Here is a 54,913-nt window from a genome sequence, read left to right as displayed (position 1 = left end):
GCAAGACCAATATCGTCGAGGCCATTGGCTATACCGCCCACCTATCTTCCCACCGCGTTTCACACGATGCACCGCTGGTGCGTCAGGGCGCGGACAGCGCGCGGGTATCCATTACCGCGGTGAACCAAGGTCGCGAGCTTACTACCCATTTGCTGGTTAAGCCCCACGCGGCCAACCAAGCACAGATTAATCGCACCCGCCTGCGCAGCCCTCGTGAGTTGCTGGGCGTGGTAAAAACTGTGCTCTTTTCCCCGGAGGACTTGGCCCTGGTGCGCGGGGAGCCGGCCGGGCGCCGCGCCTACCTCGATAGCATCATTGCTTCGCGGACTCCGCGCCTAGCGGGCGTGAAGGCCGACTACGACAAGGTGCTCAAGCAACGCAATGCCCTGCTGAAATCGGCCTCCGCCAGCCTGCGCCGCGGTTATTCCGATAGCGATGGCGCCGCCGCATTGGCCACCTTGGATACCTGGGATGCGCAGCTTGCCCGGCTCGGCGCCCAGGTGATCGCCGCACGCCTTGCGCTTGTCGACGCCCTGTTGGACCACATCCCCGCCGCCTATTCCGGCCTGGCACCAGAATCGCGGCCGGCGCACGTGGAGTATAAGTCCACGATCGATACCTCTGATCGCGACGTACTCGAAGCGGTTATGCTCACCGAGTTGGCCGCCGCCCGGCAGCGCGAGATCGAACGCGGCATTTCCCTGGTGGGCCCGCACCGCGATGATCTGGTGCTCAACCTGGGTGATCAGCCGGCCAAGGGCTTTGCCAGCCACGGCGAGACGTGGTCCTATGCCATCGCGCTGCGCCTGGCGGAATTCAACCTCCTGCGCCAGGAGGGAGGCTCGGATCCGGTGCTCATCTTGGACGATGTCTTTGCCGAGCTCGACGCCAAGCGCCGCAAGCAGCTGGTCCACTTGGCCGCCGAGGCCGAACAGGTGCTCATCACCGCGGCCGTAGATGAGGATTTGCCCGGAAATTTGGAACCCATCGTGCGCTACCGCGTGAGCGTAGAAGATACCGAGACCGGCCGCATTTCCAAGCTCAGCGCCGAGGAAGGTGAGGGGAATGAGTGAGGATCAAGGGGGCGTCGGCAAGCAGCGCATCGATCCCGTCACCCAGTACTTCAAGCTGGTTCGGTCCACCTCCAAGAACCCGCCGAAGCTGACCCGCCCGGTGCCGAAGATGCCGGTGCCTTCGCTGGAGAAGGCGCAAAAGCAAGGGTATATGGGTTATCAACGGGGCTTGCCCACTGGCCCGGATGGCAGGAAGAAGCGGCGCACCCTGGCCGTGCCGAGCTTGGGATCCCAAATTAACCGCGAGGTGGTCAACCGTGGGTGGGAGCATGACCTGGCCAATGGTTGGGTGATGGGCAATTGGGAGCATCTGGTGGGCGAGCGCATTGCCGCGCATACGCAGCCGCAGCGGATCAAGGACAAGATTGTCTATGTATCCTGTGATAACTCCACGTGGGCAACGGAGCTGCGCTACCTGCAGCGGCAAATCCTGCGGAAAATCTCTGACCGCCTGGGCCCGGATGTCATTGTGGAACTGCGGATTCACGGGCCGAAGCAAAGACGCAATTATGAGGGGCGGCAGTGGGTCAAACCGCAAGGATCACAAGATACCTACGGCTAATAGGCTGAGGTTTACTCAGACCTGCACAATGTAAATAACCTCAGAGAGCGCCAGATTCCTATCTCTCACGGGTGTGGGGTGTCTTTCAGTAGGGGGTATCCGTGTAGAATAGTCAAGGTCTTAGAATTAGCTATAGCCAAAAGGAGAGCACGAATCCGTGGCTGAAGAACACGCATATGATGCCGGGTCAATTACGATCCTGGAGGGCCTCGAGGCCGTCCGTAAGCGCCCCGGCATGTACATTGGTTCGACCGGTTCGCGCGGCCTGCACCACCTCATTTGGGAGATCGTTGATAACTCCGTCGATGAGGCCATGGCCGGTTACGCCGATAAGGTTACCGTCAAGCTGCTGGAAGATGGCGGCGTCGAGGTCATCGATAATGGCCGTGGCATTCCGGTAGAAATGCACGCCTCTGGTGCACCTACCGTCCAGGTGGTCATGACCCAGCTGCACGCCGGCGGTAAGTTCGACTCCGACTCCTACGCCGTTTCTGGCGGCCTGCACGGTGTCGGTATTTCCGTGGTGAACGCGCTTTCTACCCGCGTGGAGGCGGAGATCAAGCGCGACGGCAAGCACTGGTACCAAAACTTCCAGAACGCCATCCCGGATGATCTGGTTGAGGGCGGCAATGCCCGCGGCACGGGCACCAAGATCCGCTTCTGGGCGGACCCGGAAGTTTTTGAAACCACCGAGTACGATTACGACACCATTGCCCGCCGCCTGCAGGAAATGGCCTTCCTGAATAAGGGCCTGAGCATTGAGCTCATTGATGAGCGCGTCACCGAAGAACAGATCGAGCTGGAAGAAATCGCCGATGCAGAATCGGGCGAGACCAGCGCGGATGAGACGTCCTTCGATGACGCCCCGGACGCCGGCGATACCTTTAATGAAGAATCCGACGAGGCGAAGGACGCTGCGGCAGATAAGAAGCGCCGCAAGAAGGTCACCTTCCACTACCCGGATGGCTTGACCGACTACGTCAAGTACCTCAATAAGTCCAAGACCGCGATCCACCCGACCATCGTTTCCTTCGATGCGAAGGGCGAGGATCACGAGGTCGAGGTAGCGCTGCAGTGGAACCAGGGCTATAAGCAGTCCGTTCACACCTTTGCCAATACCATCAACACCCACGAGGGCGGCACGCACGAAGAGGGCTTCCGTGCGGCCCTGACCTCCCTGATGAACCGCTACGCCAAGGAGCATAAGCTCCTCAAGGAAAAGGACGGCAACCTCTCCGGCGATGACTGCCGCGAAGGCTTGGCGGCTGTTATTTCCGTCAAGGTGGGCGATCCGCAGTTCGAGGGCCAGACCAAGACCAAGCTGGGTAATTCCGAGATCAAGGGCTTTGTCCAGCGCGCGGTCAACGAGCACGTCAATGACTGGTTCGATGCCAACCCGGCAGAGGCCAAGGCCATCATCAATAAGGCTGTTTCCTCCGCGCATGCTCGCATGGCTGCCCGCAAGGCTCGTGAGATGGTGCGCCGCAAGTCCGCCACCGACCTCGGCGGCCTGCCAGGCAAGCTTGCAGATTGCCGCTCGAAGGACCCGAAGATTTCCGAGCTCTACATCGTGGAGGGCGACTCCGCAGGCGGCTCCGCTAAGGGCGGCCGCGATTCCATGTTCCAGGCCATCCTGCCGCTGCGCGGCAAGATCCTGAATGTGGAGAAGGCCCGCATGGATAAGGTGCTCAAGAATGCCGAGGTCCAGGCGATTATTACCGCGCTGGGTACCGGCATTCACGAGGAATTCGATATCAAGAAGCTGCGCTACGACAAGATCGTGCTTATGGCCGATGCCGACGTTGACGGTCAGCACATTGCCACGCTGCTTCTGACTTTGCTCTTCCGCTTTATGCCGCAGTTGGTTGAGGACGGCCACGTGTTCTTGGCTAACCCGCCGCTGTACAAGCTCAAGTGGTCTAAGGGTACTCCGGGCTATGCTTTTTCCGACGCCGAGCGCGATAAGCTGCTGGCCGAGGGCCTGGAGCAGAACCGCAAGATCAATAAGGATGACGGCATCCAGCGTTACAAGGGTCTGGGCGAGATGAACGCCGCAGAGCTGTGGGAGACCACGCTGGACCCGAGCACCCGCATCCTGCGCCGTGTGGATCTGGAAGACGCGCAGCGTGCCGATGAGCTCTTCTCCATCCTCATGGGTGATGACGTCTCGGCTCGCCGCTCCTTCATCACCCGCCGCGCGAAGGACGTTCGCTTCCTGGATATCTAAAGCGCAGCATGAAGCCCACCGTGGAACTACCGCGGTGGGCTTTAATTGTGGCGTCGGAAAGCGCTGGGCCTAGGTCTGGGAGCTGCGCTGATCCGCTATGGCGAATCCTAGGGAAGCGAGGCACATGGCGAGGATGACGCCGAAGCCGGCAATGATGGACAGCGGCCAGTCCGCGCTTGTGCTGTGCAAGGTGGCAAAAACGATGGCCGTAATAATGGCAAGCCCAATGGCCGTACCGATGCGCTGGCCGGTCTGAAGGACGGCGCCGGACGATCCGGCGTAGGCCTGTGGAACATGCGCCAAGGTGAGCGTTTGGTTGGGGGAGATGACCGAGCCTTGGCCGCCGCCAACAAGGGCCAGCGAAAGGACCATCCACCATTCGCTAGCGCCCCATTGCTCGGTGGCCCAGATAAGCGCGATGGTGGCAATGAGGCCGGAGATGGTCACGAGCATGCCCAGCACCACGACTTTGCGGCCGTGGACGGATACGGACCGGCCGGCCAGTGTGGCAGATATGGAGCTCAACAAGGCAGCCGGAATGCCTACGGAGCCGGCAGCCAGGGCGGAGTGTCCGAGCCCGCTTTGGAAGTAGAGCGCCACGAGCACCCAAATGCTGGTAATACCCATAAACCACAAGGTGGCGATGATGGTGCCATTGCGAAAACTCGGGGTGGCGAAGATAGTGAGATCCACCATCGGCGGATGGCCGGTGGCCTTGTGGCGGCGCTCCCACAGCACCCATCCCACAAGGAGGACGGCGCCGAGCAGCAGGAGCCACCACACGGCCGGGGAAGCGGACGATTCCATGAAGGGGAAGAGGATGGCCCACACTGCAGCGCCGAGAATCACCGCACCGATGGGATCTAGGGTGGCGAGGGCCTTGAAGATGCCCAGCTTATTGCCATTTTCATCGCGCACGCGGGAAAACAGCGGCCGTGGAAACCACAGCAATCCTAAGATGATGGCAATAAGGCCGATGGGGAAATTGACCAGCATGGTCAGCCGCCAGCCTAGGTCGGCGCCGCCGAGGCGAATGAGCAGGCCGCCCAGTACCGGTCCGATGGCCACGGCGATGCCCACCGTGGAACCGAAGTAGCCGAAGGCGCGGGCGCGCTCCGGAGCGCGGAAGTACTGCTGGATCATTCCTACGCCCTGCGGATTGAGCAGCCCAGCGCCTATGCCTTGGATAAAGCGGGCGGCGTTGAGTGCTTCCGCGTTGGGGGCAAAGCCGGCGACCGCAGCACTGATGGAATAAATAGCAATGCCCGCTAGAAAGATGCCGCCGCGGCCGAAGAGATCTCCGGCGCGGCCGGCCGCCACAAGGATGACACCAAAGGTGAGCGCATAGCCGGAGAGCACCCATTGCACATCGGATTCAGAGGCTCCCAGGCCCGATTGAATCGAGGGCAGGGCTACGTTCACGATCGACACGCTCAGCAGGGACATGAAGAGTGCCGTGAGCAAAACGATAAGTACCCGCCAGCGGGCGGGATCCTGGCCGGCGGGGTACTCGGTTTGGTTAGCTGCGGAAGTAGTCACTTCCACACTTATACTCTGCGGTTTGTTCTAGGTTCAACCGCGCGGAAATTACATGTGTTTTTGCAGCACGCGGCCGAAATCCGGCACCGCAGGGGTGAGGAATTTCGAGGCCTTACCGCGCAAGGAGTTATAGGGCTTAGACAGCGCGGGGGAGTTAATCTGCTCGGCGTGCTTATCGGCCACCGACATGATGGAATCGCTCACCTGGGTGCTGCGGGGCTCCAGGAAGGAACCGAAATCCTGCTCGGAGGTTTCCGAAAATTCCTGCCAGTGCGGATCCAGGGCATCGAGGATATCCGGCAGCACGCGGCCTAGGGCCTTGGTGATGATGGCGGAGTCGACCTTCTTCGCGGCGGCGACGGCGCCCTTGAGCGCCATGCCGGTAATGCCCGATTGCTTGGCGACGACCCCCTCAACCAGCTCGCCGCAATCGCTAATCACCGCAGTGCGCTGCGGACCTGACATAAGTTCAGAAAGATGTGCCATGCTGCACCACCTTACGCGAGTTAGGCGGGCTGGCCCGGCAGGCTAGGGAGGTTGGCCTGAATGGCAGCAATCTGATCGGCGATCTGGTACAAGCCAGCATCGCGCGCGGCCTTTTCCAGATCCACGTTAGGGGAGTACAGGGCAACGGCGCTGGCCAGCGCGGTGACACCGGCGGCCGCTGCGGCGATAATCAGGGTGAGGTCCAGCTGGGAAGAACCGGTAGAGGAACCACCGGCCTCGCCCGGCTGAAAGTCCGGATTTACCGTTTCTTCCCACGAAGCGGCATCGGCTGCGGTGGCGGTAGGAGCAGTGACGGCGGTGGCAGCTAGCGCCACGGCGGTCAGGCTCGAGGCGGCGATCTTTTTGAAGCGGGACATGGTGGTAGTTCCTTTCTTGGGTCACTATCCCCAGTAACTTAGGTAACTTCTTTAACACTAAGGTAGACGCGCGCGCTGAACTTTGCGAACTCTGCGTTATACCCGCTCAACGCCGGCACGCGGGCTAATACCTCGGTTATGGCGCGGGCGGCATCGCGGTGGTTGTCGTGAATGGCTATTCCCTCCACCTTGGCGGTGCTGGCCGCCGCCGCGGCCGCAAGAGCGGCGAAGTTGGTGATGCGGAGGTTAAAGCGAGCGCAAAACTCGCGGGCCAAGAGGTAGAGCTGTTCAGTAGTCATGCGTGCCTAAGACTGTGCGGGCCGGGCACGGCGGATTTCCGCCTCCAGCTCAGCGCGGCCGGGGAGGAGGGCGCGGGCGGTGGACTGCACGTGGGCGTCGGCAAGCGTGCGGGCTGCGGCCGCAACGATGGCGCGCACCACCGCCTCGTGCTTGGAGGTGCCCTGCGCGGAGGCCAGTAGCGTGAGCGCGTGATCCTGTTCGTCCGTAAGTCGCAATGTCATTGCCATGCCTTAAGTGATACCACGGTGATACCACCCGTGCGGCAATTCGAGTCCTGAAAGGCGCTAGAGGGTAGAATTTGGGGTTATGAGTGACAATAACGACGATCTTTTTGATCGCATATTTCCCATTGACATTAATGAGGAGATGGAGTCGAGCTACATCGACTACGCCATGTCCGTCATTGTCGGCCGCGCCCTGCCGGAGGTGCGCGATGGCCTGAAGCCGGTGCACCGCCGTATCCTCTACGCGATGTTCGATTCCGGTTACCGCCCGGAGCGCGGCTACGTGAAGTCCGCCCGTCCGGTCTCGGATACCATGGGTCAGTTCCACCCGCACGGTGACTCCGCTATTTATGACACCTTGGTGCGTCTGGCCCAGTCCTGGAACATGCGCTATCCGCTGGTGGATGGCCAGGGTAACTTCGGCTCCCGCGGTAACGATGGCCCGGCAGCAATGCGTTATACGGAGTGCAAGCTCACCCCGTTGGCCATGGAGATGGTGCGTGATATCCGCGAGAACACCGTGGACTTCTCGCCCAACTACGATGGCAAGACCAGCGAGCCAGACGTCCTGCCGTCCCGCGTTCCGAACCTGCTCATGAACGGTTCTGGCGGCATTGCCGTGGGTATGGCCACCAATATTCCGCCGCATAACCTCAACGAGCTGGCCGAGGCCATCTACTGGATGCTGGATAACCCAGACGCCGATGAAGAGGCTGCGCTGGAAGCCTGCATGGAACGCGTCAAGGGCCCGGATTTCCCCACCGCTGGCCTCATTGTGGGCGATCAGGGCATCAAGGATGCCTACACCACCGGCCGCGGCTCCATCCGCATGCGCGGTGTGACCTCCATCGAGGAGTCTGGATCCCGCCAAACTATCGTGATTACCGAGCTGCCGTTCCAGGTCAACCCGGATAACCTCATCTCCAATATCGCGGAGTCCGTGGCCAGCGGCAAGATTGCGGGCATTTCCAAGATTGAGGATGAGTCCTCCGACCGCGTGGGCATGCGCATCGTGGTCACCCTTAAGCGCGACGCTGTGGCGCGTGTGGTGCTCAATAACCTCTACAAGCACTCCCAGCTGCAGACCTCCTTCGGTGCCAACATGCTCTCCATTGTTGACGGCGTGCCGCGCACCCTCCGCCTGGATCAGATGCTGCGCTACTACGTGGAGCACCAGATCGAGGTCATCGTTCGCCGTACCCAGTACCGCTTGAACGAGGCCGAGAAGCGCGCCCACATCTTGCGCGGCTTGGTCAAGGCCCTGGACATGCTGGATGAGGTCATCGCCCTTATCCGCCGTTCTCCCACCGTGGACGAGGCGCGCGAAGGCTTGAAGGAGCTTCTCGACGTCGACGATATTCAGGCCGATGCCATCCTGGCTATGCAGCTGCGCAAGCTGGCTGCCTTGGAGCGCCAGAAGATCATCGACGAGTTGGCCGAGATCGAGCTCGAGATTGCTGACCTGAAGGATATCCTCGCCCGCGAGGAGCGCCAGCGCCAGATTGTCCACGATGAGCTGGCAGAGATCGTCGATAAGTATGGCGATGAACGCCGTACCGAAATTATTCCGGCGACCGGCGATGTCACCGATGAGGACCTCATCGCCCGCGAGAACGTCGTGGTCACCATTACCTCTACCGGCTACGCTAAGCGCACCAAGGTGGATTCCTATAAGGCGCAAAAGCGCGGCGGCAAGGGCGTGCGCGGCGCTGAGCTCAAGCAGGACGATATTGTGAAGAACTTCTTCGTCTGCTCCACGCACGACTGGATCTTGTTCTTTACCAACTTCGGCCGGGTTTACCGCCTCAAGGCCTATGAGCTGCCAGAGGGCGGTCGCGCCGCACGCGGCCAGCACGTGGCTAACCTGCTGGAATTCCAGCCGGAAGAAAAGATCGCGCAGGTCATCCAGATCCAGTCCTACGAGGACGCTCCTTACCTGGTCCTCGCCACCCAGCAGGGCCGCGTAAAGAAGTCCCGCCTGACCGATTATGAGTCCGCGCGTTCCGCTGGCCTTATTGCCATCAACCTCAACGAGGGCGATGCGCTCATCGGCGCACAGCTCGTCTCTGAGGGCGATGACATCCTGCTTACCTCCGAGCAGGGCCAGGCTATCCGCTTTACTGCCGACGACGACCAGTTGCGCCCCATGGGCCGCGCTACCGCCGGTGTGAAGGGCATGCGCTTCCGCGGCGATGACCAGCTGCTATCTATGTCCGTGGTCCACGATGGCGAGTTCCTTTTGGTAGCCACCTCTGGCGGCTACGGCAAGCGCACCGCCATTGAGGAATACACCCCGCAGGGCCGCGGTGGCTTGGGTGTTATGACCTTCAAGTACACCCCGAAGCGCGGCAAGCTCATCGGCGCCATCTCCGTCGATGAGGACGACGAGATCTTCGCCATCACCTCCGCCGGCGGCGTCATCCGCACCGAGGTGGACCAGATTCGTCCGTCCTCCCGTGCGACCATGGGTGTGCGCTTGGTGAACCTGGCCGACGACGTCGAACTGCTTGCCATCGACCGCAACGTCGAAGAAGATGGTGAGGAAGACGCTCAGGCTGTAGCCAAGGGCGAAAAGACCGTGGATGAGGTCCAGCAGGAGCACAAGGCTGGCGATGCTTCCAAGGATGAGGAGTAATTAATGGCACGACGAGACGTAACGATTACGCGAATCTCGCCCACCTCCGCGTTCCGCGTTGGTCTGGCTTTGTCACTCGTCGGACTCATCGCCTGGATGCTGGCCGTATGCCTGCTCTACATCGGCCTGAACCAGGTGGGCATCTGGGAATCGCTCAATAGCCTCGTCGGCGGCGTGGGCGGCGGATTCGAGGTCACCTTCGGTGTCATTATCTCCGCCTCCGCGCTCATCGGCGTTATTTTCGCCGTTCTCCTTACGTTGCTGGCACCACTGATGGCGGTTATTTACAACGCCATCGTGGACGTCTTTGGCGGCCTGCGGGTCGACCTAGACAACCGCTAGCGCCTCTCTTGCGTTTGAAGATGCCGGTACCTTCGGGTGCCGGCATTTTTCTTTCTTCCGTGCGAATCTTCCCCTTCTTGTCACCGGCTAGAAATATCTGTTGAGCAGGCGATTTGTGTAAATCCGGGGATAGTATGTAGAGTTAATTCTCGTTCCGCACAAGGGCCTATAGCTCAGTCGGTTAGAGCGCATCGCTGATAACGATGAGGTCGCTGGTTCGATTCCAGCTAGGCCCACCACGGAACAATGGGGCATTAGCTCAATTGGTAGAGCATCTGCTTTGCAAGCAGAAGGTCAGGAGTTCGATTCTCCTATGCTCCACAGCATGAAGTCCGGCTTCCTCTTTGGAGGGCCGGACTTTTTCATTTCCGCACTCGTGTCTAAACGTCCGGACAAGTGTCACAATGGTGGGGAATCGGCCGCGATCGCAACTTTCGTCCATACAAACCGCGGTTTTCGTCGACGGTTTTGCTGGTTTATATGGACGAAAATAGTGAAAGCAGCGCCAGCCTAGTCTCAGAGAAGGGAACCGATGATGGACGGCAGTGGTATCTACGCAGTTGCCCGACAACGCGCCGGAGAGATGCTCGGCTCGCAGGCGCAGCGTCCTTTCGGGCCCGACTGGGAAGTATTCAAGGTCTGCGGCAAGGTTTTCTTGTTGTTGACCGCGGTGACGGGCCAAGAGCAAATGATTGTTAAGGCCGACCCGGAAGACGGGCAGGCTCTACGGCAGCAATACCCATTCATTGTGCCGGGGTATCACATGAATAAGAAGCATTGGGTTTCTGTCTATCCACACGGAGAGCTGCAGCAACAGCTGATAGAGGAGTTGGTGACGGATTCCTACCGTTTGGTGGTAGAAAAGCTGCCGAGAGCGCAGCGGCCGATTTATCCGGAGGTTTTGCGTTAAGAGCAGTGGCGAGTCACTTTAGATTTAAAGCCTTGTTGTTAAGATAAATCTCATGACCGAGCGCGATGACTTCTGGCTAAATGATGAAGAACTGGCATCATTTATGTCGCTAATGAGCGTAAATATTCGCTTGACCAATATTTTGGATGCTCAGCTGCGTGATGACGCAGGTCTGAGCTTTTTTGAGTACACGGTGCTCTCGCGGCTATCTGAAGCGGAGAATCGCGAAATGCGCATGCGTGACCTTGCATTGACTGCGAACGGATCTCTGTCTCGTTTGAGCCAGGTCGTTACGCGCTTAGAAAAGCAGGGGTGGGTTGTGCGCCAGCCGTGCCCGACTGATGGACGCACCACCATGGCACAGCTGACGGATAGCGGCTGGGACAAGGTAGTTGAGACTGCGCCAGGGCACGCTAAGCAGGCGCGGAAGTCCGTCATGGATAACCTCACCCGTACGCAGATTCGCCAGATGCTGCAGATTAATCAGCGGATCATTAAGGCCATCGAGAATGATGAGCGCTACGGCGGGCGCTATTAAGTAGCGAAACGAGCAGGGCTATTTCTTGGGATAGCCGCGGCGGCCCGAGACGGTTTTATCGAAGGGGATCCAAAACCGTAGGGCCGCTTCCTTGTTTTTGGAGATACCGATACGCGGTCCGCGCACCCATTCTGGCTCGGTGGTTCGCTCGACAAGCTGTATTGGTTGGTGGTTGTCTTCGAGTGTGAAGCCGAGGGCTTTGCCGAGGTTTCCCGGTCCGCGGGCGAGGTTATGAAAATCAGAGGTGCCACGGCGGGCGAAGGCGATGACGGCGCCCTCGATGATTTCACCGCCGCGCAGCAGGCAGCCCTGGCCAGTGCCTTCAGGGGCACAGACGATATTGACGTTGCGGTGGATGCCGTAAGAAATATAGACGTAGAACCTGCCCGGCGGACCGAACATGGCCGCATTACGCGGGGTCTTGCCATTGAAAGTGTGTGCCGCGGAGTCCTCGGCGCCTAGGTAAGCCTCGACCTCAGTGAGGCGGATGCTCACCCCGGCATGGGTGAGGGTGCAGCCGAGGAGTTGGGGAGCGACGGCGTCGGCAGTCAGGGCAAAATCAATCATTAACCACGAGCGTAGTAGCGCTTACCTGCCACAGGGGTGCGCAGGAGGCGATCCAGGCTCACAGGTTCGAGGCCCTTGGCGCGTAGGCCATCGATGACGCAATCGGCAGCGTCCACGGTGGTGGGGTGGATATCATGCATCAAGACGATGGAGCCGGCGCGGGCACCCTGCACGGCCGAGGAACAGACGTGCTCAGAGTTGCGGTCCTTCCAATCCACGGTGTCGACGTCCCATAGCGCCTGGGAGACGCCCTTATCGCGGGTTACCTGATCCACGGTGGCGTTGGTAGCTCCGTAGGGCGGGCGTACCCAGCGCGTGCCCTGGCCGGTGGCCTTCTTAATAGCGGCGTTGCCGGCGTCGATTTCCTGGGATACCTGCTCAGGGGACAGCGTGTTGAGTTGGCGGTGGCTCTTGGTGTGGTTGCCGATGGTGTGGCCTTCGGCCTTCATGCGTTGGAGGAGCTCAGGGTGCTGCTCAGCACTGGGGGCGATCACCATGAAGCTTGCGTGCGCGTTCTTTGCTTTGAGCTTGTCCAGCAGGCGGTTGGTCTCGGCGCCGGGGCCGTCGTCGTAGGTGATAGCTACGCAGTTGGCACAGTCGACGCCACCACTATTGCGCGTCTCTGTTTTCTTCTCCTGGGCCGGGGTGGGCGCCTTCTGTTTAGGAGCCTTTGGGGAGAAGGCCTTGGAGGAGATGTCCTCGACCTGTGCGCGGGCGTCATCGATGCGGTGGTTGATTTCGTCTTGGATGTTTGAGCTGGAGGACGCAGGCAGTTGTGGAATCTGCGGCAACTGTGCGTTAGCGGCCGCCGGAACGGCAGCGGCGACGAGCACGGTGAGGGCGGAGGTGAGAATGCGGCGCATAGTCTTCCTAAGGATGAGGGAAAGTGGACACGATGTGCCCATGACCCTAGCGCCTGCCTGTAACTGAAGTGATAGGACATGCCTAAAGTGGCCAAGGTGGTTTGTGTGGTTCAGGTTTGGAGTTACTTCGGCTCCGGTAGTAAAGTATTCAGGCACTGGGGCATTAGCTCAATTGGTAGAGCATCTGCTTTGCAAGCAGAAGGTCAGGAGTTCGATTCTCCTATGCTCCACAGTATGAAGTCCGGTTTCCTCTTCGGAGGGGCCGGACTTTTTCTATGTGGAGGGGTTCAGGGGGTTGATTTAGCGATTTTCGTCCATACAAACCGTGGTTTTCGTCGACGGTTTTGCCGGTTTATATGGACGAAAATCGTGAACAGTGAAAGAAGAGGGCGGAAGTGTGCAAGGTCGCGGGGGAGAAACTTTCAGTACAGTGAACGGGGAATCATTACTGTCCCGCGATACCACTAGGAGACCAACCATGACCGCCAATGTTCGCTACAGTGATCCCTTTACCTCCGCAGACAAGGAAGTTGCGGCGCCGGAGGGCGCGGAATTCGTTGTAGTGCGCAAGCGCGGCGAAGCCGCGGTGGATGGTGAGGTTGTGAGCTTTCACAGCACCCGCGAAGAGGCGCGTGAGGCAGTTATGGCTGGCCTGACCGAAGAATTTAAGACGGCCGTGGATAACGAGCCGATCTACGTCACCCACGCCCGCCTGCGTTCGATTTAGAAGCGCTTGACCATCACAAAATGATCCTTGTGGCTGCCTACGTGCTCGAAGCCGAGGTGCTCGTAGAGGCCCTTGGCGCGGGGATTATCGGGGTGGACGGCTAGCGAGATGCCGGGGGCGCGCAGGGTCTGGGCGAGGGAGATGGCGGCGTCGATAAGCGCGGTGGCAATGCCCTGGCCCTTATAGCGGGCCTCGACCGCGATGGCGAGCTCCGGAATGGCGGGTTCGACAAAGCCAAAGCCGTGATTGTCCTCCGTCCCCCAGTTGAGCCACACGCCGCCAGCCGGGACGAGCTCCTGCCAGGCGATGAAACCGCCCTGGTTGGGATCCCAATTTTCCACGTAGAAGGCGAAATCATCGGCGAAGTCGGGGGAGAGCTCGCCGTGCTCGTCACCGAAAGTATCGGTAAGAAAGTTGAGGCGGGCGAGGTAGGTGCGGTCAGATTCCTGCGTTGCGCGAAGTTCCATAAGATCCACGATAGACGGCGAGGCAGCAGCGTGGGGGTGGGCATGCGAAAATCCCCTCCGCACAGGTTGGTGACCTGCGGGGAAGGGACTGTGCTAACGCTTAGGCTAGGTGGTAATTGCGGACGTCGTGACCGTTGAACTCGCGCTCGATGCCGGCTTCATCCACGGAGTGGAAGGTGGTTCCGTTGTCGATGGCGAAGCGCAGGTTATCCACGCGAGAGGAAGGGTCTTTGGACACCGCACCTGCCGGGAAGTAGTACGTTGAGCCGTCTTTGAGCTTGACGGTGAGGGACTCAAAGCTCATTGTTCATCTCCTTGTAGAAAGATCCCTAATGTGGGAATTCAATCAAGAGACTTTTGTTTAGGCAAAGCAATGAGATCTAGACAACGCTACGCATACCCCCACGGCGGGGTGGTAAGCGTATTTATTCCTCGGTTTACAAGCGGTGCTTGCCCTCGTTTTGGTGGTCATCGGTAACGCGGGTGGTATCGGCCGGCTGAGCTGCTTCTTCCTCGCGGTGCTTGGCCAGCTGCTCATCGATGGAACCGAGGAGCTCCTCATCGCGTACGGCACCTTCTTCAACGAGGTCAGACTGGGTGTCATTCTCGCTGGTGGAGGTGTAGACCAAGGTGGACTCCGGAGCGGTGTGGGAATCGGACTGGAAATCATCCACGCGCGGCGGGGTCTGGGACGGCTTGTCGTTGGAGCGCAGCCAGTAATAGGCGGCACCGGCCGCAGCAGACAGCAGGGCGATGATGCCGGCGAAGATCCAGCCCTTAGAGGACTTCTTATTCTTCTTCTGCTTCTTGGCTACCTTGGCGGACTTCTTCTTGAGGTTCTTCTGGGCCTTCTGAGAGTCCTTCTTGGCCTGCTTGCGGGCCTTCTTAGCCTTCTTGGTGGCCTCTTCCTTGGCGTCGTTCAGGCGCTCGGTGGCGTCTTCGCGGTAGTCGTTGAACTCCTCCAGGGCGCGCTCGAGGCGGGAGTGTGCGGCGCGGGTAACGGCGCCTGCTTGGCGGCGCGGCTCGGCGAAGGTGCCGTTATCGCGCTCGTCCATCTTCTGCGCGGCCTCTTCCAGGGCGGTGTAGGCCTCGCGGGACTTTTCCTCGCGGTAGTTATTGAACTGGCTCCACAGGTTCGATGCGGTCTTAAAGGCCACGTTCAGCGTGGTGGGGTTCATGGGGTGGAACACTCCTTAACTCAGATTTATCAATTCGCTTTCACCCAGCATAGTGACGTGGTGGGTGGTGTACCACCGTTGGCGTCGAGGCGTGCAGGGGGAACGCGCTAGAAATAGACCGCTTGGTTCAGAATTCACGATTATTATTCACCCGATTTTTCGCCAACCTCGCAGTTTGCGGGCTTGCAAAGGTATCACCATTGAAAAATCGCTACCGCGCAAACTGAACAGCTTGGTACGTTTTTCTCAACACACCAACGACGACCAGCAAAGGAGGTGACCATGAGCCCGCGACTTTCGGCTTCTGCGCCCTTGGACTATGAAAGTGAAGAGGAAGCACATGCGCCCGAGCGCCTTGCCCTTTCCTTTGAGGTGATCCCGCCGCGCCACGATGCCGATGCCGCCAAAATCGACCGCTTACTAGAAGTCCTGGAAAGCTATCACCCTGATTACATCGCGGTGACCAGTTCCCAGCGCTCCGGTTGGTTGGAGGGAACCGCGGCCTTCATTGAGAAGATTTCGCAGAACACCTCTATGCGTCCCCTGGCGCACCTGGCCTGCACGGCCGGGACGCGCGACGAGCTCATCGGGTGGATTAATCGCTTGGTGGATGCCGGCGTGCGCGGCCTGCTGGCCCTGCGCGGCGATCTCCCCGAAGGGGGCATGCCCGAGCACTACCTGCAACATGCCGATGAGCTGGTTCGCCTCATCCGCCAGCTGGAAAGCCACCAGGCTGCCCGCTTTGCCGCCGGCCGCCTCGCGGTGAGCGTGGCGTGCTACCCCAGCGGCCATGCCGAATCCAAGAACGAGGACGAAGACTTCGACGTCCTGCTTAATAAGCAGCGCCTCGGCGCGGACTTCGCCATCACCCAGCTTTTCTTTGATGCGGAGGACTTCCTTCGCTTCGCCCAGAGGGCGAAATTGGCCGGGGTAAAAATTCCCCTCATTCCGGGGATTATGCCCATGACCAGCCTGCGCCGGTTGGAGCGAATGGGGCAGCTGTCCGGGCTGACCGTACCCGAGAGGGTGCGCACTCAGCTCGCGGCAGCGACAACCCCAGAAGAGGAATACGAAATCGGCATGGAGCTTACCGCCCAATTGGCCCGCACCATCGTGGCCGGCGGCGCGGACGGTCTCCATATCTATACCCACAACAACCCGGACATTACGCAAGACCTGTTATCTCGAATCGGAGTAGACAATGACGAACACTAACTTCCCCAAGGCGACGATTGAGGGCTACCCTCGCGTCGGCGCTAACCGCGAACTCAAGCGTGCGCTGGAATCCTACTGGGCCGGCCGCATCGATGCGGAAACCTTCGAGTCCGCCGCACATTCCCTGCGCTTGGATACCTATAACCGCCTGCGCGACCTGGGACTTACTGAGGACTACGCCATTCCTGCTGACGTCGCCTACTACGACCAGGTACTCGAGACCGCACTGACCGTTGGCGCCGTGGCCGGCGAGACCCTGGATGATGAGTTCACCTTGGCCCGCGGCAATAAGGACACCGCGCCGCTGGAAATGACCAAGTGGTTCGACACCAACTACCACTACATCGTCCCGGAAATCGCCGATGACCAGGACTTCAAGGCGCGCCCGCAGCGCGTTATCAAGCTGGTAGAAGAGGCCCGCGCGGCAGGCCACACCGTGCGCCCGTACCTCGTCGGCCCGGTTACTCTGCTGGCCCTGTCTAAGCAGGCAGAGGGTGCTACCAAGTCTCCGCTCGACCGCTTGGATGATGCCGTCAAGGCCTACCAGGAGGTATTGGCCGAGCTGGATAAGTCCGGCGTGAAGTGGGTACAGCTGGCCGAGCCTGCGCTGGTAGCGGACCTGACCATTGCCAATGATGAGGAACTGGCCGCCCACACCAAGCGCGCCTATGAGGCCATCCTGGGTGCGGACAACCGCCCGCAGGTATATCTCACCACCCCGTACGGTTCTGCGCGCAAGGGCCTCGACGTTCTGGCGGAGCTCAAGCCAGAGGCCGTCCAGGTGGACCTTTCCGTGGGCACCCTGGCACTCGATGAGGGCTACCTCGAGCGCGTGAAGAATCTGAAGTCCCACGTGGTTGCCGGCCTTATCGACGGCCGCAATGTCTGGGCCGCCAACCTGCGCGACCTGCGTTCCAAGTACGAGGACCTGGAGGGTAGCCTCGATTCCCTTTCCGTATCGACCTCCGTTTCCCTGCAGCACGTGCCGCACACCGTGGAGGCAGAAACCAAGCTGCCGGCCGACGTCGCTACCTGGTTCTCCTTCGCCAACGAGAAGGTCAAGGAAGTCGTCGCCCTCTCCCAGGGCCCGCTGGAGGCACCGGAAGCGTATAGCATCAGCGACCGCGCAGTGCGCACCCGTGCCGAATCCGAGCGCATCCACAACGCGGCGGTGAAGGCGCGCATCGAAAAGCTGCCGGCCGGCGAGGTTAAGCGCGAGCCTGCCTTTGCTGAGCGCAACGAGGCGCAGAAGGAACTCGGCCTGCCGCAGCTGCCAACCACCACCATCGGTTCCTTCCCCCAAACCAAGGAGATCCGCCAGGCGCGTGCGGCCCACCGCAAGGGCGAGCTTTCCGACGCCGACTACAACGCCGCCCTCAAGGACGAAGTCAAGTCCGTCATTGAGCTGCAGGAGCGCCTCGGCCTCGACGTCCTCGTTCACGGCGAGCCGGAGCGCAATGACATGGTGCAGTACTTTGCTGAGCTGCTCGATGGCTTTGTCACCACCGAAAACGGCTGGGTCCAGTCTTATGGCTCCCGCTGCACCCGTCCGCCAATCGTTGTGGGTGACATCTCCCGCCCGGCTGCGATGACCACCGAGTGGTCCAAGTACGCCCAGTCGCTTTCGGAGCACCATGTTAAGGGCATGCTCACCGGCCCGGTGACCATTCTGGCCTGGTCCTTCGTGCGAGATGACGTACACCAGTCCGTCTCCGCGGACCAGCTCGGCGTCGCGCTGGCGGATGAGGTGCATGACCTGGAAGAGGCCGGCATCGACATCATCCAGATCGACGAGCCTGCCCTGCGCGAGCTGTTGCCGCTGCGCGAGGAAGACCGCAAGGCCTACCTGGACTGGGCCGTGCGTTCCTTCCGCCTGGTAGCGCTCGAGGCCAAGCCGACCACCCAGATCCACACCCACCTGTGCTACTCCGAGTTCGGCCAGATCATCGATGCCGTTGCCGGCCTGGATGCCGATGTCACCTCCATCGAGGCGGCCCGCTCCCGCATGGAGCTGCTGGAGGATATCGACGAGACCTTCCACTCCGAGATCGGCCCGGGCATCTACGATATTCATTCCCCGCGCGTGCCTTCCGTAGCGGAGATGGCCGAGCTCATCCGCGCCGCGCTCAAGCACGTGCCGGTCGAGCGCCTGTGGGTCAACCCGGACTGCGGCCTGAAGACCCGCGGCTACGAGGAGACCGAGGCCTCCCTGCGCAATATGGTGCTGGCTCGCGATGAGGTGCGCGAGTCCCTCTAAATCCTCCCTAATCGCACCGCAATCCCGGCCGGGTAAAGAATTAAAGTTCTTACGTGGCCGGGATTTCGCGCTGTGCCTTGCGGCGTCTATTGATCCAGCCGATGATCATCGGCAGCACGGAAATTGCCACCACGATCAGCATGATGATGTCGATGGAGTGAGCAATCCCCGGAATACCGCCCAGCAGTACGCCGACGAGCAGCATGGAGCCTACCCAGCCCACGCCGCCGAGGATATTCCAGCGCAGGAACGAGGAGTAGCCCATTTCTGCGGTGCCCGCGGCGAAGGGGACGAAGGTGCGCACAATCGGCACGAAGCGGCCCAATACCAGGGCCACCGGGCCGTGGCGCTGGAAGAAGTCTTCCGCGCTATCGAGGTGTTCGGTGCGCAGGACGCGGGCATCGTCCTTGAAGAGCTTGCGGCCAAAGCGGCGGCCTAAATAGAAGCCCACCTGGTCGCCGGCAAAGGCGGCCACCGCGGCCACGACAAAGAGCAGCCAGGCGTTGATATCGAGTTCGTGGCGCAGGATGGCCGCGGTTACGAGCAGTGAATCACCCGGCAGGAATGGGAAAAGCACGCCGGACTCGATGAAGATGACGACGGCGACGCCGAGCAGGATATAAGGTCCGAAACTCTGGAGCAGCGAGCCTGCGTCCATGAGGTTGTGAAGGGAGGACAAGAAATCCATGAGTGGATCCTTTCTTAGCAGTTCTTTTAGTATCCTCCGCAAACTGCAAAGTAGCTGCGAATCCGCTGGGTGTCCGAATGGAACCGGTATGTTTCTTTTCTAGTTCTAACCTTTGGGTTAAAAACATCACTAGCGAGAAAGATCCGCAAACTGGGTGCGCAAGCCTCGGCACCAGCGTAGTCAGCTGGCTTTTCGGGGGAGAACCTCTTTCAACGCGCTAAGCGAGCGCAGATCCCCATTCCCCGCACGGTCGAGGTGGAGCGCGTGCAGCCCCGCCGTGCGCGCGCCCTGCACATCGTTGGCTAGGGAATCGCCCACCATCAGCGTGTCCACGGGGGCCGCACCCAGCTGATCGCAGGCGGCAAGGTAGGCCGCGCGCTGCGGTTTGGGGCAGCCGAGGTCGACGGTAGGGATGAGGAGGACGTCGGCAAGCGCAAGGCCCGTGGCCTCCAGCTTTGCCTGCTGCATCTCGCGCTCGCCGTTGGTGAGCACGCCCACTTGGAAGCCGGACTCGAGGGCCCAGGTGAGGGTGGGCAGGGCGTCGGCAAAAGCGCGCCACTGCTCCCGGTAGGCGGAAAGATAGCCGTCATAAGCGGTCAGCGCCTCGGCATCGCTCATCTCCCGGCCGAGGAATTCGCGGCAGCGCGCCGCCCGCTGACCCTGGTGGGTGACCTCGCCGCGCTCGTAGGCGCTGAACCACTTTCGTTCAATGGCCGCGAACCGCGCATGCCGGCCCTCGGGCAGTCCTAACTCGCGGCACCACTGATCCACTGCGTCCCGGGCCGCGCCGGTGTGGTCGAGCAAGGTGTCATCCAGATCAAAAAGTAGCGCGCGAATCATGCCTTCAGGCTAGCGCGATCGCTGACAGCGTTATGTCATGCGCGGCAGGCGCGCGTTAAATTCTTTACAATGGCTGGCATGACTCAGAAGACCGCAACTGCAACGATGCATACCAACTACGGCGACATTGTTATCGATCTCTTCGGTAACCACGCACCGGTAACCGTTGAAAACTTCATCGGCCTGGCCAAGGGCGAGAAGGACTACTCCACCCAGAACGCAAAGGGCGAGCAGTCCGGCCCGTTCTATGACGGCGCAATCTTCCACCGCATCATCGATAACTTCATGATCCAGGGCGGCGACCCTACCGGCACCGGCCGCGGTGGCCCGGGCTACCAGTTCCAAGACGAGTTCCACCCGGAGTTGCAGTTCGACCGCCCATTCCTGCTGGCCATGGCCAATGCTGGCCCAGGCACCAACGGCTCCCAGTTCTTCATCACCGTGGCGCCGACCCCGCACCTGAACAACCACCACACCATCTTTGGTGAGGTTACCGATGCTGCCTCCCAGGAGGTTGTGTCCAAGATCGCCAAGGTTGATACCGACCGCATGGACCGTCCGCACGAGGACGTTGTTATCGAGTCCATCGATATCGCGTAATCACCTTTTCCCTCGGGCCCGTCACCGCATTATCCATGCGGCGGCGGGCTCGTTGCAGTTTTCCCGAGCTATCTACCACTAGACCCGCCTCAAGGACTGACAACTTCATGACCATGGTGAGAAACTATGTCCGCACCACCCCGGCGACCGCGCTCATCGCCGCCGTCTGCATCATTGCCTGGCTCATTACCGCCGTGCAGGCCCGGACGCTGGGCGCTACCTTTTATGAATCCGACCTCGCGGTGGACTGGGGCCTGTGGGGCCCGCAATACCCGATTGCGCCGCAGACCGCGCTGTCCTCTGCGTTTATGCACCTGGACGCGGGCCACGTGGCGGTGAACATGATCATGCTCGTGCTCATCGGCAGGGAGGTGGAGCGGGCCCTTGGCACCGGGTTGTACCTCGCCGCCTACCTCATTTCTTGCCTTGGCGCGTCCGCCATGATCTTGACATTCGACTTTGAGACCCCCACCGTCGGCGCCTCGGGTGCGCTCTTCGCGCTCATGGCCATGCTGGTGGGTGCTTACCGCCAGCGCGGGCTCGATCTCCGCGCACCCATCGCCCTCGTTCTGGCGAATGTGGCCTATACCTTCTTAGCCGATGGCGTATCCCTGTGGGGACACCTTGGCGGGTTGTGTACAGGCATCGTGTTGAGCCTCTTCCTCTATCGAAAAAGCCCCGCCCTCCGCTGGGGCGGCGTTGCTGCGGTGGCCGTGGTAGTCCTCGCACTATTAGCCCAACAAGCTGGGGTTTGGGGATAACTGTGGAATTTGATCACCGGAAAGCGTGTGCGAAAGAATTCCACAATGGTTATCCACATTGTGGATAACTACATTTTTGTAATTTACCGAACGCTTTTCCGGAGTTTTCCCTGATCACGCTGGTCTAGACCGTGCGAAAGTGCGAAAATCAGCCTGTGGAAGCCCGTGAAAACAGTTATCCACAGGGTGTTAATAATTGTGTGAAATTCACATTTCACAGGTTTTCTCCACAGCCTGTGGATAACTTTCTACCCATTGTGTTAACAAGACTGATAAATTTGGGCATTGACCTGCATAAGGAGCATTGTGGATTATCAACCTCGCGCTGTGATCGTCGGCGCAGGCCCGAATGGGCTCACGGCCGCGGCGCGCTTGGCTATGGCCGGGTGGAGTGTGGATATCTACGAGCGCGCCGGCCGGGCCGGTGGTGCAGCGGCATCCTCCGCGGAGATTTTCCCGGGCACGATTGTGGATCTCGGCGCGGCCGGGCACCCCTTTGGCGTAGCGAGCCCGGCCTTTCGCGCCCTCGACTTGGAAGCCCACGGTGTGCGGTGGCGCAATGCTCCTTATCCCATGGCTCATCCGCTCGAAGGCGCACCGGCCGGGGTCCTGCACGGTTCCTTGGCGGATACGGCGGCGGAATTGGGGACCGATGCCAAGGCGTGGAGGCGTCTACACGGGCACATTGTTCGCCACATCGATGAGCATGTGGATAATGCGCTTACCCCGCTGGTGCGCTGGCCCAATCGCCCCGTGCGCTTGGCACAGTTTGGCGCGGCCGGAGTTTTGCCCGCCAGCAGCTTGGCTCGCGCGGCCTTCCGCACGCCCCAGGCCCGCGCCCTCTTTGCGGGCAGCGCGGTACACGCGATCACCTCACCGACTACGCCTTTTACCTCGGCGTTCGGCCTGCTCTTTGGCGGGCTAGGGATGACCCGCGGCTGGCCCGTGGTGGAGGGCGGCACCGGCGCTCTTATCGACGCCCTCCTTAACCTCCTCCGCTCCCACCACGCCCGCCTCCACACGGGATGCGAGGTCACCGACCTGCGGGAGCTGCCTCCGGCCGATGCGGTCATTGTGAACCTCACCCCGCGCCAGATTCTGCGGCTGGGTGGGCTGGAACTGCGGGACGGCACTCGGCGGAGCCTGGCGCGCTGGCGCTATGGCAGCGCCGTATTCAAAGTGGACTTTCACCTCAGTGAGCCCGTCCCGTGGACCGATCCCCGCGTGGGTCAGGCCGGCACCGTGCATGTGGGAGGAACGTTGGAGGAAATATGTGGGGCTGAGGGGGACGTCGGCAAGCGGCGCATGCCTAAGCGCCCCTTGGTATTGGCATGCCAGCAATACGTGGCAGACCCCTCCCGAGGGCACACCCTGTGGACGTATGCGCATGTCCCGCGCGGCTATGTCGAGCGCTATCCAGGTGAGGTCACCGAGCTGATTGCCGCCCAGATCGAGCGCTTTGCCCCCGGTTTTCGCGATACCATCCTGGCTACCCACGCTACGAGCCCGGCCGATCTGGAGCGATGGAATCCCAACTTGGTGGGCGGCGATATCGCCGGCGGTGCCATGACCGGGCTGCAAACCCTCCTGCGACCACGCTTGTCGGCCCATCCGCATCGCCTCGCATCGCGAGTATTTATGGCTTCTAGCTCGGCCGCTCCCGGCGCTGGCGTGCACGGCATGCCGGGGTGGTGGGCCGCCGAAGAAGCGCTTAGCGCGTGGAACGACGCTGCCAAATAAAGAAGCCCGCGCCGATGAGCCACAGAGTCACGGCGGCGAAATACCCAGGGATGGTCGTGGTGCGGGGCAGGTAGGAACTGCCTGGGACGAGCCCGGCAACCACGGGCTCGAGGAGGAAGCCGAGGACGGCGAGATAATCGAACCAGCGGAACCGTGCCGAGGCCGCGCCGGCCAGCCCCAGTACCGGTCCAGAAATGAGCGCCAGGAAGAACCACTGGGCGTTGTACTCGAATGCCTCGCGCCAGTTATATACACCGAAGACCACCAGCAAGGTGTAGTGCACCGTCAGCATCATCACGATGATTCCCGTACCGGCCAGGAGTGCCTTGAGCCACCGGCCCGGAAATTCCTTACCCATGAGGTAGCTAAAAATTCCCCACACCATGCCCGAGCCCAAGACGTTGCCTAGGTAGTTGCGCACGGAAAGGCGGAGGGGAGCGGCGCCGGTGAGTAGGGTGGCGTCGGCAAACGCGATGTGCACGGCCGCGTAGGCCACCGAAATGATGAGGCCCGCAGCAAGAATATGGCGAGACATGTGGCTCCTAGATATGAAAAACCCTCGCCGCCTACAGGAAGTAGGGAGCGAGGGAATAGGCTGTGGCGTTTAGCTTAGCGCCAACCCATGGTCATTAGCAGGCCGATGATGGCCAGGCCGAAGCCGATGCCGTAATTCCATGCGCCGAGGTCCGCCATGAACGGGATGTCCTGGCCAGCGAGGTAATTGACCACAAGCCACAGCAGGCCGATGACCATCAGGCCCAGCATGATAGCGACGTACCACTTCGGGGTGCCCTCAGAATTGATCTTGACGGGAGTTCGGTTGCTAGCAGAGCTCGAGGTAGGGACGGAGGAGCTCTGGGAAATCTTTGACTTCGGCATAAGATACCTTTTCTAGATTTAAGTTCTTATCTAAGTTCGTACTGAGGCCTTAGGATACCAGCAGTTATGGCTGCGGCAGAAGTGCAGCGGGGTCGAAACTCCACAGGCGGATATCAATATTTTGATCCTTGCGCATGGTATCGCCCGGGTTCACAGACGCCCAGCCAATCTTATTGGCATCCACCAAGGCACCGGTAGGAGCCGGCTCGCCGACGACGAACTGGCCGGTCCAGCCAGCCTCCCGCAACGCGGCCTCGGCCTGGCCTTCATTCTTGCGTACCAGGTCAGGGGCCTTAAAGAGCATGCCATTGGATACCTCAACGGTAACCGGCTTGCCCTTTTCCAGCTCCGCGCCCTGGTTGGAGACGCTGAGCACCGTGCCCTTCGGCTCCAAGGAATCCACCTCGCGGACGTCTACATCAAAGTCATTCGACTCGAGGCGGCTCTGGGCATCCTCGACGTCCATGCCGGCGACATTGGGCACGCGCCTCTTTTCGACGCCCTTAGATACCGTTACCCGTACCTTCGATCCCTTGGACAGCTGCGTGCCGCCGGCCGGGTCCTGCTTGATGATCTGGCCGGCCGGGGACTCATCGTTTTCTTCCGAGACATCGGAATTGAGCACCAAGCCTGCCCCTTCGAGTGCCTGGGCGGCCTCATCCAAGGTCATGCCGGTGATATCTGGAACGTCCGTAACCTCCTTGCCGGAGGAAACGGTCAGGGTCACCGAGGCATTCTTCTGCAGCTCGGAGCCTGGGGCCGGATTAATGCGGATGGCATTATTGCGTGGAATATCCGGGTTGGCCTCCTCATTGACGGTGACCTGCAGACCCATGTCTTCCAGTTCCTTGACCACCTCATTGCGCGGGCGGTTTTCCACCTCGGGCACGGTGATTTTGTCCTGGTGAGCCGATTGGGTCTGGCGTGGCTTATCTTCAGAGTCTTTATCGTTGGAGAAGAAATCCCAGGCGAAGTAGCCCACAATGGCCACCAAGAGGGCGGCCAGGAACGCTGCCAGCCACTTCATCCAGCCGCCACCCTGATTGTCATCGTCCTCGGTGGGGCGGGTGGACTGGATTGGCGCGCGGTGCGCGGCCGCAGCTGGTGCGGCGGCGCCGACCATTTCGGTAGGCTGCTCGTCTTCTTCCTCGTTGACGTGCATGCGCGCTGCAGCGGTGACCTGCCCGTTGCGCAGGCGCTCCAAATCGCCGGCCATCTCCCAAGCGGATTGATAACGATCCGCCGGGTGCTTGGCCATAGCGGTAAGTACTACCGCATCGATATTGACGCGTTGGGTAGGAGTCAGCGAGGGATCCGCAATGAGCTCCGACGGCGGCGTCGGCTCTTCCTGCACATGCTGATACGCAACTGCAAAGGGGGTTTCGCCCTCAAAAGGAGTATGGCCGGTAAGCGCCTCATAGAGCACGCAGCCCAGCGCATAGACATCGGAGCGGGCATCCGCGTTCTTACCGCGGGCCTGCTCCGGAGAAAGGTACTGGGCGGTGCCGATAACGGCGGAGGTTTGCGTCATCGCCGAGGTGGAATCATCCAAGGCACGGGCAATGCCGAAGTCCATCACCTTCACCTGGCCGGTGTTGGTGAGCATAATATTTGCCGGCTTGATATCGCGGTGGATAATACCGGCCTCGTGCGAGGCTTGTAGTGCATCCGCTACCGGTTTGAGGATATCTGCCGCCTCCTGGGCGGACAGAGCGCCATCCTCGCGAATGATATCGCGCAAGGTGCGGCCGTTGACCCGCTCCATGACGATATATGGGATGGTCATGCCATCCAGCTCGGTTTCACCGGTGTCATAAACCGCAACGATATTGGGGTGATTCAGCTTGCCCGAGTTCTGGGCCTCGCGGTAAAAACGCTCACGGAAGTTGACGTCGCGGGCCATTTCCGGGCGGAGCATCTTTACCGCTACCTGGCGGCCTAGGACGGTGTCTTCGGCAGCATAGACCTCAGACATGCCGCCGGCGCCGATGATCTCGCCTCTCCGATAGCGGTCATTGACCATCGCTTAGTCACCCTCCTGTGTAATTAGATCGGCCAAGTCTCCGGGGAGCTCATTAGCCTGCGAGTTTACTGGAGTATCCAGCTCAGGTGTAGTTTCAACGTGCGTATCCTGCGGATTCTGTTGCGTTGGTACGGCCGGGGGCTGTTCCTGGCGAGTAGGCGAGTGGCGCGTGGGTTCCTCGCGGTGAGTCGTGCGCGGGGCTTCTTCCAGATTGGATTCCTGCGGCTCCGTCTCTGTCACCGTCACCGGTTCCGGGGCCTCTTCCGTATCTTCGTCCGGGGTGTCCTGCGGGGTGGTGGTGGGATCGCGATACTCCGTAACCACCGAGGTCTCCGGTGTGCTGGAGGGCTCGCTTTCTCCCTCGTTATCGCTCAAGTTGTGGTAGGCAGCGTAACCACCACCGGCCACGGCTGCGAGGAGTAGGGTGATACCCAGGCCCTTAAGGAAAGAGGAGCCACCCTTGGACTTTTTTGTGGGAGCGGTTCCTGCAGCCGGATGGATCGTGGTGGGTTGGGCAACGTTTCCCAACATCTCCGTCGATGCTGACGGTGAGGGCTCGGGTGCGCGTTGCGTTAGCGGGGCGGACTTAGGCTGCGGCGGGCGCTTGCCCAAGCGAACTGCGGAGATGGCCAGGGTGAACTCATTGCCATCGGCATAGCGGGTGGCCGGATCCTTGCGCAACGCAATGCGAATGAGCTCGCGCGCAGGGGCGCTGATATTCGTCGATAGTGGCTCCGGCTCCTGGTTGATGTGGGCCAAAGCGATGGATACGGAGGAATCTCCGGTAAAGGGACGCTTGCCGGCGAGCATTTCATAGCCGACGACGCCGAGCGAATAGACATCGGAAGCCGGCGTGACGTCCTTGCCCTGTGCTTGCTCAGGCGATACATACTGTGCGGTACCCACCACCATGCCGGTGCGGGTCAGCGGCACGGCCGCGGCCGCCTTGGCAATGCCAAAGTCCGTGATCTTGACCTGGCCATTTTGCGTAATGAGGAGGTTGCCGGGCTTAATATCGCGGTGGACCAGCTCCATGCGGTGAATGATGGATAGGCCATGTGCTGCCTGCTCGAGGACGTCGAGAGCGAGCTCTTCTTGCAGCGTATTTTCGCGCGCCAAAAGGTCTGCGAGGGATTCGCCGCGCACATACTCCAAGGCCATGAAGCAGAACTTGCGGCCGTTATCCTCTAGCTCGCGGTAGTCATAGGTGGCCACCACGTTCTCGGACTGAATGGATTCGGCTGACTTCGCCTCATTGCGGAAGCGCGAGAGGAACTCCTGGTTATCGGAAAATTCCGGGCGCAGAACCTTGAGCGCTACCTCACGATCATTGCGGGTATCATCGGCCAACCACACGGTGGACATTCCGCCGTGACCGATGATCCACTGCAGCTCGTAATCGCTGCCAATCAGTGCCTGGAGATGTTCCTTATTCTCGGCGCTATTCATTACTGCTCCCCCTGGTATGCGCGCAGGATGGCGCGGCCAATTGGGCCGGAAACCTTGCCGCCCGTCGCGGACTCACCCAAGTTACCACCATTTTTCACCACGACGCCTACGGCGATATCGCGATCCGGATCGAAGGCAACGTACCACACGTGCGGGGCTAGGCCCTCGCCGTGCTCGGCGGTGCCGGTCTTCGAGGCAAAGCCATTACCGTCATATCCGGCGGAGGAACGCTCGGAGGCGTACATCAAGTCAGTAAGCGTGGCCGCAGTTTCCTCATTAACCGCCTGGTCTGCCTTCTTTGGCTTGGTGGTGCGAACGTCCTTCATCTGGGCGTCGGTAATGCGATTGACCAGGTAGGGCTGCATGCGGGTGCCCTTATTGGCCACGGTGCCCGCCATGACTGCTGCCTGCAGCGCGGTCATGGTGACGTCGCGCTGGCCAATGGCGGACTGCGCCGTGGCTGCCCCATCCGGCAAATCGCCCAAGGTGCCGGCGGAGGTAGACACGCCGAGGTCGTAATTCTCGCCCACGCCAAAGGCCTTGGCGTACTTGCGCAGTTCATCAGCGCCGATCTGCTCCGACATCTCCACAAAGGCGGTATTGCAGGACAACGCAAAGGCGGTCTGCAGGGTTACCGCATCCTGACCATTGCACTTTTGGTTGGCGTAGTTAGTCAGCTCCGTCACCGTATCCGGCAAGGTAATGACATTGGAACCGGTCAGGGTGGAGGAAGGATCAAAGCCATTGTTTAGGCCTGCTGCGGTGGTAATGATCTTGAAAATGGAGCCAGGAGGCAAGGTCTCTGCACCGGCGTGGTTGACCAGCGGCTGTCCCTCCTGCTCCTGCAGGTTGGCCCAGGTCTCCTCGGCAGAATCTCCCATTAGATCATTGGGGTTATAGCCAGGGTTGGAGGCCATGGCAAGGATCTTGCCCGTGGAAGGCTGAATGGCCACCGCAGAGCCCTCGTAGCCAGGGACCACGAGTTGATCGTAGGCCGCCTGCTGCAGCGCAGGATCGATGGTGACCTCTACGTTGGCGCCCTGCTTCGGCTTATCGGCCAGTGCGTCGAGCCAATTCTGCTTCATCAGGGAGTCATCGGTGCCATTAAGGATGTCATTTTGGGATGACTCCAATTCGGAGGCGCCAAACTGGGTCGACAGGTAACCGGTCAGGTTGCCAAAGGCCGGCGAATCAATGGGGTAGGAGCGCGAGTAGGTCTCATCCGGGTTCTGCGTGGACTGCGCCAGCACGGTATTGCCCGCAAAGATCTGGCCGCGCGGGGTGGTTTGCATCTCCATAAACCCGCGCATGTTCCGCGGATTATGGGCGTACTTATCCTCAGAAAAAGCCTGGATTACCGTCATATTGACCAGCAAAATGGCGGTCAAAATGATGGCGAACAGGGACACTAGGCGGATGGATCGATTCATCGGTGAGCCTCCTGGACCGACGGGAACATGGAGGTATCGCTCGGAGCATTGCCCGAGGTCTCCTGCATGGGGCGACGAGCCGCGTTAGAGATCCGCAGCAGAATCGCCAACAACACGTAGTTAGCCATGAGAGAGGAACCACCGGCGGACATGAATGGCGTAGTCAGGCCGGTCATCGGCAGCAGGGCAGAGATGCCGCCGGTGACCACGAAGACCTGCACGGCCAAGGTAAGAGAAAGACCGGATGCCACCAGCTTGCCGTAGGTATCGCGGGTGCGCAGCGCGGTGCCGAAACCGCGGGTGGCCAGCATGGCGAAGAGCACCAGCACGGCGGCGAGGCCGATGAGGCCGAACTCCTCACCAATAGCGGCAAGGATGAAATCCGAGTGAGCCACCGGAACCAGCTCTGGATGTCCTTGGCCCAAGCCGCTGCCTGAGATGCCACCAGAGGACATGCCGAACAGCGACTGAGAGAGCTGGAAACCTGTGCCGTCGTAGTTGCCCAACGGATCCAGGAAGTTAGAAAAGCGCTGCTGGATCTTGGAGGAAATTTGGTAGATGCCAAAACCACCGACGCCGACGAGGACCACGCCGATGAGCAACCAGCTCACGCGGCCAGTGGCCATGAATAGCATGCCGAGGACGGTGCTAAACAGCAGCAGTGCCGGGCCAAAGTCATTGGAAATGCCCATGATGACGATCGCGATGGCCCACACGATCAGGATGGGTGCGAGGTCGCGAAGGCGCGGCAGGGAGATGCCGAGTACCCGGTAGCCCGCGACGGTAAAGAGGGAGCGCTTCTGCGTCAGCAGCATGGCGAAGAACAAGATCAACAAAATTTTGGAGAACTCACCCGGCTGGATGGAGAAGGGGCCCAGGTTAAGCCAGATGCGTGCCTCTACGCCGTCAGGCTGCGGCCACACTAGTGGCAGGGCAAGCAGGACGAGGCCGGCGGCGCCCAAGATATAGGAGTAACGCGTCAATGACTTGTGATCCTTCAAAATGGCCAAGACCAGCACGAAGAGCACAAGTCCGACTACGGTCCACATGACCTGGCGCACGGCGAGTCCTTGTTCATTGACCAGATCCAGGCGGGCCAGCATGATGAGCCCGATGCCGTTGAGGATCGCCACGATGGGCAGCATGATCTGATCAGCATAAGGCGCTAAGAAGCACATCACCAGGTGGGCAACGGTAAAGACGCCGATGAATCCGCCGATGAGATAAACCAGGTCCATGGTCAACGCGTTGTCTTGGGATAGCTCCAGGCTGACCAAAGTGATAGCGAAGACGATGGCGGATAGGATGAGCAGGCCGAGTTCGGTTCCTCGGCTAAAAAACTTTTTCACAACCTACACCTCCCGGCAGGTAACGCCAGGCTTGTTTTTCTTGGCATCCTTTTTATCTTTTTGGCTCGGTGCAGTGATACATGGCTTGAGCGCCTTATCGCCCAAATCATTGATCTGTTGCTGCACTTCACCGAGATCACCAGTGGAGAGATGGTCGACGGCACTGCGCTCAGATTCCGGCAGGTCCGTGACCTTCAGCGGTGCGAAGTCGCCCTCGCAGGGCTGGCCGGAAAAGAGCAGCGAGTTGCTGTCATTGATGCACACGTTTTGGTGCGTGGAGTGTAGTTCCTTGCCAAAGACGGAGTAGTCAGCACCCTGTTGGATGGTGATTTCCTGCGCCTCGTTGGTGGCCACGTAGTAATTATTGGACAAGAAGTTCTTCACCCACAGGCCGGCACCAATGACCAGTGCGAGCACGATGAGCAAGGCAATGAGGACCTTCCAGCCGATCTTTCGGCCGGAAGTTTCGTCCTCCGTGTCGTCGTCGGCATGCTCGGGGCGCTCGTTCTCGCCCTCGGCCATGACGGCCGGTGGAATTACTTGCGGCTTGCGGGAGAGCTGTGCCGCCCGCGACGCAGAAGAATCCGGGTGGGTGGGCTCTTCCGTCGGGCCGGCGAGCGCGCCCACGCGGAACGGCTCATGTTCCTTGGGCTTTTCTTCAGTTACTTCACCGATTACGACGGTGACATTATCCGGGCCGCCCGAACGGATAGCCAGGTCCACTAGGGTGGATCCGGCCTGCTCGATGCTGCCTTGACCCAGCGCGGTTTCAATGGTGGACGCGGTCACGGGGTCCGAAAGGCCATCGGAACACAGCAAGATGCGGTCGCCCGGCTTGGCGTCGAGAGTAAACAGCGTTGCTTCAACCGGACGGCCCGTATAGGCCTTTAGGATGAGGGACTTTTGCGGGTGTGACGAGACGTCGCCCGGGTCCAGCTCGCCCTTGTCCACCAAGGATTGCACGTAGGTGTCGTCCTTGGTGATCTGCTTGAGCTTGCCGTCGCGCAGCAGGTAGCCGCGGGAATCGCCCACGTGGCAGACGCCGAAATCCGTGCCGTTAAAGAGCATGGTGGACAGCGTGGTGCCCATGCCTTCGGTTTCTGGATGCGCCTTGACGTGGTCACTGATGGCCTCATTGGCCTGCTCGGCGGCCGCTTCTAGCAGGGCCTTGGTGTCTTCCTGACCCGGATCTTGGTCCAAGATTTCTAGGTGGTTGACCATCAGCTCGGAGGCAACCTCGCCTGCCGCGTGGCCACCCATGCCATCGGCCAAGATCAAAAGGTGAGGACCGGCGTAGCCTGAGTCCTCGTTGTTGTCGCGAATGAGGCCGCGATCGGACTTAGCAAAGAAGTTCAGCTTCAGTGTCATGCGTTCAACCTCACGGTGGTGCGGCCCAGCTTAATTTCGGAGTCCGCGCCGACTACTTCGGGTTGGTCGATGCGCACGCCATTGACAAAGGTGCCATTGCGAGATTCCAAATCCTCCACAACCCATTCGCTGCCGCGGCGGAATAGCCGGGCATGGTGGCCAGAAGAATAATCGTCGCCCGTGACAAAATCGCAGTCAGAGGCGCGGCCCAACGTGCAGTCCTCCAACGTGCCTAATTCCATATGGGAGCCCTGCAGGGGACCCTCCACGATGGACAGCTGCTTAATCGCTTCCCGACGCCGCGGTGCGCCAACCTTCTTCGACTGCTGGCGGATAGCACCGGCAGACTTATTAGTATCGCGGCGCATGGCGTTCAAGGCCACCAGGATAAAAATCCAGAGCAGAGCCAACAAGCCGATGCGAAGCGCCAGCATGATGACTGCATCCATGGCGACCTCCCTTCCTTAACTGAACTTAGTAGCTGTGCGAATCAAGGCCCGTGATGCGGACCTCGATGTGGGAATGGCCCATGGTGATCACATCGCCATCGGCAAGCAGCCAATTATCAATCGGCGTTTCATTCACCGTGGTGCCGTTGGTGGACTGCAGATCCACCAGAACCGCATCCTGGCCGTTCCAGGTAATCTCCGCGTGCTGGCGGGATACGCCCGTATCCGGAAGGCGCAGGTCGGCGTCGTTGCTGCGGCCGATAATATTGGAGCCTTCCTGGACGTGGTACACGCGGGACGAGCCGTCCTGCAGCATCAGGTTGACTGCTGGGCCCTGCGGCTGCGGGGCGGGTTGACTATCTGGAGCAATGAAAGCGGTAGTTACTGCATCATCGGCAGTATTGTCGTGCTGCTCGGTCATCTGGTCCTCCTGACCATCAAAGTCGTGGAAAATAGCCTCAAAACCGGTCTCTTCCGTGGGCTCGTGATCAATAAACGAGGACACGCGAAGCTGACCCGTACGCAAACCAGATTCCTCCGCCACCCGCACGATCACGGGGCCCGCAAGGGACCATCCGCTATTGCGAATAAAGCGCGTCAACTGGTCTGCACAATCGGCCGGCAGGTTGCGATCCTGGGACAAGTTCTCCAAATCCTTGGAGGAGACACCTACAGTCATCACGTTTGGACTATAAAGATTGTCATCGTCGCCGCGCGCAAGATTGTCCTGAGCCTCTTGCTTCAAAAGCTCATCAATTTCCGCGGGAACGACCTTGCCGCCGAAGACAAGTGCCATGCCGTTATCAAGGCCGCGTTGCATGGCGGAGTCCAGCTTCGCCAGCTTTTCCAAAAACGCCACGAGCCATTCTCCTTTCCACCATGCAGCGATCAGTAGCGATCAGTAGCGATCAGTATAGTTTGTTCACCCCCTCGAAACGTAGATGGCGACGCGAAAGTTCCCAGAATTTTCGCCGCTGCCTCCCCGGAATAGTCTAGTTTTCCTGCAGATTTGTGGTTCGGTGCGATCTTCGTGGTATCTTTATCAAGTCGCTAAGACAACCACACCCTGCCCGGGTGGCGGAATTGGCAGACGCGCTGGCTTCAGGTGCCAGTGTTCGATAAGAACGTGCGGGTTCAAGTCCCGCCCCGGGCACCATCGAAATCCGGAGATGGAAACCACAGTAGTTTCCACTCCGGTTCTTTTTATTTCCCTAGTCGCTGTTCTTCTGCTTAGTGCGCAGCATATCCATGCTCATCAATCATGTACTGGGTAGCAGTATTTAATTCCTGCTGGGAAATATCCCGCAAACTCGGCCCCCGCCGCTGACCCTCCCCAGTGGTCGTAGTAGCGGGGGTTGGGGTGGAGTTCGGATAGTCCTGCGAAGTGCTCATAGCACTAAGGCAACCACACCCACGCCCGCTACGAAAGGCCAACCACACTAACCTTGTGGACAACCCGCACAGGGCTAGTGTGGTTATCCACAGAAATCCACGTTGGTTGCAGTGTTCGATAGCGTTTAGGCGGGCATGTCGGTATGGGCCTCTTGGCTTGAGGCCATAGGCTTCTTAGAAAACCTCCTCAACCGCTACGCCCCGCGCACACCGGGCAAGCCGGTCTTTGCGGTCATTGATACCGAAACCACCGGCTTTAACAAGCGCTACGACCGCATCATTGAACTTGCTGCCGTGCGTGCCGACGCATACTTCAATCCCGTCGACTCCTGGCACACATTGCTCACCCCTGACACCAACGCCGTGTTCACTACTCGGGGGACACCCCGCCCACCTCGGCACTCAACCCTGCTGTGGGGGTTACTCGTAGCGAAGCGAGCTGAACATCCCGGTTTCCATGTGATAGGCGTTATGGCAGTGAAATGCCCACTCACCGGGGTTGTCAGCGATTAGGTCGGCGATCATGGTTTCACCGTGGCGGAGAAGGACGGTGTCCTTGCGTAGCCCGTCGCTGCCGGGCAGCGCCCACGTGTGGCCGTGGATGTGCATGGGATGGGGCATCATGGTCCTGTTGCGCATGACCATCCGCAGGCGCTGGCCCTCCTGCACGGTCGCGGAGGAGGATTGGCCGTCGGTGAGAATGCTCCATTCATACGGCATCATCTGCCCGCCCAGGTCGATGCTGACTTCTCGGTCTGGTGTGTCCTCGGGCAGGAGTGCACGGTCTGCTGGCTTCAGGGAGGACAGAAGCAGTCCGGTGGACGACAACTCGGGGAAGTCGACATCGGGGCGGGGGGCCTGGCCGCCGGCGGTGCGGATGACGGCGAAGGCGCGGTCGTCCTTACCCACCGCCAAAGCCGTGAGCGGGAAGATGCCGTCGTCGAGGATGACCTCGACGTCGACACGCTCGCCCATCGACAGGTAGATCGATTCGGTCTCTCTGGGCTGGACAGGGAAGCCGTCGGTGTGGGTGACGGTCATGCGGTGACCACCGAGGGCCACCTTGAAGATGGTGTCACCGCCGGAGTTGATAAACCGCAGGCGGGCCTTGTCGCCCGGGCGAGCCTCGAAGGTCCGGTGAGCACGGGGGATACGTCCGTTGATGAGGTAGTGCGGATACATCACATCGCCGGCATCCCCGCCCAGTACCCGGTCCGGGGTGCCGTGCATCATATGGCCGTGGCCTCCCATCCCCTTTTTCCCGTTATGGTCGCCCGAACCCATTCCGGTGAGCTTGTCGAGCTCATCGTCGGGAGTGCCCTGAATGCCATCGACCCAGTCGTCGAGCACGATGGTCCACTCGACGTCCTGGTCCTCAGCGTCTTGGGGGTCACGGATGATCAGTGGGGCGTGGAGGCCGCGATCAAGCTGCAGGCCGGAGTGGGAATGGTAGAAGTAGGTGCCACCGTGGGGGACTTCAAAAACATAGGAGAAAGACTCGCCAGGTTTAATGGGGTCCTGGGTCATGCCGGGAACACCGTCGGCTGCGTTGTGGAGTGCGATGCCATGCCAGTGGATGGAGGTGCTTTCAGGCAGTTCATTGGTGATATCGACCTGGAGGACGTCGCCGGCGGTGGCCTCAATGGCCGCATCCCCGGTGTCAGAGACGTATCCCCACGTCTTGGCTTCGATGCCGCCGATATCCAGAGAGAGGGGCCGGGCGGTTAGTGTCCGGCGTACCGTCGGTTCACCGAGCGCAGTGGGGGTGGGAGTGGGGCGAAGAGAGGAACCTGGTGCCGAGGCAACAGGTCCAGGGTCGCTGGTGCAGGCGGCCACGGCCCCAGTGCCGGCGAGAACGAGCCCGCCGAGCAGAAACTGTCGTCGGGAAAACGCGTTCATCATGATTTAACCTTCCTTGGTGCTAGATTTCAGTGACACGGGAGACAGGCGCAGGTGAGGACCCTGCTGAGCCATCACGTCAGGCGCAGGTCTGTGACACAGGTGGCACCGTCGTCGGCGGTGGAAAACTCCGCGGTGCCGGTACGCCCCTGGTAGCTGACCTCAATCAGGCCGGTGGCATCATCGGGAAGCCAGAAGCCAATAAACCCGTTGTCGAAGGTGGTTGTCGCCTCGTCCACCAGCACCTCACCGGTCGCCTCATCGGTGATCGTGACCTGGATATCCTCATTGTCGAGTTCCCCCTGGCAGGTCGTGAGGCTGTGGTAGAAGCAGTCGTGGGTGGAGGTGAGATAGGGTGCGATCGAGACATACGTCTGATTGTCGGGAAGATCGAGCACAACTTCCTGGTCATCGCTCGAGAGCAGCAGTTCATCGGCACGTACTGAGGCGGTCAGATCCGTGGGACGCTCAGTGACCTTCTGCCGGTCGAGGTGATTAATGATCTCCACCGCGTCCATGTCGGCCAGGCCATGGGCAGTCAGGAATGTGTCCTGGGACACCGTCCCATCGGCGGTGGGTTCCGAGTCGGCGGCCGAACACCCCGTGAGGGCGAGGGCAAGGGCGGCGGCTGCGATCGCTGCTCGTTTCACGTCAATCTCCTTGGATCGTGGTAAGGCCATAAGAAGACACCGCCTCAAGGTCGATGCCATACCTTTATCTAGCACGGGTGCCTGACGGACTAGAATTCAAAACCCTGCTCGCAGCCTTATAACAGGGCGAAGAAGGGAGTGAATTCGGTGGGCTGGGTCACCACCGGAACACCACCCCACAGCCGTGGGCGATGTCCTTCTACCCGCCCTGGGTATGCGGTGCAGGCAGTGAAATCCCTGGTGGCGCCTGCTGAACCGACCAGGGGAGGCGATGCCGCCGGCCCGGGGTGGGGCACAGGGGTGACAGCGGTCGAAGGGTGATGTTTGAAGATTTGATGAAGATTTTCCCGCCGGGTACTGAGCGAGGGTGGTATTCCCCCCTAGCCGGAGCGATACTGGGGTCTATGGCTGACCGCACACCGACCACCGCCACGCCCCCGGGGCGGGTGCTGGTCGTCGATGATGAACAACCCCTGGCTCAGATGGTGGCTTCCTACCTCATCCGGGCCGGCTTCGATACCCTCCAGGCGCACACCGGTACCCAGGCCGTGGACGAGGCCCGTCGCTTTTCCCCCGATGTTGTGGTGCTGGATCTGGGGCTGCCCGAACTCGACGGCCTAGAGGTGTGCCGACGGATCCGCACCTTCTCGGACTGCTACATCCTCATGCTCACCGCACGGGGCAGCGAGGACGACAAGATCAGCGGTTTGACCCTGGGGGCGGATGACTACATCACCAAACCTTTTAGCATCCGGGAACTGGTGACCCGGGTGCATGCGGTGCTGCGCCGCCCGCGCACCAGCACCACCCCACCGCAGGTGACCACCCCCTTGATCGTTGGTGACCTCATTCTTGACCCCGTCGCCCATGAGGTGCGGGTGGGGAAGACGACCGTGGAGCTCACTCGTACGGAGTCCGAGCTGCTGGTTGCCCTGGCCCTGCGCCCCGGCCAGGTGCTGACCCGCCACGACCTGGTCACCGAGGTCTGGGACACCACCTGGGTCGGTGATGAACGCATCGTCGATGTCCACATCGGCAACTTGCGTCGCAAGCTTGGCACCGACACCCAGGGTCGGGGGTTTATCGACACCGTGCGTGGCGTGGGCTACCGGGTGGGGCAGCCATGAATCACGGACCCGGCCTGACCTTCCGCTTCCTGGCCGCCCAGGTGTTGGTCGTGGTGATTAGCCTGCTGGTGGCCGCGGCCGTGGCCACGATGGTGGGCCCGACCCTGTTCCATGATCATATGTTGATGACCGGCCGGGAGGACCCCTCGCTGGAGCTGTTCCATGCTGAGCAGGCCTACCGGGGCGCTAACCTGATCACCCTGGTCGTCGCCCTGCCCACCGCCTTGATCAGTGCCCTGTTGGCCAGCCTGTGGTTATCGCGTCGTTTGCGCACCCCCCTGCAGGATCTCACCCGCGCCGCTACCAGCCTGACGGCCGGCAACTCCCGTATCCGCGTGCCTGCCGGAGAAGCAGGCCCCGAGGTCACCACCCTGGCGCATGCCTTCAACACCATGGCCGACCGGCTGGAACACACCGAACAGGTCCGTCGCCAGATGCTCTCTGATCTGGCCCACGAAATGGGCACCCCCTTATCGGTGCTCACGGTCTACCTCGATGGTCTCCAGGACGGGGTCGTGGACTGGAATAATGCCACCCACACGATCATGGCTGACCAACTCACCCGCCTGACCCGGTTGATGGAAGACATCGACGATGTCTCCCGGGCCCAGGGACGCCGGATCGATTTGGACCTGGCGGAGGAAGGGCTCGGGGATCTGCTCCATACCGCCGCTGCTGCCGCGGGGGAAGCTTATGCTGACAAAGGCGTCGATTTACAGGTCGAGACCATTACGGACACCGCCCGGGTGCTCGTGGACCGGCAACGCTTCGGCCAGGTGATGAGCAATCTCCTGTCGAACGCGCTACGGCACACCCCGGCCGGCGGGCAGGTCCGGATCAGCGTCCACCGACAGGGGGCGTCCACCGCGCTCATCCACGTCGCCGATGACGGCGAGGGCATCCCACCTGACCAGCTCGGACACATCTTCGAACGCTTCTACCGGGGGGATGCCGCCCGCAGCCGGAACAACGGCGGGGCCGGTATCGGTCTGACCATCTCCAAGGCATTGATCGAGGCCCATGGCGGCACTCTCACCGCCACCTCCCCCGGACCTGGTCGCGGAGCGGTGTTTGCCCTCCGTCTCCCGCTGTCCCCTCCCGACAATGAGGAGGCTGCTCGGTGACCACACCCTGCCCCGCGTGAGGGCCGTGCCCTTCACCCCTTGAAAATATACCCCGGGGGGGTATACGCTAGGGAACATACCCCAGGGGGGTATGCGCTAGAGGGCGGCATCGCCGCACCCCACCGAACCGAAGGAGCTTTCCTATGATCACCTCTCCGCCCCGCCTCTTGCCGATGGCCTCCCACGGCTGCAGCTGTTGCGGACCTGCCTCACGTGCCGACACCGCCTCCACCCCTGCTACCAGCGACTCGTCAGCAGGAGGGTCCTCCCCTAGCTACCAGGTCACCGGCCTGACCTGCGGGCACTGCGCGAAAAGCGTGACCCAGGCCCTTCAGGCCCTCCCCCAGGTCGACGACGTCCAGATTGATCTCGCTGCTGGTGGAGTTTCCACCGTCACGGTCACCGGCGCCGTACCTCCGGAGATGGTTCGCCGGGCCATCGAGGAGGTCGGCTACACCGTCTTATCCTGATCAGTTTTACCCATCATCTCGACCCCGACCGGGTTGAGCGAAAGGAACGTCATGAGCACTCCCCACCATTCGGGTGATCACCATGGTGATCACCCCGCTCCGGAAACAGACCACACCCACCACCCGGATCATGCCAGCCACGAACACCACGCACATGCCGACACCCACGGCCAGGCGATGCCCCACGATCACCCGCACTCCGCCCTGGACGAAGACCACCACGTTCATGGTCACGGCGAACACGCCGGACACAGCACCGCAATGTTTCGGGACCGCTTCTGGTGGTCGCTGATTCTGTCCATTCCCGTCGTTATTTTCAGCCCCATGGTCGCCCAGCTGCTCGGCTACCAACTCCCGGCATTCCCCGGATCTACCTGGATCCCCCCGGTGCTGGGCACGATCATCTTCGTCTACGGCGGAACGCCTTTCCTCAAGGGCGGATGGAGAGAACTGAAATCCCGCCAACCCGGGATGATGCTCCTGATCGCCATGGCCATCACCGTGGCGTTTGTCGCCTCCTGGGTCACCACTCTGGGGCTGGGCGGTTTTGAGCTGGACTTCTGGTGGGAGCTGGCCCTGCTAGTGACCATCATGCTGCTGGGGCACTGGTTGGAGATGTCCGCTCTCGGGGCCGCGTCTTCCGCGCTTGACGCGCTGGCTGCCCTGCTGCCGGATGAGGCCGAGAAAGTCATCGACGGGACCACCCGCACCGTGGCCATCTCCGACCTGGTCGTCGACGACGTCGTGCTGGTGAGGGCCGGTGCCCGGGTGCCGGCCGACGGAACCATCCTCGACGGAGCCGCCGAATTCGATGAGGCGATGATCACCGGCGAATCCCGTCCCGTCTTCCGCGACACCGGTGACAAGGTGGTCGCCGGTACCGTGGCCACCGACAACACCGTCCGCATCCGGGTGGAGGCTACCGGCGGGGACACCGCCTTGGCCGGGATCCAACGCATGGTTGCCGACGCCCAGGAGTCCTCCTCCCGGGCCCAGGCCCTGGCGGATCGGGCGGCGGCGTTGTTGTTCTGGTTCGCGCTGATCTCCGCTCTGATCACCGCGGTGGTGTGGACCATTATCGGCAGTCCGGACGATGCCGTCGTGCGCACGGTCACGGTGCTGGTCATCGCCTGCCCGCATGCCCTGGGCCTGGCGATTCCGCTGGTCATTGCGATCTCCAGCGAGCGGGCCGCGAAATCCGGGGTGCTCATCAAGGACCGGATGGCGCTCGAGCGGATGCGCACCATCGACGTGGTGCTCTTCGACAAAACCGGCACCCTGACCGAGGGTGCGCACGCGGTCACCGGTGTCGCGGCAGCTGTCGGCGTCACCGAGGGAGAGCTGCTGGCCCTGGCCGCCGCTGCGGAGGCCGACAGTGAGCACCCCGTGGCCCGCGCCATCGTGGCGGCCGCGGCCGCCCATCCCGAGGCCTCCCGTCGGCAAATCCGTGCAACTGGTTTCAGCGCCGCCTCCGGCCGGGGGGTCCGGGCCACTGTCGATGGCGCTGAGATCCTCGTGGGCGGGCCGAACATGCTGCGCGAGTTCAACCTCACGACCCCGGCCAAGCTCACCGACACCACCAGCGCCTGGACCGGGCGTGGGGCCGGTGTGCTCCATATTGTCCGCGACGGTCAGATCATCGGTGCGGTGGCCGTCGAGGACAAGATCCGCCCCGAATCCCGCGCCGCCGTGAAAGCCCTGCAGGACCGCGGGGTGAAGGTCGCGATGATCACCGGCGACGCCCAGCAGGTGGCCCAGGCGGTTGGTCAGGACCTAGGCATTGATGAGGTCTTCGCCGAGGTCCTGCCCCAGGACAAAGACACCAAGGTCACGCAGCTACAGGACCGGGGTTTGAGCGTGGCCATGGTCGGTGACGGTGTCAATGACGCCCCCGCTCTGACCCGCGCGGACGTCGGTATCGCCATCGGTGCCGGCACGGATGTGGCCATGGAATCTGCCGGGGTGGTCCTAGCCAGTGATGACCCGCGGGCAGTGCTGTCGATGATTGAGCTGTCCCAGGCCAGCTACCGCAAGATGATCCAGAACCTGATCTGGGCCTCTGGCTACAACATCCTCGCTGTGCCGCTGGCCGCCGGAGTGCTCGCCTCGATCGGGTTCGTGCTGTCCCCGGCCGTGGGCGCGATCTTGATGTCTGCCTCGACCATCGTGGTGGCCCTGAACGCCCAGCTGTTGCGCCGCATTGATCTGGATCCGGCTCACCTGGCTCCGACCGAGTCGAAAGAGGAACACGCCACGCCTACTCCGGCATCCACCGCCGTCCACTGATCCACCACTTCTCTCCACTGCCCCCATATGACCCTGAAAGGTGCTGTTGCAAAGTTGGGGCAGTAGGAAGAGTGACGTGAAATAGTCACAGCCATGGGTATCTTCTCTGGTCGTCATTTCCCCCGTGACATCATTCTGTGGGCAGTGCGGTGGCACTGCCGCTACGGGGTAAGCTACCGCGATCTGGAGGAAATGATGACTTCAGCGGGGCGTGCCAGTCGATCACACCACGATCTACCGCTGGGTCCAGAAATACGCCCGTGAGCTGGACAAGCAAACACGGTGGTCCCGACAGGTACCTGACTGGCAGGCTAGTTCCTGGCGGGTGGATGAGGCCTCTATCGGGCGGTCACCGCCGGTGGCCAGACCCTAGACTTTTACCTCTCTCCGAAGCGGAACGTGGCCGCAGCGAAGTGTTTTCTGGCTAAGGCCGTCAAATCCAATGCATCAGCCGGGTATTCCAAAGTGATCAACGGTGATAAAGCACCCTCCCTAGCTAGGGCAATCGCCGAGTTGAAGTCAGAGGGAATCTGCCCGCCAACAGTGGAACACCGGCGGGTGAAATACCTCAACAACACCCTGGAAGGCGACCATGGTCGGCTGAAGCGGATCCTCGGGCCGAAAGGCGCGTTTAAGAACCGGACATCTGCATATCGGATGTTGAAAGAGATGGAGGCGATGCACTCATTGCGGAAAGGGCAAGGCGCGATGTTTGTCTACGGGCAACCGAACCCGGACGCGGTGATCGTCAACCGGGTCTTCGAGACGGCCTAACAACGCCCACACGCAGCGGCCATCAGGGAATGAGAAACCGAGTCTTCGCTGCTCTCCGCCCAACTTTGCAACAGCACTTTCTAGTCGCTGTTCTTTTGCTTAGTGCGCAGCATATCCATGCTCATTACAGCGCCGATGATGGCAGCGTGCTGTTGCTCGTTGAGCCCCGCGGTGATGGCCAGGCAGTACGTATTTTTGCCCATGAAGTAGTTGCCCACGCCGGTCCACTCGTTGGTGACGTTGGCAAGCCGGCGGCCCCGCGAGGTGATGGAAAGGTTCCAATCCCAGAAGTCGCCGTGAATTTCGACGTCGGCAAAGCCCTCCATGGTCAAGTCCAACTTTGTCTTGAGCATGGAGAAACGCTTGGTAATGACGGCCATGGGCTTTTCGATTCCCGGCAAGTGCACCTCATAGGTATCCCGCAGAAAATTCGGCGGGTCCGAAATCGTCATGACCGTCTGTAGCGGGTTGCCTTCAGCATCCGTGAGTGCGACCTCCAAGCTGCGAGAGGATTTAAACACCATGTCTTTGAGGCTGGTGGACTGAAGGATGGTGCCCACAGGAGTGCCGTCTAGATCGGTGATCATGAACTGATCGTTGAGGAAGGACTTGGTCTGAGAAATTACGAGCTCGTCAAGTGTGAATAAATTTTGCGTCATACCAGCCACTGTAGGGAAGCTGGTGGTTTTATTCCTCCTCCCTAGGGGTGGTTTTCTGCTGGCGCATGAGTTCTTGCGCCTCTTCATATGCTCGGGCGCGGTGGGCAGTCATGGTTTGGGCGAAGGTCTGCACCCAATTCTTGTTCTTGGGCGCCAGCGGGCCGGATGGTTCGGTGGTGGTCCACGTGCCATCCTCGAAAAGCCAGATGATGTCGCGCGTATGTGGGTCCATGACGTAGAAAGCACGACCATCGGTCTTCACATTGTGGTGGTGCTGGCATAAGCAGGCGAGGTTTGCCGGCGTGGTCGGCCCGCCGTCCGCGTGGTTGATGCGGTGATCCTTCTGGCAGGCGGATGCCGGGCGGTTGCATCCGGGGTAGCGGCAGGTGCCGTCGAAACCTTCCAGGTACGCGGTCATGGCGGCGGGAGTGACATAGCCCTTGACCTCATAGTCAGGGTCCATCTCCCGGATTTTAGTGTAGGGCAGCGCATTGGAGCGCGCCGGGTCGAGCCAGCCTACGGACTCAATAAATGCCGGGGAATTGGGCACGTCGGTGGCCTTGTAGGCGTTGAGGATGATCTCGGGGGCTTGGGTGCGGCCGGTGAGGAGTGCAATGGCGGCGTCGGCAAGCGAGCAATCTAGCTCCAGCGCGGTCTGCCGGACGCACTTATCGACGCTCGCGATAACCGCCGGGTCCGCACTCAAAGTCACCGCCGAGGTGTTATCGCCCCAATTTTCCATGGTGTAGCGCGGCTGTGTAGGGCCCTGGGTGACAGCTAGCGTGTCATCCGCGAGGTTGATGAGCTCGTTGAGTTTGCGCTTGATCTGCGCCTGTGTGCGCATGGTCTGGTTGGGCCGGGTAGGGGTGAGGTAGGCGGTGAGCTGCTCATCGATGCGCGCCACCACCTCCGGCGTCGGATTGCCCAAGCGGTTGAGGGACTTATTGATGGCAATAATGCGGTCGAGATCTAAGTGATAGAGGCGGTGCTGCAGCGCCTGGAGCTCAGGCAGTTCCTCCAAGCGGTGCAGCGCCATGAGGATATGGCCAATCCGGCCTTCGTTGACGCCTGTGGTGCGGTATAGGGATTGGGTAACTAATTCGAAATCAGAATCGAGCTCCGGGACTTGGCTCACCCAGAACTCGTATTCCGCCTTTCGCATCTCAAAGGCTAAGCGTGTGGTGGGGTCGGTGGTGTTGGTCGTGGAAAAGTAGGGTTCTTCCATGGCGCATCGTACCTAAATTATCGTGTGAACTTGTGTACGATTCACACCTTATAACACCCGCCGGACACGAACCTTTTTGAGACGTTTAGGCAGCTCAGAAGCTATATTCCGAATCTTTAGCGGGTAGGGACTTTTCGCTGCTTTGTGCCGCGTGTTTCTTGTCCTGCTTGCGCATGAATCGCAGGCCCCAGATAATAAGCGTCCAGGTGATGAGGGCGATAACAAGGATGGTCGCCGGCCACTCACCCGCAATCATGGTCGCGCCATTGAACAAGGTATGTAGGGCAATAGCGGCCAGCCAGAATCCGGCGACCTGCCAATACCCGTGGCGCGCGCCCGCATAGAGCTTGCCGACGCCCCACGCCGCAACCCCCGTATACAGAGCATGGGTAAAGGCGCCAGTGAAGAATCGTCCGATACCGGTAATGATGACGCCCCAGAGGTCGCCGTCCAAGTTATCGATGGCCGCGTGGAGGATGAACGGCACATTTTCCATGGCATCGAAGCCAAGGCCTACCGCCATGCCGATCGCGGCGGCTTGGTAGGGATGCCGCACGTTCTTATAGGCTGCAACGATAATGACAACGCCGAGGAGCTTGATGGTTTCCTCTGGAAGTGGCGAGTAAAAGGCCGAGTCCAGGAAGGTAAGCCCCAGCTTGTTCGAAATCCCCACCATTTGGTTGTTGAGGCTCACCACCACCGGCTGGGCGAGCGCACCCCATAGGATGCCTTGCCACATCGGCCGCGGCCTAAACCACAAGAATCCCAAGCCGAGTGTAAGGCCCACGCAGATGAGCGCACCGATGAGCCCAACCTCGGTAAACCGACGATCAGCGAAAAAGAAGCCGGAGACTACAAGGCCAAAAGCGATAGATAGCCAGTACAGGTTCTTCATGCCTTTTCTACCTCCTCGGCAAGTTCTTCAGCCCGCGGTCCGCGCAAGGAGAGGAACGTGGTGGGGCCATCGCCCTCGATGCTGATGGCTACGAGGTCGCCATCGCTAAGCGTGCGCTTATCCCCGTCGCGGTCGATGTCTCCTTCCGGCATGGCCGTACCTTCACCCATTGCTCGGAGGTAGCGTCGGGTGGCTTGGTCTTTGTCTTGTACGCCGGCTTCCTTAGCGCGGATTTGGGTGCCGTCACAGTCCCAGCGTGGTTCACGGCTGGTGGAGCCATCTTCTTCCGTGCAGGATAATCCGGGGATGCGGGCCTGTCCGGCCTGCACTTCAGAAGTGGGGTTGTCATAGATGTCTGGCAGGAGCGCATTGGTGCCGTAGATGGCGCCGAATACTACGCCCGCCGCGAGGATGAGTGGTGTGCTTTTCATGCTCTTAACGCTAGGTACGCACTGCTCAGCGCGGTATCCTCCGCGGGGAGGATTAGGCCGGTCGCAGGGAGGATTTCTTCCCCATAAGTTTCCTTAAGCCCTGTGATAGGTTGGGTGCGTGTTTGAGGAGCTAGAAGAAGCGGAAACGAAAGACGAGCCCAGCCGCGTCTGGTGGCAGTGGTGGGCGCCCATAGCCATGGCCGCGGTCTTCGTTGGCCTGCCGCCGGCTGTCTACCACCTTGTCCCCGGCCTCGCCTTGCTCATCCTCATGGCCGTGCTGACCGTGGTCATTGCTCTTGCCGACGGCGCCACTTTCCGCGCCTCCTGGACCATTTTCTGCGTGGCGGGGCTGGCGTATTTTGCAGCCATGTCCCTCTACTTCAACGAGGGCACCTGGATATACCTCCCAGTATTCGTGTTCCTAGCGTGGGCCGCGAGCAGGCTGGGTGCCGTGGTGGGCTCTAAGGCAGGGAAGAGCTAATGGAGACGTGGTGCCTAGAGCACCCCGAAGTGGGCACCATCGAGGTGCAGCGTGGGTACGATGCCGAGTTCGCGGAGATGGGCGAGTGGCCAAAGAAGGGCAAGGACTTTACCCCGGTCCCAGGCGATGCCTCGCTGGTGGAGCGCGTCCAACTCTGGCGGAAGAACCCCAGCCCGCGCCTGCAAATTGTGGTGAACGGTCAGGTACGCAGCCGCCACGATCGGCCCCGCGCGGGCCGCTATTCGCTCAAGAAGAAGATTGAAAAAGACCTCACCCTTCTTGAGAACTCCGCCCCGCGCAGCAAACCTTATCTGGACATTCAGGCATCACCCTTTGGCGAGCTCCTGGACGTGTACTACCGCAATGGGGAGGAGGCAGTCGCCCTCGAGCCCCCGGCCGGCTCCGTGGGGGAAAAGCGCCGCCACGCCATGGAGGAAAGCTCCTTCAAGCGGGTGCTGTATCCGCTTTTGGGTGGCCTGGGAAAGTCCGGCTGGGCCATTGGCGTGATCGTGCTTGGCCCGATCATCAGCCGCATCTTGTCCCGATTGCTGCCGGATTGGGAGCTGCCGGAGATTAACCTGCCGGATATCGCGCTCCCGGTGCCGGAGTTTCCGCAGATAGAGCTGCCGGTGCCGAATATCGACTTCAACATCGACATCGATCTGCCCGACTGGCTCGTATTCCTCATGGATTACAGCAAGGTGTGGGTGCCGATCATCATCGCCATCGTGGTGGGCATTCAGGCCGTGCACAATGCCAAGAAGTCTGAGGAAAAGAAGCACCAGTGGCAGCAGAATGGCGCGTATGCTGACGGCCATGAAGATTCACGGCGCGATTGATGCGCAAGGCCGGTGCAAGCATTGGCATTCCCCGCTGGACGTGGTGGCCAATAAGTGCGCCACCTGCGGGAAGTATTTTGCCTGCGCGCTGTGCCATGCCGAGCTCACTGAGCATGAGTTTGGGCCCATGCTTGTCGACGCCCCCTCGGTACTCTGCGGCGCCTGCCGCACCGAAATGAATTATCACGCCTATTCCGCCGCGCCTGCGTGTCCCGACTGCGGGCATAAATTTAATCCCGGCTGCAGTGCGCATGCCGGGATCTATTTTCAGCTAGACCGCTAAGCGGTCCGACCAAGTCAGTGTCTTAGTGTCTTAGAAGGAAGACAGCTGCTGTAGCTGCTGGATTTGCGGAATCTGTGGCAGCTGGAACTGGGATACAGCGTTCTGGGCAATCTTGGCCGCGTCCGGGATGCGGAAGGTCTGGCCTAGGAAGGGGACGTCAACAGTCGGCTGGCCAGGGATGGTGCCCAGCTCGATGACCTTGGCGTTCTTGGCTGGCGCCGGGGCAGGGGCCGGTGCCGGGGCCGGCTTTGGCGCAGGAGCATTGCCGCGCTGTCCGCCGGTGTTGACTGGCTTGCCCTGACCGGTGGTGCCGTTTAGGCCGCAGCGGGCAATGGCCTCATCCATGCGGCCGATGGCGCCGCGGACCTCGTTGCCACGTGGGTGCACGGTGGCAACGGCGAGGGCCTGGGACTTCTTCTGGTTGTAGTCAGCGGAGTTGGTCCAGTATTGCTGTGCCTGGGAGCAGGAAATCTGGCCGGCAGGCATCTTGTCGAGGAGGTTATCAACGGCGTCGGCATGGGCAGCGGCAGGGGCGGCGAGGGTTACGGTCAGGGCGGTGGCTGCAGAAAGCAGCGCGGACTTACGTGCAAAGCTCATGCCAGACATCTTGCCACACTTGTTACGCCTGTGACAGGCCTAGGAAGCGATTGACCAGACTGCGGTAGGCGCGGACGGTGAGCTCGAGGTCCTCCAAGTAGAGGTGCTCGTCATGGCTGTGCAGCTGCGAATTGGCACTAGCCATATCGCGGCCCTCGGCGTGCATGGCAAAGCCATAGGCATTGCCACCCTTGCGGCGAGCGAAGCGCAGGTCCGAGCCGCCGGTGGCGTGAACTGGGACAACGTCCTTGTCGGGGAAGAATTCCTTGGAGGTGGCCTCAATGGCGCGCCATAGCTCGGTATCGGTGGAGGATTGCGTGGCATCTTCGGTGATGAGGTGCTCGATTTCTACCTCATCGGCCATGTCCCCGAGCGCGCTGCGCAGGAAGTCATCCAGATCCTCCTGGGTTTGGCCAGGGAAGGGGCGCACATCCATTTCCAGGTAAGCGTGCGAAGGCAGCACGTTGATTGCGCCGCCCGCGCGCAGGACGGTCTCGGCGATGGTGGTATGGCTAAAGGCATGGGCATAGGCGTCGAGGTTGCCGAACTTGGAGTAGTCACCGGTGCCGTCGATAAGCTCTTGCTCGGTCTGGGGATCAAATTTGAAGGTGCGCACGAAGCCTTCCCAGATCTCATTGGAGGCCGTGGGCGGCTCGGCGGCGGCGATGCGGCGGGCCACCTCGCCGATCTTCACGATGGCAAAGTCCTTGCCATAAGGAGTAGAGCCATGGCCGGCATCGCCATGCACGTGCAGACGGCGCTGGCCGGCGCCCTTTTCGCCCACGTTAAAGCCCACCGCGCCGGGCAGGTGGCTGCCGCCGGTCTCCGACAGGCAGTTCTTCCACGAGAAGGCGTCGGGGTGGTTCTCGGACATAAAGCGCACGCCGAGGCCGCCGCGGGCCTCCTCATCGGCCATGCCGACAAAGGCAAGGGTGCCGCCCGTGTTACCGGCGCGGGCGACCTCGCGCGTGACGGCGGCCATGGTGGCGGTAATAAAGAGCATGTCTACGGAACCGCGGCCGTAGAGCTTGCCATCCTCGATAAGGGCCTCGAAAGGCGGCTTGGTCCACTTCGGCTCGTCTACGGGGACGACGTCCGTGTGGCCCATGAGGGTGAGCGGTTCTTTGTCCGGATCGCCGGGGACGGTCACGACGATGGAGACGCGGCCCGGGTGGGACTCGAAGCGCTCAATCTGCACGTCTTCGCCCGCGAAGAATTTCTCCAGGCTATCCGCATTGCGCACCTCGTGGCCGGAATCCGGGGTGAGGTCATTAACGCAGGCATTGCGGATAAGCTCTTGGAGGAGGGAGAGGGTGTCATCATAAAGCGTCATGCCCCCGAGGGTAGTTCCGTGCAGATTTATATGTGGTTTTAACCAAAGTTGAACGCCGTTCAAGTAGGGTTTACCACCATGAGCATCGTTGACATCGCCCGTGAGAAAGCCCTAGAGCAAGGCAAAGGCCTCAACCAGGAAGAGCTGCTGCAGGTATTGCAGGTTCCGGATTCCCAGCTGGAAGAAATTGCCGATATCGCCCACCAGACCCGCCTGAAGTGGTGTGGTCCGGACGTATCGGTGGAAGGCATTATCTCCATTAAGACCGGTGGCTGCCCAGAGGATTGCCACTTCTGTTCCCAGTCCGGCCTTTTTGAGTCCCCGGTGCGCGCCGTGCGCTTGAACATCCCTGAGCTGGTGGAGGCAGCGCAGAAGACCGCTAAGTCCGGCGCTACCGAGTTCTGCATCGTCGCCGCGGTGAAGTCCCCGGACGATCGCTTGCTGGACCAGGTGGGCGAGGCGATTGCCGCGATTAATGACGCCGTCGACATCGAGATTTCTTGCTCGCTGGGCACCCTGACCCGCGAGCAGGCGCAGCGCCTGAAGGATATGGGCGCGCAGCGCTATAACCACAACCTGGAGACCTCCCGCTCCTTCTTCCCTAATGTGGTCACCACCCACACCTGGGAGGAGCGCAAGCAGACCCTCAACTACGTGCGCGAGGTAGGCATGGAGGTCTGCTGCGGCGGCATCGTCGGCATGGGCGAGTCCCTGGAGCAGCGCGCCGAGTTCGCCGCGCAGCTGGCAGAGATTGATCCGTGCGAGGTACCGATGAACTTCCTCGACCCGCGCCCGGGCACCCCCTTCGCGGATCGCCCGCTGGTTCCCTTGGGAGAGGGCCTGCGCGCCGTGGCGGCGTTCCGCCTGGCCATGCCGTCTACCACCTTGCGCTTTGCTGGTGGCCGCGAGCTTTCGCTTGGCGACGACGGCACTGAGCGCGGCCTGCTCGGCGGCATCAACGCCATTATCGCCGGCAACTACCTGACCACCCTGGGCCAGCAGATTGAAAAGGATGTGGACATGTTGAACCGCATCGACCTGCCGATTAAGGCCCTATAGTGCCTGGTTTATCCGAGCCAACATCCGAATTGGCCGCTGCCGTGTTGGCTGGGGACGAGCCGATTTTTCATCCGAATACCGGCAAGCCGATCGAGGAGGTCTTCACGCTGCACCCCGCGGCCGCAGCCGGCCTCGACGTGCCGCGCTACTGCCAGATCTGTGGCCGCCGCATGGTGGCCCAGGTGCGCCCCGATGGCTGGCATACTAAGTGCTCGCGCCACGGGGAGCTGGATTCGGAGTGGCTTTATGTAGAGCACCTGCCCGAAAGCTAGCATCGGGGGCATGGATCCCGCCGTCTCCCTTGCCCACCGGTCTGCGCTGCGTTCGATCGCCCGAGTGGTCGAAGAATCGGCGCCGCATACGGAGCCGGGGAAGGCTTTGGGGGACGTCGTCAAGCAGCTGCGCGAGGGCCCAGTGATGGTGCTGACCGGGGCTGGGGTATCTACGGACTCGGGCGTGCCGGATTATCGGGGACCGCGCGGCTCGCTCAGTAGGCACCGGCCGATGACCTATCAGGAATTTCGCCACGACCCGGCCGCGAGCCATAGGTATTGGGCCCGCAGCTTTGTGGGGTGGCGGGTCATGGATTCCGCGGTGCCGAATCGCACGCACTATGCGCTCGTCGAGCTGGAGCGTGCCGGGCTGGTCAATGGCGTGGTCACGCAAAACGTAGATGGCCTGCATAAACAGGCAGGAACCATGAATCTGGTGGCGCTGCATGGCGATATGGAAACCGTCGTGTGCTTAATGTGCGGGCAGCGGGAGGCGCGGCCGCACTTCGATGCGCGCCTAGCCGCAGCGAACCCGGGGTACTTGGAGCGCCTCGTCGTGGAGGCGGACCAAGTGAACCCGGACGGTGACGTGACGCTCGCTGAAGCAGACGTGGCAGCCTTCCGCATGGCAGGGTGCGAGCGCTGTGGTTCTGCCTTGTTGAAGCCGGACGTCGTCTACTTTGGCGAGCCCGTGCCGGCCGAGCGCCGCGATGCTGCTTTTGCACTGCTGGGCCAGGCGCGTTCGCTCGTGGTGGCCGGCTCTTCGCTGGCGGTTATGAGCGGGTACCGCTTTGTGCTGGAGGCAAAGAAGCAGGGCAAGCGCGTGGCCGTTATCAATGGCGGGCCCGGCCGGGGTGATCAGAAAGTGGATACGCTGTGGCGCACCCAGGTGGGACCCGCCTTTGACGCGGTGCTGGATGAGCTGGGGCTATAACTAGCGCGGGATGCTCTCCACCAGTTCCAAAATGGTGCGCACGATGGCCCGGACGCGCTTATCCATTGGCATATCCTCGTGCATGACCATCGCGAGGCGGTCGAAGTCTTGGACATAAATATTGCGGACCGTGCCCTCTGCGACGCCGCGGGGGTCGAGAAAGCAGGTCTCGGGCGGGACAACGACGGCGTCGGACCGCGTGGCAATGCAGGTATAGCTCACGCCGGATTCCAGATCGCCGTCCCGGTTGGTTTCGCGCAGCGCTTCACTGCCGACGACCTGGTCCATGCCCGCCGGCCCAAACCAGCCATCAATGATGGAGCGCAGCACCGCTTCCTGGCGCGGGGTGCGGATGAGGCGGCTGGCGATACCGCCATAGGTGGTGCCGTGATTCGGCGCGCTAATGCACATCAGGTGCAGGACATTTTCGGCCCCGCCCTCCATGCGCATCCAATAGCGGGCAAGTAGCCCGCCCTGGGAATGGCCTATGAGGATGACCTTGTCTGCGCCGGTGGCTGCGCGGACGGTATCGATATAAGCGCCAAGCTGGCGTGCGGATTCCGCGAGCGGCTGGGTAGCGCGGTGCCCATAATCAGGGGCGAAGACGGCCCAGCCGTCTTGGCGCAGTTCATTGCCGAGGATTTGCCATACGCCTTTGGTATCGCAGGTGCCGTGGATGAGGATGACCGGCCAGGGTCGCTCCGCGGTAGGGCGCGCGCTCCAGTCATCTTCGAAGACGCCGCGCGGCTTGATGCGTGCGCCAAGGGGCAGGGTGGCGGCGGCATCAGCATCGAGCGCGGTATCGCCTGGGCTGGTCTTGCCCTTCTGGGCTTTGATGAGGTCCGCGATTTCGGCCGCGACCTCCTCGCGCAGTGCCGTGGCCTCGGCAGGGGAGGCGACGCCGCGACGCGGGGAATCGGTCAATTCCTTGTCGTTGGCACGCCAGAATTTGCGGAGTTGCTCGGAAATAGTGGATTTCAACTCAGCCATGGTTCCGGATTGTACTCGTTATTGCAGGTTAACTGCGCTTTTGCCAGGGGTGAAGAAATTTATGGGCAAACCCTTGACCATCCTACGAAAGGTTTATAAACTTAGGCTTGCCTAATCACGGGCGGTGCTTGCAGGAGGGTGCGCTCCACTCCCTCCTTGAGTGCCGAGAGATTAGTCATGGGGAGAAGGCCCACCGATGCGCTGTCGGTGGGCCTTCGTTTATGCAAGAAATCTTGCACGAATGTCTCGAATGACTTAGTCTGGCTAATCGTTCAAGAATTCTTGCACGATTGGAGTTGGAATGAGTCCACGAAAATATGAGCATCCGGCCACCGAGGATTTAGAATTCGTCCGTGTATTGGCTGCAGTAAGTGATCCCATCCGGTTGGAAATGGTCAAACGCTTAGCAGACGGCAAGGAGCACGATAGCTTGACGCTTGCTGACGACCTGCCTCGGTCGACCCTGACTTACCACACTCGGCAGCTGCGTGAAGCCGGTGTGACGTGGACAAGAAGCCAGGGGCGCAGTTGTGTCATCTCTTTGCGCCGAGACGATCTAGACGAGTGCTTTCCAGGTTTGCTTGACATGGTGATTTCTAATGCTTAAACAGCTATGGCCGTTAGTTTTGGGCAGCGTAGCACTCGGGTTGGATGCGTATGTTATTGCTGGGCTGCTGCCTCAGATTGCCGAAGACTTGGGTGCAAGTGGCAGCGTGATTGGCTTAGGTGTTACCGCTTTTACCGGTGCGTACGCGGTATGCGGCCCACTATTATCAGGTAGGGTGGGCAAGAATCCGCGAAATGGACTGCTGGGCGCTATTGCTGTGTTTTCTCTGGCCAATGTTGTGACCGCTGTATCCCCTACGGTGGGTGTTTTTATAGTTTCGCGGCTGATTGCAGGTGCGGCAGCGGGAATCTATTCGCCATTGTCCGCAGCGGTAGCGGGTATGTCGGTCACAGCGGAGCGTCGCGGACGTGCGCTGTCATTGGTGCTAGCCGGTTTGGCGGTGGGAACTGTTGTGGGTGTACCAGCGGGACTGGGAGTGGCCAAGGAGCTAGGCTGGCGGGCTGCCATTGCATTGGTATCAGTGGTTGGCATGGCGGCGTTGGCAGGTATAGCGATACGTAAAACGAGTGCTGTACCAGCTGTGCCTTCTTCCTCGCTAGGGCAGCGACTCCGAATCATTGGTCGGGTGGATAATTTTCTAACGGTCTTGGTTACTTTCTTCGTGGGAGTCGGTTCGCTGGGACTGTATACCTATATTTCCGTGGTGCTCGAACGAGTGCAGGTAGGCACCATTCCTGGCATGTGGATTTGGGGAATTGGCGGTGCAGTTGGTGCATTTGGAATCGGGCGGGTGCTCGATAAGGTAGATAGTTCTCGCAAGCTAACGACCATAATCATCGGTTTGCTTGCTGTTGATTTTGCAATGTTGTTGCTATTTCCCTCGAGCCGTATGGTGGCAATGGTGTGTCTTTTTGCATGGGGGCTTTTTGGCTGGTCTTCCATGGCGCCGCAACAGCATTCGATGCTCAGTGCAAATCCTGATGAAGGTGCGACTGCCGTTGCTGCTAATGCGTCCGCGAATTATTTGGGTTCGGCTGTTGGCTCCGCAGTAGGTGGCCTATTGTTGCCCTCCTCCACGGGAATCTTATTGGGGGCGCTATTCGTAGTCTTAGTAGGAATCGTCTGCAGTATCGGGGCGAGAGCCTTGTCTTTCCCTAAGCCTAGGGGTAATGAGAATTAAGAATCTCACGGATAAAAGACAGGATGCCTGTGTCAGCAAAGACGCGTACATTTCTCGTGGGTCAGGTCCAAAGTGGGCGAGCTCGATAAGTTCACGCAAGTCAACAGGCTGCTGGTCGTTTATAACCTGCGCGAAGGTGGAATACACCGTAAGCGCAACGGACAGGTGATCAACGCCCTAAGGTACCCTAGGGGGGTATCCTTAATTTGACCGACGCGTTAGATACTTCAGTCCTAGGAAGGCTCCATTCATGACAAGCACACCTTTACGGCACCGCATCTCCGGCTTGATTGCTATTGCACTCTTAGGGGTCAGTGTCGCCTCATGCTCCGGACAGGACTCAGACGCCACAGATGCCCCGCAAACCGATAAGGATGGTGTCGCGGTGACAGCCGGGGACGATCAGCCCGCTGAAGTCAATGGAGTGGATTTACATTTTCTTGCGATGATGACGCCACATCACCAACAAGCCGTGGACATGAGCGAGATCATCCTAGCTGCCCAGGGCACCAGCGCAGCCACAGCGGATTTGGCTGACCGTATTAAAGTCGGGCAAGAGGAAGAGATCGACACCATGGTCGATTGGGCTGAACAATGGGACCAACATGACTTGATGGAGCATCATGCCCAGCACATTGCCAATGGCATGATCACTCCAGAACAGATGGATCAGCTAAAAACGCTTGAAGGCGAGGAAGCAGACACCCTGTTCCTTCAGCTGATGCATTCCCATCATGCAGGTGCCGTTGCCATGACCCAAGACCAAATCGATAACGGTGGCTACCAGCCTCTCGTGGATCTAGCTCAGCAAATGATTGACGTCCAGACCGCTGAGATGCGCGAGATGGAACAGCTTTTGGAGGACAAAGGCGAAAGCCTTCTGACTGAATAAGCCGCTTTCTACACCCGCATTACCACAGGGCATAGCTCAAACTGGCAGTTTAGGAGTTTCCGACCAAGCTCTACAAGAACAAGACGCGCGTGACTTCGCTGTGAGTATGCTCAATACCTCTTTCGGGTCTCCGCTTCAAGCAGCAATTGCTGCTTGAAGCGGATCGGAACACGGGTGGTCTGCGTATGTTAACGGTGGCCGCGAAGAATCACAGCTATAAGATCAGCGCGAAACAGGGGGCAGATCCGGTTATTCAAGCAGAAGTAGAGACAGGTGAGTAGCCGACTATCCAGGGCGGGATGAAAGAGTTTGGAGCTTTGAAGCAGACTATTTATCGCGCGTTAAAGACGGTGCGTATTCCCTGTACGTCGCAGTCGAAAGTCTAAATTAAATACGCCCCATCGCAGGTAGTATGAACTGGCCCCCGAAAGTTGGACTGGTTTAATTCTAGGCGGTTAGGGCTTCAAGGGTCTGATTTCGATATTGCATC

The 54,913-nt window shown here is 60.6% G+C and carries 58 protein-coding genes, 4 tRNA genes and 1 pseudogene (1 of these 63 cut by a window edge); 32 read left to right on the top strand and 31 right to left on the bottom strand.

What is annotated here, in order from left to right; translation table 11 throughout:
* The 3 genes from recF to gyrB all read left to right on the top strand — a co-directional run.
* A protein-coding gene (gene recF, locus QP884_RS05015) for a DNA replication/repair protein RecF (protein WP_284821055.1) crosses the window boundary here: on the top strand, window positions 1-1,073 show its 3' portion. Its footprint begins 103 nt before the window's first position; 1,073 of the gene's 1,176 nt are visible here — the last part of the coding sequence; its start codon lies beyond the left edge, outside the window; the stop codon is at window positions 1,071-1,073.
* A complete protein-coding gene (locus tag QP884_RS05010) occupies window positions 1,066-1,635 on the top strand; it encodes a DciA family protein (RefSeq protein WP_150850217.1) in 570 nt (189 codons plus the stop codon). Before recF ends, QP884_RS05010 begins: the two co-directional genes overlap by 8 nt.
* Window positions 1,636-1,792: 157 nt before the next feature.
* On the top strand, window positions 1,793-3,862 hold the full coding sequence (gene gyrB / locus QP884_RS05005; RefSeq protein ID WP_284821054.1) for a DNA topoisomerase (ATP-hydrolyzing) subunit B: 2,070 nt from the start codon (window positions 1,793-1,795) through the stop codon (window positions 3,860-3,862).
* A 69-nt stretch (window positions 3,863-3,931) separates the two neighbouring features.
* Here gyrB and QP884_RS05000 read toward each other — a convergent pair whose 3' ends face one another.
* The 5 genes from QP884_RS05000 to QP884_RS04980 are packed head-to-tail and all read right to left on the bottom strand — an operon-like array spanning window position 3,932 to window position 6,791.
* On the bottom strand, window positions 3,932-5,407 hold the full coding sequence (locus tag QP884_RS05000; protein WP_284821052.1) for an MFS transporter: 1,476 nt from the start codon (window positions 5,405-5,407) through the stop codon (window positions 3,932-3,934).
* 42 nt (window positions 5,408-5,449) lie between these two features.
* A complete protein-coding gene (locus QP884_RS04995) occupies window positions 5,450-5,887 on the bottom strand; it encodes a DUF6918 family protein (RefSeq protein ID WP_250409437.1) in 438 nt (145 codons plus the stop codon).
* A gap of 20 nt (window positions 5,888-5,907) precedes the next feature.
* Window positions 5,908-6,264 (bottom strand): hypothetical protein, encoded by a 357-nt coding sequence (locus tag QP884_RS04990; protein ID WP_284821050.1) that lies wholly within the window; start codon window positions 6,262-6,264, stop codon window positions 5,908-5,910.
* A 38-nt stretch (window positions 6,265-6,302) separates the two neighbouring features.
* Window positions 6,303-6,563, bottom strand: a complete 261-nt coding sequence (locus QP884_RS04985; RefSeq protein WP_284815545.1) for a cell filamentation protein Fic — start codon at window positions 6,561-6,563, stop codon at window positions 6,303-6,305.
* A gap of 6 nt (window positions 6,564-6,569) precedes the next feature.
* Window positions 6,570-6,791, bottom strand: a complete 222-nt coding sequence (locus tag QP884_RS04980) for a CopG family transcriptional regulator (protein WP_005325982.1) — start codon at window positions 6,789-6,791, stop codon at window positions 6,570-6,572.
* Between the two features lie 79 nt (window positions 6,792-6,870).
* Here QP884_RS04980 and gyrA point away from each other — a divergent pair, with 79 nt between their 5' ends.
* The 6 genes from gyrA (at window position 6,871) to QP884_RS04950 (ending at window position 11,213) form a co-directional block, all read left to right on the top strand.
* Window positions 6,871-9,423: a DNA gyrase subunit A gene (gene gyrA / locus QP884_RS04975; RefSeq protein ID WP_179387180.1), complete on the top strand. Its 2,553-nt coding sequence runs from the start codon at window positions 6,871-6,873 to the stop codon at window positions 9,421-9,423.
* A gap of 3 nt (window positions 9,424-9,426) precedes the next feature.
* Window positions 9,427-9,765, top strand: coding sequence for a DUF3566 domain-containing protein (locus tag QP884_RS04970; RefSeq protein WP_049378050.1), 339 nt, complete (start codon window positions 9,427-9,429; stop codon window positions 9,763-9,765).
* A gap of 162 nt (window positions 9,766-9,927) precedes the next feature.
* Window positions 9,928-10,004, top strand: a tRNA-Ile gene (locus QP884_RS04965).
* Between the two features lie 9 nt (window positions 10,005-10,013).
* Window positions 10,014-10,086, top strand: a tRNA-Ala gene (locus tag QP884_RS04960).
* Window positions 10,087-10,297: 211 nt separating this feature from the next.
* The gene (locus tag QP884_RS04955) at window positions 10,298-10,675 is read left to right on the top strand and encodes an MmcQ/YjbR family DNA-binding protein (RefSeq protein WP_284821048.1); all 378 of its coding nucleotides are present in this window, start codon (window positions 10,298-10,300) and stop codon (window positions 10,673-10,675) included.
* Window positions 10,676-10,727: 52 nt separating this feature from the next.
* Entirely contained in the window at window positions 10,728-11,213 is a 486-nt protein-coding gene (locus QP884_RS04950) for a MarR family winged helix-turn-helix transcriptional regulator (RefSeq protein WP_284815541.1), read from the top strand.
* Window positions 11,214-11,231: 18 nt separating this feature from the next.
* On the opposite strand, the gene QP884_RS04945 is transcribed toward QP884_RS04950, so the two are convergent.
* Window positions 11,232-11,780 (bottom strand): DNA-3-methyladenine glycosylase, encoded by a 549-nt coding sequence (locus tag QP884_RS04945; protein ID WP_284821046.1) that lies wholly within the window; start codon window positions 11,778-11,780, stop codon window positions 11,232-11,234.
* Complete coding sequence (locus tag QP884_RS04940) at window positions 11,780-12,643, bottom strand: polysaccharide deacetylase family protein (protein ID WP_284821043.1); 864 nt, start codon at window positions 12,641-12,643, stop codon at window positions 11,780-11,782. The genes QP884_RS04945 and QP884_RS04940 overlap by 1 nt, the downstream gene beginning before the upstream one ends.
* Window positions 12,644-12,800: 157 nt before the next feature.
* Here QP884_RS04940 and QP884_RS04935 point away from each other — a divergent pair.
* Together QP884_RS04935 and QP884_RS04930 are read left to right on the top strand one after the other, a co-directional pair.
* A tRNA-Ala gene (locus QP884_RS04935) sits at window positions 12,801-12,873 on the top strand.
* A 248-nt stretch (window positions 12,874-13,121) separates the two neighbouring features.
* Window positions 13,122-13,370 (top strand): hypothetical protein, encoded by a 249-nt coding sequence (locus tag QP884_RS04930; protein ID WP_284769327.1) that lies wholly within the window; start codon window positions 13,122-13,124, stop codon window positions 13,368-13,370.
* Here QP884_RS04930 and QP884_RS04925 read toward each other — a convergent pair.
* The 3 genes from QP884_RS04925 to QP884_RS04915 all read right to left on the bottom strand — a co-directional run bounded on the left by QP884_RS04925 (window position 13,367) and on the right by QP884_RS04915 (window position 15,015).
* Window positions 13,367-13,837 carry a GNAT family N-acetyltransferase gene (locus QP884_RS04925; RefSeq protein ID WP_238801888.1) on the bottom strand — a complete coding sequence of 157 codons (471 nt, stop codon included), beginning with the start codon at window positions 13,835-13,837 and terminating at the stop codon, window positions 13,367-13,369. The genes QP884_RS04930 and QP884_RS04925 overlap by 4 nt on opposite strands.
* A gap of 100 nt (window positions 13,838-13,937) precedes the next feature.
* Window positions 13,938-14,141: a hypothetical protein gene (locus tag QP884_RS04920; protein WP_005326240.1), complete on the bottom strand. Its 204-nt coding sequence runs from the start codon at window positions 14,139-14,141 to the stop codon at window positions 13,938-13,940.
* Window positions 14,142-14,274: 133 nt separating this feature from the next.
* On the bottom strand, window positions 14,275-15,015 hold the full coding sequence (locus QP884_RS04915) for a hypothetical protein (RefSeq protein ID WP_284821042.1): 741 nt from the start codon (window positions 15,013-15,015) through the stop codon (window positions 14,275-14,277).
* Between the two features lie 282 nt (window positions 15,016-15,297).
* Here QP884_RS04915 and QP884_RS04910 point away from each other — a divergent pair, with 282 nt between their 5' ends.
* A complete protein-coding gene (locus QP884_RS04910) occupies window positions 15,298-16,230 on the top strand; it encodes a methylenetetrahydrofolate reductase (RefSeq protein WP_284821041.1) in 933 nt (310 codons plus the stop codon).
* Window positions 16,217-18,487, top strand: coding sequence for a 5-methyltetrahydropteroyltriglutamate--homocysteine S-methyltransferase (gene metE / locus QP884_RS04905; RefSeq protein ID WP_284821039.1), 2,271 nt, complete (start codon window positions 16,217-16,219; stop codon window positions 18,485-18,487). Before QP884_RS04910 ends, metE begins: the two co-directional genes overlap by 14 nt.
* Window positions 18,488-18,536: 49 nt before the next feature.
* Here the strand turns inward: metE and QP884_RS04900 are convergent, their stop codons facing one another.
* Window positions 18,537-19,175 carry a DedA family protein gene (locus QP884_RS04900; RefSeq protein ID WP_239279062.1) on the bottom strand — a complete coding sequence of 213 codons (639 nt, stop codon included), beginning with the start codon at window positions 19,173-19,175 and terminating at the stop codon, window positions 18,537-18,539.
* A gap of 180 nt (window positions 19,176-19,355) precedes the next feature.
* Window positions 19,356-20,015: an HAD family hydrolase gene (locus tag QP884_RS04895; RefSeq protein WP_284821037.1), complete on the bottom strand. Its 660-nt coding sequence runs from the start codon at window positions 20,013-20,015 to the stop codon at window positions 19,356-19,358.
* A gap of 69 nt (window positions 20,016-20,084) precedes the next feature.
* Here QP884_RS04895 and QP884_RS04890 point away from each other — a divergent pair, with 69 nt between their 5' ends.
* From QP884_RS04890 to QP884_RS04880, 3 genes are all read left to right on the top strand, one after another.
* On the top strand, window positions 20,085-20,615 hold the full coding sequence (locus tag QP884_RS04890) for a peptidylprolyl isomerase (RefSeq protein WP_005326254.1): 531 nt from the start codon (window positions 20,085-20,087) through the stop codon (window positions 20,613-20,615).
* Between the two features lie 107 nt (window positions 20,616-20,722).
* Complete coding sequence (locus tag QP884_RS04885) at window positions 20,723-21,376, top strand: rhomboid family intramembrane serine protease (protein WP_250411852.1); 654 nt, start codon at window positions 20,723-20,725, stop codon at window positions 21,374-21,376.
* Between the two features lie 306 nt (window positions 21,377-21,682).
* A complete protein-coding gene (locus QP884_RS04880; protein ID WP_284821036.1) occupies window positions 21,683-23,116 on the top strand; it encodes a phytoene desaturase family protein in 1,434 nt (477 codons plus the stop codon).
* Here the strand turns inward: QP884_RS04880 and QP884_RS04875 are convergent.
* The 9 genes from QP884_RS04875 to QP884_RS04835 form a co-directional block, all read right to left on the bottom strand.
* Window positions 23,088-23,651: a hypothetical protein gene (locus tag QP884_RS04875; RefSeq protein ID WP_284821034.1), complete on the bottom strand. Its 564-nt coding sequence runs from the start codon at window positions 23,649-23,651 to the stop codon at window positions 23,088-23,090. The genes QP884_RS04880 and QP884_RS04875 overlap by 29 nt on opposite strands.
* Before the next feature lie 74 nt (window positions 23,652-23,725).
* Window positions 23,726-23,995: a cell division protein CrgA gene (gene crgA / locus QP884_RS04870; protein WP_284821033.1), complete on the bottom strand. Its 270-nt coding sequence runs from the start codon at window positions 23,993-23,995 to the stop codon at window positions 23,726-23,728.
* Window positions 23,996-24,059: 64 nt separating this feature from the next.
* A complete protein-coding gene (gene pknB, locus QP884_RS04865; RefSeq protein WP_284821031.1) occupies window positions 24,060-26,018 on the bottom strand; it encodes a Stk1 family PASTA domain-containing Ser/Thr kinase in 1,959 nt (652 codons plus the stop codon).
* A 3-nt stretch (window positions 26,019-26,021) separates the two neighbouring features.
* Window positions 26,022-27,467 carry a serine/threonine-protein kinase gene (locus QP884_RS04860; protein ID WP_284821030.1) on the bottom strand — a complete coding sequence of 482 codons (1,446 nt, stop codon included), beginning with the start codon at window positions 27,465-27,467 and terminating at the stop codon, window positions 26,022-26,024.
* Entirely contained in the window at window positions 27,467-28,897 is a 1,431-nt protein-coding gene (locus QP884_RS04855) for a penicillin-binding protein 2 (protein WP_284821029.1), read from the bottom strand. Before QP884_RS04855 ends, QP884_RS04860 begins: the two co-directional genes overlap by 1 nt.
* The gene (locus QP884_RS04850) at window positions 28,894-30,246 is read right to left on the bottom strand and encodes an FtsW/RodA/SpoVE family cell cycle protein (protein WP_284821027.1); all 1,353 of its coding nucleotides are present in this window, start codon (window positions 30,244-30,246) and stop codon (window positions 28,894-28,896) included. Before QP884_RS04850 ends, QP884_RS04855 begins: the two co-directional genes overlap by 4 nt.
* 3 nt (window positions 30,247-30,249) lie before the next feature.
* Complete coding sequence (locus tag QP884_RS04845) at window positions 30,250-31,614, bottom strand: PP2C family protein-serine/threonine phosphatase (protein ID WP_284821025.1); 1,365 nt, start codon at window positions 31,612-31,614, stop codon at window positions 30,250-30,252.
* Window positions 31,611-32,063: an FHA domain-containing protein FhaB/FipA gene (locus tag QP884_RS04840; protein ID WP_005329668.1), complete on the bottom strand. Its 453-nt coding sequence runs from the start codon at window positions 32,061-32,063 to the stop codon at window positions 31,611-31,613. Before QP884_RS04840 ends, QP884_RS04845 begins: the two co-directional genes overlap by 4 nt.
* 25 nt (window positions 32,064-32,088) lie before the next feature.
* Window positions 32,089-32,922 carry a DUF3662 and FHA domain-containing protein gene (locus tag QP884_RS04835; protein WP_150851627.1) on the bottom strand — a complete coding sequence of 278 codons (834 nt, stop codon included), beginning with the start codon at window positions 32,920-32,922 and terminating at the stop codon, window positions 32,089-32,091.
* 209 nt (window positions 32,923-33,131) lie between these two features.
* Between QP884_RS04835 and QP884_RS04830 the strand changes: the two genes are divergently transcribed.
* Window positions 33,132-33,219, top strand: a tRNA-Leu gene (locus QP884_RS04830).
* Between the two features lie 74 nt (window positions 33,220-33,293).
* Here the strand turns inward: QP884_RS04830 and QP884_RS04825 are convergent.
* Window positions 33,294-33,455 (bottom strand): hypothetical protein, encoded by a 162-nt coding sequence (locus QP884_RS04825; protein WP_284821023.1) that lies wholly within the window; start codon window positions 33,453-33,455, stop codon window positions 33,294-33,296.
* A gap of 135 nt (window positions 33,456-33,590) precedes the next feature.
* Between QP884_RS04825 and QP884_RS04820 the strand changes: the two genes are divergently transcribed.
* Window positions 33,591-33,968 carry an exonuclease domain-containing protein gene (locus QP884_RS04820; protein WP_284821022.1) on the top strand — a complete coding sequence of 126 codons (378 nt, stop codon included), beginning with the start codon at window positions 33,591-33,593 and terminating at the stop codon, window positions 33,966-33,968.
* Here the strand turns inward: QP884_RS04820 and QP884_RS04815 are convergent.
* Window positions 33,876-35,357, bottom strand: coding sequence for a multicopper oxidase family protein (locus QP884_RS04815; RefSeq protein WP_284821020.1), 1,482 nt, complete (start codon window positions 35,355-35,357; stop codon window positions 33,876-33,878). The two genes, QP884_RS04820 and QP884_RS04815, sit on opposite strands and share 93 nt — an antisense overlap.
* A 71-nt stretch (window positions 35,358-35,428) precedes the next feature.
* Window positions 35,429-36,004 carry a CueP family metal-binding protein gene (locus QP884_RS04810; RefSeq protein ID WP_284821019.1) on the bottom strand — a complete coding sequence of 192 codons (576 nt, stop codon included), beginning with the start codon at window positions 36,002-36,004 and terminating at the stop codon, window positions 35,429-35,431.
* Window positions 36,005-36,408: 404 nt separating this feature from the next.
* Between QP884_RS04810 and QP884_RS04805 the strand changes: the two genes are divergently transcribed.
* The 5 genes and pseudogenes from QP884_RS04805 to QP884_RS04785 all read left to right on the top strand — a co-directional run bounded on the left by QP884_RS04805 (window position 36,409) and on the right by QP884_RS04785 (window position 41,785).
* Complete coding sequence (locus QP884_RS04805) at window positions 36,409-37,131, top strand: response regulator transcription factor (protein WP_284821141.1); 723 nt, start codon at window positions 36,409-36,411, stop codon at window positions 37,129-37,131.
* Window positions 37,128-38,255, top strand: a complete 1,128-nt coding sequence (locus tag QP884_RS04800; RefSeq protein WP_284821017.1) for a sensor histidine kinase — start codon at window positions 37,128-37,130, stop codon at window positions 38,253-38,255. The genes QP884_RS04805 and QP884_RS04800 overlap by 4 nt, the downstream gene beginning before the upstream one ends.
* A gap of 143 nt (window positions 38,256-38,398) precedes the next feature.
* Complete coding sequence (locus QP884_RS04795) at window positions 38,399-38,725, top strand: heavy-metal-associated domain-containing protein (RefSeq protein WP_284821015.1); 327 nt, start codon at window positions 38,399-38,401, stop codon at window positions 38,723-38,725.
* 51 nt (window positions 38,726-38,776) lie between these two features.
* Window positions 38,777-41,011 carry a copper-translocating P-type ATPase gene (locus QP884_RS04790; RefSeq protein WP_284821013.1) on the top strand — a complete coding sequence of 745 codons (2,235 nt, stop codon included), beginning with the start codon at window positions 38,777-38,779 and terminating at the stop codon, window positions 41,009-41,011.
* A 93-nt stretch (window positions 41,012-41,104) separates the two neighbouring features.
* A pseudogene (locus tag QP884_RS04785) lies at window positions 41,105-41,785 on the top strand (IS6 family transposase).
* Window positions 41,786-41,865: 80 nt separating this feature from the next.
* On the opposite strand, the gene QP884_RS04780 reads toward QP884_RS04785, so the two are convergent.
* From QP884_RS04780 to QP884_RS04765, 4 genes are all read right to left on the bottom strand, one after another.
* The gene (locus QP884_RS04780; protein ID WP_284821011.1) at window positions 41,866-42,444 is read right to left on the bottom strand and encodes an LURP-one-related/scramblase family protein; all 579 of its coding nucleotides are present in this window, start codon (window positions 42,442-42,444) and stop codon (window positions 41,866-41,868) included.
* A 28-nt stretch (window positions 42,445-42,472) separates the two neighbouring features.
* The gene (locus QP884_RS04775) at window positions 42,473-43,669 is read right to left on the bottom strand and encodes an HNH endonuclease signature motif containing protein (protein WP_284821009.1); all 1,197 of its coding nucleotides are present in this window, start codon (window positions 43,667-43,669) and stop codon (window positions 42,473-42,475) included.
* Window positions 43,670-43,763: 94 nt separating this feature from the next.
* Entirely contained in the window at window positions 43,764-44,564 is an 801-nt protein-coding gene (locus QP884_RS04770; RefSeq protein WP_284821007.1) for a PrsW family intramembrane metalloprotease, read from the bottom strand.
* Window positions 44,561-44,995, bottom strand: a complete 435-nt coding sequence (locus tag QP884_RS04765) for a hypothetical protein (RefSeq protein WP_284821006.1) — start codon at window positions 44,993-44,995, stop codon at window positions 44,561-44,563. Before QP884_RS04765 ends, QP884_RS04770 begins: the two co-directional genes overlap by 4 nt.
* Window positions 44,996-45,113: 118 nt before the next feature.
* Between QP884_RS04765 and QP884_RS04760 the strand changes: the two genes are divergently transcribed.
* From QP884_RS04760 to QP884_RS04750, 3 genes are read left to right on the top strand one after another with little or no spacing between them, the layout of a single operon-like run.
* Window positions 45,114-45,476, top strand: coding sequence for a heme transporter (locus QP884_RS04760; RefSeq protein ID WP_284821004.1), 363 nt, complete (start codon window positions 45,114-45,116; stop codon window positions 45,474-45,476).
* Window positions 45,476-46,315 carry a hypothetical protein gene (locus QP884_RS04755; protein ID WP_284821002.1) on the top strand — a complete coding sequence of 280 codons (840 nt, stop codon included), beginning with the start codon at window positions 45,476-45,478 and terminating at the stop codon, window positions 46,313-46,315. The genes QP884_RS04760 and QP884_RS04755 overlap by 1 nt, the downstream gene beginning before the upstream one ends.
* Window positions 46,293-46,598, top strand: coding sequence for a CHY zinc finger protein (locus tag QP884_RS04750; RefSeq protein ID WP_284821000.1), 306 nt, complete (start codon window positions 46,293-46,295; stop codon window positions 46,596-46,598). Before QP884_RS04755 ends, QP884_RS04750 begins: the two co-directional genes overlap by 23 nt.
* A gap of 30 nt (window positions 46,599-46,628) precedes the next feature.
* Here the strand turns inward: QP884_RS04750 and QP884_RS04745 are convergent, their stop codons facing one another.
* Window positions 46,629-47,195, bottom strand: a complete 567-nt coding sequence (locus tag QP884_RS04745; RefSeq protein WP_239454646.1) for a hypothetical protein — start codon at window positions 47,193-47,195, stop codon at window positions 46,629-46,631.
* A 22-nt stretch (window positions 47,196-47,217) separates the two neighbouring features.
* Entirely contained in the window at window positions 47,218-48,528 is a 1,311-nt protein-coding gene (locus QP884_RS04740; protein ID WP_250411414.1) for a M20/M25/M40 family metallo-hydrolase, read from the bottom strand.
* Window positions 48,529-48,606: 78 nt separating this feature from the next.
* Here QP884_RS04740 and bioB point away from each other — a divergent pair, with 78 nt between their 5' ends.
* From bioB to QP884_RS04725, 3 genes are read left to right on the top strand one after another with little or no spacing between them, the layout of a single operon-like run.
* A complete protein-coding gene (gene bioB, locus QP884_RS04735) occupies window positions 48,607-49,587 on the top strand; it encodes a biotin synthase BioB (protein WP_284820996.1) in 981 nt (326 codons plus the stop codon).
* Window positions 49,587-49,859, top strand: a complete 273-nt coding sequence (locus tag QP884_RS04730) for a hypothetical protein (protein WP_150850254.1) — start codon at window positions 49,587-49,589, stop codon at window positions 49,857-49,859. The genes bioB and QP884_RS04730 overlap by 1 nt, the downstream gene beginning before the upstream one ends.
* 10 nt (window positions 49,860-49,869) lie before the next feature.
* Window positions 49,870-50,793: a Sir2 family NAD-dependent protein deacetylase gene (locus tag QP884_RS04725; RefSeq protein WP_284820995.1), complete on the top strand. Its 924-nt coding sequence runs from the start codon at window positions 49,870-49,872 to the stop codon at window positions 50,791-50,793.
* On the opposite strand, the gene QP884_RS04720 is transcribed toward QP884_RS04725, so the two are convergent.
* A complete protein-coding gene (locus tag QP884_RS04720; RefSeq protein ID WP_284820992.1) occupies window positions 50,794-51,783 on the bottom strand; it encodes a lipase family alpha/beta hydrolase in 990 nt (329 codons plus the stop codon).
* Between the two features lie 358 nt (window positions 51,784-52,141).
* Between QP884_RS04720 and QP884_RS04715 the strand changes: the two genes are divergently transcribed.
* From QP884_RS04715 to QP884_RS04705, 3 genes are all read left to right on the top strand, one after another.
* Entirely contained in the window at window positions 52,142-52,390 is a 249-nt protein-coding gene (locus QP884_RS04715) for an ArsR/SmtB family transcription factor (RefSeq protein WP_284820990.1), read from the top strand.
* Window positions 52,383-53,531, top strand: a complete 1,149-nt coding sequence (locus QP884_RS04710) for an MFS transporter (protein ID WP_284820988.1) — start codon at window positions 52,383-52,385, stop codon at window positions 53,529-53,531. The genes QP884_RS04715 and QP884_RS04710 overlap by 8 nt, the downstream gene beginning before the upstream one ends.
* A gap of 250 nt (window positions 53,532-53,781) precedes the next feature.
* Window positions 53,782-54,423 (top strand): DUF305 domain-containing protein, encoded by a 642-nt coding sequence (locus QP884_RS04705; RefSeq protein ID WP_284820986.1) that lies wholly within the window; start codon window positions 53,782-53,784, stop codon window positions 54,421-54,423.
* Window positions 54,424-54,913: the final 490 nt, after the last annotated feature.

The organism is Corynebacterium tuberculostearicum, assembly GCF_030229345.1.
Taxonomy (GTDB): Bacteria; Actinomycetota; Actinomycetes; order Mycobacteriales; family Mycobacteriaceae; genus Corynebacterium; species Corynebacterium tuberculostearicum_G.
The sequence above is the reverse complement of the archived record's forward strand: the minus strand, read 5'-3'. Positions and strand labels throughout refer to the sequence as shown.

Excerpts from the sequence above, each read along its gene's own strand:
- QP884_RS05010 (WP_150850217.1), top strand. The coding sequence starts at position 1,066 with ATGAGTGAGGATCAAGGGGGCGTCGGCAAGCAGCGCATCGATCCCGTC.
- QP884_RS04995 (WP_250409437.1), bottom strand. The coding sequence starts at position 5,887 with ATGGCACATCTTTCTGAACTTATGTCAGGTCCGCAGCGCACTGCGGTG.
- QP884_RS04990 (WP_284821050.1), bottom strand. The coding sequence starts at position 6,264 with ATGTCCCGCTTCAAAAAGATCGCCGCCTCGAGCCTGACCGCCGTGGCG.
- QP884_RS04985 (WP_284815545.1), bottom strand. The coding sequence starts at position 6,563 with ATGACTACTGAACAGCTCTACCTCTTGGCCCGCGAGTTTTGCGCTCGC.
- QP884_RS04980 (WP_005325982.1), bottom strand. The coding sequence starts at position 6,791 with ATGGCAATGACATTGCGACTTACGGACGAACAGGATCACGCGCTCACG.
- gyrA (WP_179387180.1), top strand. The coding sequence starts at position 6,871 with ATGAGTGACAATAACGACGATCTTTTTGATCGCATATTTCCCATTGAC.
- QP884_RS04970 (WP_049378050.1), top strand. The coding sequence starts at position 9,427 with ATGGCACGACGAGACGTAACGATTACGCGAATCTCGCCCACCTCCGCG.
- QP884_RS04955 (WP_284821048.1), top strand. The coding sequence starts at position 10,298 with ATGATGGACGGCAGTGGTATCTACGCAGTTGCCCGACAACGCGCCGGA.
- QP884_RS04950 (WP_284815541.1), top strand. The coding sequence starts at position 10,728 with ATGACCGAGCGCGATGACTTCTGGCTAAATGATGAAGAACTGGCATCA.
- QP884_RS04945 (WP_284821046.1), bottom strand. The coding sequence starts at position 11,780 with ATGATTGATTTTGCCCTGACTGCCGACGCCGTCGCTCCCCAACTCCTC.
- QP884_RS04940 (WP_284821043.1), bottom strand. The coding sequence starts at position 12,643 with ATGCGCCGCATTCTCACCTCCGCCCTCACCGTGCTCGTCGCCGCTGCC.
- QP884_RS04930 (WP_284769327.1), top strand. The coding sequence starts at position 13,122 with ATGACCGCCAATGTTCGCTACAGTGATCCCTTTACCTCCGCAGACAAG.
- QP884_RS04925 (WP_238801888.1), bottom strand. The coding sequence starts at position 13,837 with ATGGAACTTCGCGCAACGCAGGAATCTGACCGCACCTACCTCGCCCGC.
- QP884_RS04920 (WP_005326240.1), bottom strand. The coding sequence starts at position 14,141 with ATGAGCTTTGAGTCCCTCACCGTCAAGCTCAAAGACGGCTCAACGTAC.
- QP884_RS04915 (WP_284821042.1), bottom strand. The coding sequence starts at position 15,015 with ATGAACCCCACCACGCTGAACGTGGCCTTTAAGACCGCATCGAACCTG.
- QP884_RS04910 (WP_284821041.1), top strand. The coding sequence starts at position 15,298 with ATGAGCCCGCGACTTTCGGCTTCTGCGCCCTTGGACTATGAAAGTGAA.
- metE (WP_284821039.1), top strand. The coding sequence starts at position 16,217 with ATGACGAACACTAACTTCCCCAAGGCGACGATTGAGGGCTACCCTCGC.
- QP884_RS04900 (WP_239279062.1), bottom strand. The coding sequence starts at position 19,175 with ATGGATTTCTTGTCCTCCCTTCACAACCTCATGGACGCAGGCTCGCTG.
- QP884_RS04895 (WP_284821037.1), bottom strand. The coding sequence starts at position 20,015 with ATGATTCGCGCGCTACTTTTTGATCTGGATGACACCTTGCTCGACCAC.
- QP884_RS04890 (WP_005326254.1), top strand. The coding sequence starts at position 20,085 with ATGGCTGGCATGACTCAGAAGACCGCAACTGCAACGATGCATACCAAC.
- QP884_RS04885 (WP_250411852.1), top strand. The coding sequence starts at position 20,723 with ATGACCATGGTGAGAAACTATGTCCGCACCACCCCGGCGACCGCGCTC.
- QP884_RS04875 (WP_284821034.1), bottom strand. The coding sequence starts at position 23,651 with ATGTCTCGCCATATTCTTGCTGCGGGCCTCATCATTTCGGTGGCCTAC.
- crgA (WP_284821033.1), bottom strand. The coding sequence starts at position 23,995 with ATGCCGAAGTCAAAGATTTCCCAGAGCTCCTCCGTCCCTACCTCGAGC.
- pknB (WP_284821031.1), bottom strand. The coding sequence starts at position 26,018 with ATGGTCAATGACCGCTATCGGAGAGGCGAGATCATCGGCGCCGGCGGC.
- QP884_RS04860 (WP_284821030.1), bottom strand. The coding sequence starts at position 27,467 with ATGAATAGCGCCGAGAATAAGGAACATCTCCAGGCACTGATTGGCAGC.
- QP884_RS04855 (WP_284821029.1), bottom strand. The coding sequence starts at position 28,897 with ATGAATCGATCCATCCGCCTAGTGTCCCTGTTCGCCATCATTTTGACC.
- QP884_RS04845 (WP_284821025.1), bottom strand. The coding sequence starts at position 31,614 with ATGACACTGAAGCTGAACTTCTTTGCTAAGTCCGATCGCGGCCTCATT.
- QP884_RS04840 (WP_005329668.1), bottom strand. The coding sequence starts at position 32,063 with ATGGATGCAGTCATCATGCTGGCGCTTCGCATCGGCTTGTTGGCTCTG.
- QP884_RS04825 (WP_284821023.1), bottom strand. The coding sequence starts at position 33,455 with ATGAGCACTTCGCAGGACTATCCGAACTCCACCCCAACCCCCGCTACT.
- QP884_RS04820 (WP_284821022.1), top strand. The coding sequence starts at position 33,591 with ATGTCGGTATGGGCCTCTTGGCTTGAGGCCATAGGCTTCTTAGAAAAC.
- QP884_RS04815 (WP_284821020.1), bottom strand. The coding sequence starts at position 35,357 with ATGATGAACGCGTTTTCCCGACGACAGTTTCTGCTCGGCGGGCTCGTT.
- QP884_RS04805 (WP_284821141.1), top strand. The coding sequence starts at position 36,409 with ATGGCTGACCGCACACCGACCACCGCCACGCCCCCGGGGCGGGTGCTG.
- QP884_RS04800 (WP_284821017.1), top strand. The coding sequence starts at position 37,128 with ATGAATCACGGACCCGGCCTGACCTTCCGCTTCCTGGCCGCCCAGGTG.
- QP884_RS04795 (WP_284821015.1), top strand. The coding sequence starts at position 38,399 with ATGATCACCTCTCCGCCCCGCCTCTTGCCGATGGCCTCCCACGGCTGC.
- QP884_RS04790 (WP_284821013.1), top strand. The coding sequence starts at position 38,777 with ATGAGCACTCCCCACCATTCGGGTGATCACCATGGTGATCACCCCGCT.
- QP884_RS04780 (WP_284821011.1), bottom strand. The coding sequence starts at position 42,444 with ATGACGCAAAATTTATTCACACTTGACGAGCTCGTAATTTCTCAGACC.
- QP884_RS04775 (WP_284821009.1), bottom strand. The coding sequence starts at position 43,669 with ATGGAAGAACCCTACTTTTCCACGACCAACACCACCGACCCCACCACA.
- QP884_RS04770 (WP_284821007.1), bottom strand. The coding sequence starts at position 44,564 with ATGAAGAACCTGTACTGGCTATCTATCGCTTTTGGCCTTGTAGTCTCC.
- QP884_RS04765 (WP_284821006.1), bottom strand. The coding sequence starts at position 44,995 with ATGAAAAGCACACCACTCATCCTCGCGGCGGGCGTAGTATTCGGCGCC.
- QP884_RS04755 (WP_284821002.1), top strand. The coding sequence starts at position 45,476 with ATGGAGACGTGGTGCCTAGAGCACCCCGAAGTGGGCACCATCGAGGTG.
- QP884_RS04750 (WP_284821000.1), top strand. The coding sequence starts at position 46,293 with ATGAAGATTCACGGCGCGATTGATGCGCAAGGCCGGTGCAAGCATTGG.
- QP884_RS04745 (WP_239454646.1), bottom strand. The coding sequence starts at position 47,195 with ATGAGCTTTGCACGTAAGTCCGCGCTGCTTTCTGCAGCCACCGCCCTG.
- QP884_RS04740 (WP_250411414.1), bottom strand. The coding sequence starts at position 48,528 with ATGACGCTTTATGATGACACCCTCTCCCTCCTCCAAGAGCTTATCCGC.
- bioB (WP_284820996.1), top strand. The coding sequence starts at position 48,607 with ATGAGCATCGTTGACATCGCCCGTGAGAAAGCCCTAGAGCAAGGCAAA.
- QP884_RS04725 (WP_284820995.1), top strand. The coding sequence starts at position 49,870 with ATGGATCCCGCCGTCTCCCTTGCCCACCGGTCTGCGCTGCGTTCGATC.
- QP884_RS04720 (WP_284820992.1), bottom strand. The coding sequence starts at position 51,783 with ATGGCTGAGTTGAAATCCACTATTTCCGAGCAACTCCGCAAATTCTGG.
- QP884_RS04710 (WP_284820988.1), top strand. The coding sequence starts at position 52,383 with ATGCTTAAACAGCTATGGCCGTTAGTTTTGGGCAGCGTAGCACTCGGG.
- QP884_RS04705 (WP_284820986.1), top strand. The coding sequence starts at position 53,782 with ATGACAAGCACACCTTTACGGCACCGCATCTCCGGCTTGATTGCTATT.